A 57,129-nucleotide genomic window follows, 5' to 3' on the forward strand; every position below is an offset into this window, starting at 1 on the left:
CCCGGCAGCCCTTCAAGATGCTGATCACGCAACAGAATCGTACCGCCTGATGGCTTGTAGAAGCCGGTCAGGCAGTTAAACACCGTGGTTTTACCGGCACCGTTAGGGCCGATTAACGAAACAATTTCTTGTGGATGCAGTTCCAGAGAAACATTGTTTACGGCGAGCAGGCCGCCAAAACGCATCATCAAGCCGTTTACGGATAACAATGGCTGACTCATGCCTGCTCTCCTTTCACTTGTTCCACTTGCTCTTTTTTAAGCTTCAATTGCGGACGTGACATCGGCAGCAAGCCTTGTGGACGCCAGATCATCATCAGCACCATCAAGCCACCAAGCACCAACATGCTGTATTCGTTCAGATCACGCATCAATTCACGCGATACCACCAGCAGCACGGCGGCGAGGATAACGGCAAATTGCGAGCCCATACCGCCCAGCACGACAATCGCCAGTACGAATGCCGATTCGGCAAAAGTGAAGGACTCCGGGCTAACAAAGCCCTGGCGTGCAGCGAACAGCGTACCGGCAAAGCCTGCAAACGCGGCGCTAATAGTGAATGCGGTCAGCTTGATACGAGTTGGGTTCAGACCCAGTGAGCGGCATGCGATTTCATCTTCACGCAACGCTTCCCACGCACGGCCCAGCGGCATCCGCAGCAGTCGGTTAATCACAAACAGCGACAATACAACCAGCAACAGCGCAACCAGATACAGGAAGATAATCCTGTCACCGGGGTTGTATGCAACGTTAAAGAAGTTGCTGAAAGTGTCCCACCCGCCTTCACGCGTGCTACGGCTGAACTCCAGACCGAACAGCGTTGGTTTTGGGATCTGGCTGATGCCGTTCGGACCACCGGTAATTTCGGTGTTGTTGAGCAGCAAAATACGGACAATTTCACCAAAGCCGAGCGTCACAATCGCGAGGTAGTCGCCGCGTAAACGCAACACCGGGAAGCCAAGCAGGAAACCTGCCGCCGCAGACACCAGGCCCGCAATTGGCAAGCATGTCCAGAAGCCTAAACCGTAGTAGTGGTTGAGCAGCGCAAAGGTATAAGCGCCGATGGCATAAAAACCGCCGTAGCCCAGCACCAGCAAGCCAGACAAACCGACAACCACGTTCAGGCCAAGGCCGAGAATGATATAAATCATGGTGAGCGTGGCGATATCCACCGTACCGCGTGACACCACAAACGGCCACGCAACCGCAAGCACCAACAGTGCCGCCAGGAACAGTTTCTGTTTCGGTGTAGAACCATCTAACGCAGGCAGCACAAACTTCGGCCCGGAGACTTTTTTCATGCCTTTCTGGAATGCAGGGCGCAGCAACTGGAAGACGAAGACAATCGCCGTACCAATCAACACCCATTCCCAGCGCACTGTTTCCGCGCTGTGGACTACAAGCTTAGTACCATCGAGACTCAGCTGAACGCCCATAAAGACGCCCGCCAGCACGAAAAATATGGCTGCCGAAAGCAGCGCCAAAACAACATGCATCGGCTTCATACTTTTTCTACCTCCGGGCGACCCAGGATACCGGTAGGCATAACCAGCAGTACCACGATGAGCAGCGCAAAGGAGACAACATCTTTATATTCAGTGCTCAGATACGCGGAGGTCAGCGCTTCTGCAACACCTAAAATCAGGCCACCAATCATCGCACCAGGGATACTGCCGATACCGCCAAGTACCGCTGCGGTGAAGGCTTTCATCCCGGCCATAAAGCCGATGTAGGGGTTGATAACGCCGTAGAACTGGCCGAGCAGTACACCTGCAACCGCAGCCATGGCTGCACCAATCACGAAGGTCAGGGAGATAACGCGGTCGGTGTTAATTCCGAGCAGGCTCGCCATTTTCAAATCTTCTGCACACGCGCGGCACGCACGGCCCATGCGGGAGTAGCGAATAAACAGCGTCAGCGCGAGCATCGCAAGGAACGTCACCACCCAAATCACCAACTGCATGGTGGTAATGGTTGCGGTGAAGTTGTCGCTGGCACCGACGACCCACTGGCCGTTAAACAGGCTTGGCAGCGCAATATCACGTGAACCTTCGGTCAGGCTGACGTAGTTTTGCAGGAAGATAGACATCCCGATAGCAGAGATCAGTGCAATCAGACGCTTAGAGTTACGCACTGGTTTGTAGGCAACGCGCTCGATGCTCCAACCGTAGGCACTGGCGATGACAATGGCACCAATAAAACCTGCACCAACCAGCATCCAGCCCACGTCAATGCCCATCATCATCAGCGCTGCGATGATCATAAACGAGACGTAGCTGCCGATCATATATACCTCGCCATGGGCGAAGTTGATCATGCCGATAATGCCGTAAACCATGGTGTAACCGATGGCTATCAACGCGTAAGTACTGCCCAGCGTGACGCCGTTAAACATCTGTTGCAGGAAGTAGAGGAACTGCTCGGACATACAATAACCTTATTTATTCCTCCCCAACGCATAGCCGCCGGGGAGGTGGGATGACCCAGATTTGCCGATCTATTTAGCTACGGAAGACGAACCGTCGGCATGCCACTGGAAGACACCAAAATCAAATCCCTTCAGATCGCCTTTCTCATCCCAGTTCAGCGGCCCAATCACGGTTTTCGCACCGTTTGCTTTCAAATCTTTGATTAAATCAGCAGGTTCTTCACTGCCGGTACGCTCAAGTGCTGTAGCCAGAGATTGCACTGCTGCGTAAGTAATCCATACATACGGACCACTTGGATCTTTCTTCTCAGCTTTCAGCTCATCAACGATAGCTTTGTTCGCTGGGTCCTGGTCATAGCGTTTTGGCATAGTCACTAACATGCCTTCGCCCGCCGCACCTGCGATGTTAGACAGTGATGCGTTACCCACACCCTCTGGACCCATAAACTGAGTTTTCAGGCCAACAGCACGTGCCTGACGCAGAATCTGACCCATTTCCGGGTAGTAACCACCGTAGTATACGAAGTCGATGTTCTCTTTTTGCAGACGCGCAACCAGCGTGGAGAAGTCTTTATCGCCCGCGGTGATACCGTCGAAGAAGACGATGTTCGCGCCGCCTTTCTTCAAGCCATCCTGTACAGAACGCGCCAGGCCTTCGCCATATTGCTGTTTGTCATGAATGACCGCGATGCGCTTCGGTTTTACAGTGTCGAGAATGTATTTAGACGCCGTTGGGCCCTGGGAAGAATCCAGGCCCGCGGTACGCATAATCATTTTGTAACCACGAGCAGTCAGTTCTGGGTTAGTTGCACCAGGGGTTATCATCAGGATGCCTTCGTCTTCGTAGATATCAGACGCAGGCTGAGTGGAAGAGGAGCAAAGGTGGCCAATAACATAACGCACACCGTCGTTAACGATTTTGTTGGCAACCGCTACTGCTTGTTTCGGGTCACAAGCATCGTCGTATTCAACCGCAACAAGTTTGTCGCCTTTGATGCCGCCTTTAGCGTTGATGTCTTTAATTGCCTGGCGCGCGCCGTTAAATTCCATGTCGCCCCACTGCGCAACCGGGCCAGACATTGCACCAACAACCGCAACTTTGATGTCTGCTGCGGTTGCCGCGTGAGACACCGCCAGCGCAATAACCCCAGCGAGTAATGTCTTCGCGTTCATTTTCATAGATCCAATTCCTGTTCGTGATTATGTGGTTTTATAGTGACCAAAAAACGCACTGTGCGTTTTTTAGGCTTTAACCATTTTTATGAGTGCCTTTAAGGGCTTAGCGCTAAAATTTACAATTTTTAAAGCTAAACTCTCTATTTTTCAGGCTATTAAGCAAAGATATTATTCTGTATTTGCTCATAGTTAAACAAAAAAAAGCAGCTTTTTCAGCATAAAATAGCGATACAAAGAGCGGAATAAAACACTAGGTTTTAGGGTTTTATACTGACCATATTTCAATCTACCGCTTATCGAACTGGCATACGTTTGCCGCAAAAATTAATCGTCTGGTATATGACAGATAAAAGATAAAGCGTCTGGCGCAAATAAATTGGTTACACTCGGGGTTTTCCCGCTTTTTGGTTAGCTCGCTTATGAAACTCACCATCATTCGTCTGTTTGAGTGTAGTGCTCAGGATGAGATCGATCTTGCTAAGATCTGGCCGGAATACTCCAGCGCTTCGCTTGCTTTGACGGATACTCACAGAATTTATGCTGCAAAATTTAATGATCGGCTGCTCGGTGCGGTTCGCGTTACGCTCGCGGGCAATGAAGCCGCGCTGGATTCGCTACGAGTACGCGAAATCACCCGTCGCCGTGGCGTTGGGCAGTATCTGGTCGAAGAAGTGATTCGTGATAATCCTGACATCATCGCCTGGTGGATGAACGATGCAGGCGTAGAAGACCGTGATGTGATGACGGCGTTTATGCAGGCGGTAGGTTTTGCGGAGCAAAGTGGTGGCTGGAAGAAGTGATAACTGTTTGGTTATCACTTCTTCCATCATTTATCGAAGTATTTCGTGCTGCAGAAAGGCGGCAAGTTGTGAAATCCCCGGGAGCTTACATCAGTAAGTGACCGGGGTTAACAAATCTGTCAGGAACAGATTTGAACGCTGCTTGCAGCGGCCCTACAAGGGCGAGGCCCAAGGATGGGCCGAGTAACAACGTAGCCAACGCATCTGCGGCGCGAAAGGTGCCCGATAAATTATTTGGCGTCGGTAGCAGTACCGTTCGCATGCCACGTAAACACGCCGAACTCAAAGCCTTTCAGGTCGCCTTTCTGATCCCAGCTCAATGGCCCCATTACGGTTTCCACAGTGGCACCTTTCAGATAGGTAGCGATTTCAGCTGGATCTTCTGACTTGTTCAGGCCAGCCGCCAGCGATTGCAGTGCTGCGTATGTGGTCCATACGAATGCGCCACTTGGATCTTGTTTCTTCGCTTTGATGGCATCCACAACCGGTTTGTTCGCAGGAACCTGGTCGTAGTTCTTCGGCTTAGTCACTAACAGGCCTTCAGCAGACTCACCAGCAATGTTAGACAAAGAAACGTTCGCTACACCTTCCGGGCCCATGAACTGAGTTTTCAGGCCTGCTGCACGAGACTGACGCAGGATCTGTCCCATTTCCGGGTGGTAGCCACCGTAGTAAACGAAGTCGATGTTCTCTTTCTTCAGGCGTGCCACCAGCGTGGAGAAGTCTTTCTCGCCTGCGGTGATACCGTCAAAGAACACCACGTTAGCGCCGCCTTTTTTCAGGTTGTCCTGAACGGATCGCGCCAGGCCTTCGCCATACTGTTGTTTGTCATGAATGACCGCGATGTTTTTCGGTTTCACATGATCAAGGATGTATTTCGCAGCCGTTGGGCCCTGATCGGAGTCCAGGCCTGTGGTACGCATAGTTAATTTGTACCCACGGGAAGTCAGCTCAGGAGCCGTTGCCGCAGGGGTGATCATTAGAACACCTTCGTCTTCGTAGATATCAGACGCTGGCTGAGTGGAAGAAGAACACAAGTGGCCGATTACATATTTGATGCCATCGTTAACCACTTTGTTGGCGACAGCCACGGCTTGTTTCGGGTCACAAGCATCGTCATATTTGGTGATAACCAGCTTGTCGCCTTTGATGCCGCCTTTGGCATTAATGTCAGCAACCGCTTGTTCTGCGCCGGTAAACTCCTGGTCGCCATATTGAGCAACCGGGCCAGACATCGCCCCTACGACCGCAACTTTGATGTCCTTAGCAAATGCTGCATTGCTCATCGCAAGTGCAATACAACCAGCCAATAACGCTTTGCCCTTCATTTTCATCCTGAGATCCCCATTTTTGTTGTGATTGGTATTTACCCATCATCCTTCAAGCTGCAGGGGTGTTGGCTGCACTCACTTACCCGAATCACTTACCTTAGTAAGCTCATCGGGATAAGCTCCCTGGCCGCCTACCTGCAACTCGAATGCTAATGGGTAATTGTTGTGTTGTTTTGGCACGATTTTATTTTTGATTTACGAATACCGCGCGTGCCTTCACCGCATTCAGAGTTAAAAACATACCCGAATTTGCGGTTTTTGGAATAACAATTTTTTCACAATAGGGAAGGAAAGTGACAGGCATAAAAAAACCGCCCCGGAAGGCGGTTTTTTATCTGACGGAAGAACTTACGCTTCGATGGCCATGCGCAGTTTTTTCATTGCGTTCTTTTCAAGCTGGCGCACACGCTCAGCGGAAACGCCGTAGCGATCGGCCAGTTCTTGCAATGTGCTCTTGTTTTCTTCGTCGAGCCAACGGGCACGGATAATATCCTGACTACGTTCGTCCAGGCCTAACATGGCGTCGCTGAGTTTATCAGCCGCGTGCGATTCCCAGTTGTCGTCTTCAATGCCATCGGCAAAGTTAGAAGACTTATCCTGCAAGAACAGCACAGGAGCCATTGGCGCGCTGTCTGAATCGTCGTCGTTGCCCATGTCGAACGTCATGTCCTGCGCCGCCATACGAGATTCCATTTCACGGACATCTTTGCTGGAAACACCCAGCTCGTTGGCAACCATTTCCACTTCGTCCTGGTTGAACCAACCCAGACGTTGTTTAGTTTTACGCAGGTTAAAGAACAACTTACGTTGTGCTTTAGTGGTTGCCACTTTCACAATACGCCAGTTACGCAGAACGTATTCGTGAATTTCAGCTTTGATCCAGTGCACGGCGAACGACACCAGACGGACACCCACTTCAGGGTTAAAACGGCGCACAGCCTTCATCAGGCCGATGTTGCCTTCCTGGATCAAGTCAGCCTGCGGCAAACCATAGCCCGAGTAATTACGAGCGATATGAACAACAAAGCGCAGGTGAGACAGGATCAGCCTTTTCGCTGCTTCCAGATCGCCCTGGTAATGCAGCTTTTCAGCCAGCTCCTTCTCTTCCTCAGCCGTTAACATCGGCCAGGAATTAGCGGCCCGGATATAAGATTCCAGGTTACCAACAGGGGCTAAAGCTAAATTTTGCATTTCTTTGGTCATTCAAACCCTCTCTTAAGACTAACGTACAGGTTGCTACACCATGCTGCACCTGACCACACGTCAAGCGCCAAACCGTACCATCCACAGTAAACTCAGACAGTGACGTTATCCACAAGTTCACTGTAAAGCTGTGCATATATTACACACAAAATGTGACAGAGCTATGAAACTGGGCAGGAGAAACACATACCGAGGTGGGAGCGTGTCCCCTGCTGACGGGTACTTCGTAGCAGGGAACAAGTATATCAAAAAATTTTTACTCTGGGGTAAAACGACGTAAATGTTGTACCGTTGCGATCCATGCCGCCAACCATCCACTCATGGAAGCAACCAGCAGCAACAGCAGACATTCATCGAAACCTAAGCCCGTCAAATCGAACTTTGTGCCGAAGACTTGCGCCACTTGAGTGACCGCCGACGACAAACGCCACACCAGAATTTCGGTCAAAATCAGTGACAAAAACGCACCGCTAAAGCCTAACAACGCGCCGCCATACAAGAATGGGCGCAGAATAAATCCATCCGTTGCACCAATCAGTTTTTGCACGTTGATGGTGTCGCGACGGGCAAAAATGCTCAGGCGCACGCTGTTACCAATCACCAGGAACACCGCCGCTACCATTAGCACACCAATCATCGCAGCGACCCGGCCTACAAGGCCAGTCAGCGAAGCCAGGCGTGCAAACCAGCTATCATCCATGCGCACTTCATCGACACCGTTAATGCGCGCTACGCGGTCACGCAAAGTATTCAGGTGGTCGGTGGTCTGGAAATCGAGTTTCGGGTTCACCACGGCAACGGCAGGCAGCGGGTTTTCTTCCAGCATATCCAGCGCGCCACCAAAGCCCGACCAGTTACGGAACTCACCCAGCGCTTCGTCACGCGAAAGATAGTTAACTTTATCGACGCCCTCTTCCGCCTGAATCGCGCCAACCACTTGCTGCGCGGCGTTGTCGTCCAGCGCTTTATCGAGGTAAACGGTGATTTGCGGCGAAGGATAATACTGCGTAGCGGCCTGGTTCACGTTCTTGTAAACCATGTAGCACACGCTAGGCAGCGTCAGTGAGATGGCGATAACCATCACCGTCAAAAACGTGGCTATAGGCTTGCTGCGTAAGTCTTGTAGCGCCCCCTGCCAGGCGTAGCGGAACTGTTCGTTCACACCACCTTTGAGGGATTTGCTTTTCGATTGAGGCCCTTTACCGCGTTTTTTCACCGAGCGGCCTAAATCTCCTAACTTATTCAGCGAGTTGATTTTATCCAGCTTGTTGCTGAAACGCTTTATGTGATTGAGCGCGCTGCGTTTATTCACCTGCCAGGCCTCCATGCAAATGGCCGTCACTTAACGTCAACATGCGATAATTACGACGGGATATCAGGCTCATGTCGTGCGTTGCCATCAGAACCGTTACGCCCACACGGTTAAACTCTTCGAACAGACGCAAAATCCCTTCCGAGAGTGCATCATCAAGGTTACCGGTTGGTTCATCCGCCAACAAAACGGCTGGCTTATTCACTACCGCGCGGGCAATACCCACGCGCTGTTGTTCACCGCCAGAGAGTTGGATCGGAAGGTTTTTCGCTTTATCGAGCAGGCCGACTTTATCCAGTGCCGCACTAACGCGACGGCGAATATCTTCGCCACTGGCACCCGCGATGATCAGCGGGATTGCCACGTTGTCGTACACGGTTCTGTCCATCAACAGATGGTGATCCTGGAAGATCATTCCAATCTGGCGACGCAGGAACGGCACTTCGCGGCTCTTGAGGCGGCTAATATCATGGCCGCCAAAAGCAATCTTCCCGGCACTTGGCCGCTCGATACCGCAGATAAGCTTGAGCAGGGTACTTTTCCCCGCGCCTGAGTGGCCGGTCAGGAAAGCCATCTCGCCAGGTTGCATATGGAAGGTCACTCCCTGCAACGCTTGTCTCCCACCGAGATAGGCCTTACTAACGTGTTCAAAGCGAATCATGGTTAATCCTCTCGGGCAAAAAGTGCCTCAATAAAATCGCCCGCATTAAACGGACGCAAGTCCTCAATACGCTCGCCGACGCCAATATAGCGAATCGGAATACCAAACTGATCGGCAACGGAGAAAATCACGCCGCCTTTGGCTGTACCATCGAGTTTGGTTAGCGTAATGCCTGTCAATCCAACGGCTTCATGGAACAATTTAGCCTGGCTAATCGCATTCTGCCCGGTGCTGGCATCGAGGGTGAGCATAACCTCATGCGGTGCGTCTTCGTCCAGTTTTTTCATTACGCGGACGATTTTCTTCAGCTCTTCCATCAGGTGCGCTTTGTTCTGCAAACGCCCGGCGGTGTCCGCCAGAAGTACGTCGACATTTCGTGCTTTCGCGGCCTGAATGGCATCGAAAATCACTGAGGCGGAATCAGCACCTGTGTGCTGAGCAATAACAGGAATATTGTTACGATCGCCCCACACCTGCAGTTGCTCTACCGCAGCGGCTCGGAAGGTATCACCCGCCGCCAGCATCACAGATTTGCCTTCCTGCTGGAACTGACGAGCCAGTTTGCCGATGGTGGTGGTTTTACCCACACCATTGACGCCAACCATCAGGATAACGAACGGCGTTTTGCCTTCAACTTTGAGCGGCTCATCGACTTTCGCCAGAATTTCACCCATCTCTTCTTTCAGCAGACCGTACAACGCTTCGGCGTCACGCAGGTCTTTACGGCTCGCGCCTTCTGTCAGATTGGTGATGATTTTGCGCGTTGTTTCAACGCCCACATCGGCGATAAGCAATTGCTCTTCGAGCTCTTCAAACAGATCATCGTCGATTTTCTTGCCGCGGAACAGACTGATAAATCCGGAACCGAGGTTCTGTTTGGTTTTAATCAGGCTGCGTTTAAGGCGAGCAAAGAAACCTTCTTTGGTTGGTCGCTCTTGTTCGTGCTGAACTTCTTCGGCTTGAGACTCTTCAGGCTCCAGTTCCGCCGCAGCTTCTTCGACGATAACGGCCGCAACAGGAATGTCTTCAACGACTTCTTCTACCGGAGCTTCTTCAGCAACAACTTCTTCAACAATTACGTCTTCAACTACGATAGCTTCAACCGGAGCGACTGCAATTTCTTCAGGCTCAACAACCGTTTCAACAGCAGTTTCCGCAACGACAGGTTCTTGCTCAGGCTGCCACTCTTCTAATGATTCAACCTGTACCGCTTCTGGCGCGACTATCTCTTCAGGAACCGGTAGCTCTTCGTGTTCGACCACAGCTTGCGCGGTAACTTCTGGTTCTGGCTCTGGTTCCGGAATGATTTCCGGTTCAACCGCAGCCACTTCGCTTTCGACGAGTTTTTCAGTGACTTCTACGATCTCTTCAGCGAAGGCTTCAGGTTCTTCATGCTTTTCAAGCACAACAGGTTCAGCTTCAGGCAAAACTTCTGGCTGAATCTCAGTTTGTGCTTCCGGCTTAGTCTCTTCTGGCTGGGCAGTTTCGTCAGCGGCTTGCGGTTGTTCAGATTCAACAATCTGCTCAACAACCTCTTCGGCAACCGGTTGTTCTTCTGCTACTTTTTGTTCTGGTTCTTGTTCAGAAGCCTGCTCTTTCTGGCCAAAGCCTAGCCATGAAAAAAAGCCACGTTTTTTCTCTTTCGCCATTTGCGAACACACTCCTCGCTGTTAATTCATGGCACAGGCCCGATTGAGCATGCCACGGGCACTGAAAATAATTATCTAAGGAATGCCTTAGTCTATCACTTTCCCCGCCTTACACACACCGTTACACTAGACGGCAAGAAATTGCATCGCAGTGAGTCTCATGAAAAAACCGCAATCTACTGGCACCGGCCAGATCCGTATTATTGGAGGCCAATGGCGCGGCCGCAAACTACCCGTACCAGACAGCCCTGGCCTGCGTCCTACCACAGATCGGGTTCGTGAAACCCTGTTTAACTGGCTGGCACCCACCATGGTCGATGCCACCGTGCTGGATTGCTTTGCAGGAAGCGGTGCATTGGGGCTTGAAGCCTTGTCACGATACGCGAGCCGTGCCACATTGCTGGAGATGGATCGCAATGTTTCACAGCAGTTGCAAAAAAATCTCGCCACGCTGAAAGCGACCAACGGAAAAGTCGTGAACACCAACACGCTTAATTTCCTGTCGCAGTCCGGTGAACCGCACAGCATCGTATTTGTTGACCCGCCATTCCGTAAAGGCTTGCTGGAAGAGACATTAGCCTTACTGGAAAGCAATGGCTGGCTGGCTAACGAAGCGCTGATTTACGTTGAAAGCGAAGTGGAAAACGGAACGCCAACGGTGCCCGTAAGCTGGTCTTTGCATCGTGAAAAAGTCGCGGGACAGGTCGCGTATCGTTTGTATAGCCGTGAAATTCAAGGAGCAGAGTCATGCTGATTAACATAGGCCGATTGCTGATGCTCGGCGTCTGGGCATTTTTGTTACTAAATATTGTCCATCCGTTCCCACGCCCGCTGAATATTTTCATTAACGTCGCGCTGATCTTCACCGTGCTGATGCACGGTATGCAGTTAGCGTTGCTGAAATCGACTCAGCCAAAAGGCAGCCCACCGCTCAGTCGCGCTCAGCAGATTAAGATTTTTATCTTTGGGGTATTTGAACTGCTGGTCTGGCAGAAAAAGCTCCGCCAGGGTAAATAATCATAATGCGGTGCCACCAGGCGTAATTGTTGCAGCCAGTTTGGACACGGACAGCGCGGAGGAACCGGAGCGTACACGCAGTACGTGAGGATTGCGAGCACTGCCCTGGTCAAAAATGGCAAATAAAATAGCCTGTTATTAGTCGGGGAGGAAGCCCACAAAGCGCGTCCCCTTGTACTGCAAAGTTCCTGCATCACCAACGCTCATCGAGTGATACTGCTCTGCCGTCACGCGCATTTTTAGCTCCAGTCCGCCACTTTGTGGGCGAAACCAAACCTCATAACGCATTGTATCTTCGACAGATGTAACCTGGCGTTGTCGTGATCGACGATCGGTGGTGGGCATTTCACGTTTCGTCGCCACCAGCACACTTCTTTCCATCATGGGCGCGGCATCATTTTCCGCATTCTGACGGCGCTGTTGCACAAAGCGGAACGACGCTGCCACGACGATAATCGCAACAACAGCAATGAAGAAAAGGGGCATTTTACTCATGGATTTATCTCGATTTGTCAGGCACTTTTAAGAATACCCTGCACGTCGTGGCATTGTCACCCACCGACATTGACCACTAGACTGAGATAAGTAACGTCGTGCTTTCAATTTTAATTTAATGCCCTAAGGACATGCCATGCTTTGGTCATTCATCGCCGTATTCTTCTCCGGTTGGCTGTACGTTGATGCCTCCTATCGTGGGCCAACCTGGCAACGCTGGGTATTCAAACCCGTCACCCTTCTGCTGTTATTACTGCTGGCCTGGCAAGCGCCGATGTTCAACGCAACAGGCTATTTGATCCTCGCGGGGCTTGCGGCAACGCTGCTCGGTGACGCCCTCACCCTGCTTCCAACCCAGCGCATGTTGTATGCCATCGGGGCGTTTTTCCTGTCGCACCTGTTGTATACCCTCTATTTCGCCAGCCAAATGACGTTCAGTTTCTTCTGGCCTTTGCCGCTGGTACTGCTAGTTATTGGCGCGCTACTGACCGCCGTCATCTGGACGCGCCTCGAAACATTCCGTTGGCCGATTCTGACGTTTATCGGCATGACACTGGTGATGGTGTGGCTGGCCGGTGAGCTCTATTTCTTCCTGCCAACACGCCCGAGTTTCTCAGGCTTTATTGGCGCAACGCTGCTGCTGTTGGGCAATATAGTCTGGCTGGGTAGCCATTACCGCCGCCGCTTCACAGGCGATAGCGCCATCGCCGCAGCCTGCTATTTTGCCGGGCACTTTATGATTGTCCGCGCTCTGTATATTTGACCTTGCGGGCGGTATTTACCGCCCCTCAAATTTCCCTCTTGACTCTGGAGTCAACTCCAGAGAGTAACATGCGTAATGAGAACATTATCATTACCCAGGAGGGCGCATGCTCAACTCCCCAAAAACACCACAATTTGCGAAGGCAAAGCTCAGTCCGTTGCCGATAAAAACAGACGCATGCCATGGTAATGATTGCTGTAGTGACGCCAATGTCGCGCCTGAAACGCAAATGCTGCCTGATACCGGCGAACGTTATAGCTGGCTCGTCGATGGCATGGACTGCGCCGCCTGCGCCCGCAAAGTTGAAAACGCTGTCAAACAGATTGCCGATGTGCAGCGCGTTCAGGTGCTGTTCAGCACAGAAAAACTGCTGGTCACCGCGCAGCGCGATGTTCGCGACGACGTTGAAAAAGCCGTGAAAGCCGCAGGTTACAACCTAAGAAACAGTGCCGCCCCCGCACCGAAAACATCCGCCTGGCATGAAAATTTACCGCTCATCTTACTGATAGCCATGATGGCGCTGAGCTGGGGGCTTGAGCAGTTTAACCATCCGTTCGGCAACATAGCATTCATCGCCACCACGTTGGTTGGCCTGTGGCCGATCGCACGCCAGGCCGTGCGCCTGATGCGCACCGGTAACTGGTTTGCCATCGAAACGTTGATGAGCGTGGCCGCCATTGGCGCACTGTTTATCGGCGCGACCGCAGAAGCCGCGATGGTATTACTGCTGTTCTTAATTGGTGAACGCCTGGAGTCCTACGCCGCCAGCCGCGCGCGCCGTGGTGTGAGCGCACTGATGGCGCTGAAACCAGAAGTCGCGACTCGTATTCGTAACGGTGAACGCGAAAGCATCGCGCTCTCTGATTTACGTCCGGGCGATGTCATAGAAGTAGCGGCGGGCGGGCGTTTGCCTGCTGATGGCCGCTTGCTAACACCTTTTGCCAGTTTCGATGAAAGCGCATTAACCGGCGAGTCCATTCCGGTTGAACGCCAGCAAGATGAGAAAGTCCCGGCAGGAAGCACCAGCGTCGACAGACTGGTGCAGCTCGAAGTCATTTCCGAACCGGGCGACAGCGCAATTGACCGCATTCTGCGTTTAATTGAAGAAGCCGATGAACGCCGCGCGCCGATTGAGCGCTTTATTGACCGTTTCAGCCGAATTTACACGCCGATTATTATGGCGATTGCCCTGCTCGCTGCGGTTATTCCTCCGCTGCTGTTTGGGCAAAGCTGGGGCGAGTGGATCTACAAAGGGCTGGCACTGTTACTCATTGGTTGCCCGTGCGCGCTGGTGATTTCTACCCCTGCAGCAATTACCTCCGGACTTGCAGCGGCAGCTCGCCGTGGCGCGTTAATTAAAGGCGGTGCAGCTCTCGAACGCCTCGGAAAAATCCAACATATCGCGTTTGATAAGACCGGCACGTTGACCGCAGGTAAACCGCAAGTCACCACCATTGAAGTCAATGGTGAACTTAGCGAAAACGACCTGCTGGCACTGGCTGCTGCCGTGGAGTTTGGCTCGTCGCACCCGCTTGCCCAGGCGATTGTGCGTGAAGCGCAAAACCGCAATCTGGAATTGCCCGACACCAGTGCACACCGGGCGCTGGCAGGTATTGGTGTGGAAGCCACAATTAATGGCGAAACGTTGTTATTAAGCGCGCCGGGTAAGCTCGCGAATACCGTGCTGGATGCGGCCTGGCAGCTGCGAATCACTCAGCTTGAAGCCGAAGGCCAGACGGTGGTTGCCCTGTTACAACAAGGCCAGTTACTTGGCGTTCTGGCATTACGCGATACCTTACGCAGCGATGCAAAAATGGCAGTAGCTGCACTGCACAAGCTTGGTGTTCAAAGCGTGATGCTAACGGGTGATAACCCACGTGCAGCCGCCGCCATCGCGCAGGAATTAGGGATGGATTATCGCGCAAGCCTGCTGCCTGCCGACAAAGTCAGTGCGGTGAATGAACTCAACGCCCGTGCGCCGCTGGCGATGGTCGGCGACGGCATCAACGACGCTCCGGCAATGAAGGCTGCAACTATCGGCATCGCCATGGGCAGCGGCACCGATGTAGCACTCGAAACCGCCGATGCTGCACTGACGCACAACCGCCTGACGGAGCTTGCCAACATGATAGGACTGGCGCGAGCAACACATAATAATATTCGCCAGAACATTACTATCGCGTTGGGGTTGAAGGGGATTTTCCTGGTGACAACGCTGTTGGGTATCACCGGCCTGTGGCTTGCGGTGTTGGCTGATTCGGGTGCCACTGCATTGGTTACCGCGAATGCTCTGCGACTGCTGCGGAAAAAATAAATTGCGAGCATCCTCGACGGTATTGGCTTTGCAGCTGTAGAAAACTGAGAAATCTGAAACACTGGTATTCGGCTCCAGGGAGTTGACGTATTGGCAACTCCCTGGTTATATTGGTTGCCAGATAGTCAACTTCAGGACGAAGTATGCATTTAATCTCTCTAAGAGCATTGAGTGAAGCCAGCGAAAAATATCCCCAACACGCTCAAGAACTTCTCATTCTGGCCCGGGTTATCGAAAAAGGACATTTCCCAACACCCGAATCACTCAGGAAAGTCTATCCAACACTTGATAATTTTAAGTATCTCGATAAGCACTATGTCATCAATATTGCTCGCAACGAGTTGCGGCTACTCGCGCTGATATTTTTTGAAAGCCAGAAATTCTATGTTCGCGACATCATGACGCATGCGGATTACATGAGATTTACCGAAACCCATCGGGGAAAGAAGAGATGATTGCAGATGCACTGAAAGCCGCCGAAGCGCTGAAAACTGCCGTGCCGTTTCTTGCGGGTAACACGGGTGAGAAAGAGTATCTGGAAGCACTGGAATTGGTGGAATACTTGTTGGTCAATGAGCCGACCAACCCGCTGCTGGATTTAGTGAGCCTGAAGATTTCTGAGTATGAAAATACCCTTCCGGAAACTATCGCCTTTCGTGAACAGATGAATGCGCTGCCGCCCGGCGTTGCGGTACTGAGAACGTTGATGGATCAATATGAGTTGAATCAAAGCGATTTCCAACAAGAAATTGGCAGCAAATCAATGGTGTCACGCGTACTGAGTGGCGAGCGCCAGCTTACAATTGAGCACATCAGAAAGCTGTCCCTGCGCTTTGGTATTTCTCCGGCACTGTTTATCTAACCCTCACCCCATCAGAAATGAGGGTTAGATAGTCCTCTCAACTCGTCATGCCCAGTACATGCGGCAGCCACAATGAAACTGCCGGAATGTAGGTCACCATCGCCAGCACCACCAGCAATACGCCGTAGAACGGCAGCATGGCACGAACCACCACTTCGATTTTCTGTTTGCTCACCGCACTGGCGACAAACAGCACCGAACCGACCGGCGGTGTAATTAAGCCAATCCCGAGGTTAACCATCATAATCATCCCGAAATGCACCGGGTCGATACCCAGCGAATTTGTCACTGGCAACAGTACCGGCGTGAGGATCAGGATAATCGGCGCCATGTCCATCAGCGTGCCAATCAACAGCAGCATGACGTTGAGGTACATCAGAATGACGTACTTATTGTCAGACAGCGAAGTGAAGAACTCAGTGATGCGTGATGGCAGTTGCATGTAAGTCATGACTGCGCCGAACGCTGACGCAAAACCAATCAAAATCATGACGATAGAGACTGTTTTTACAGTACGGAACATCAGCTTTGGCAGCTCGTTCCACTTGTAGTCACGGTAGATAAACATAGTCACGAAGAACGCCCACACACAGGCCACTGCCGCCGATTCAGTTGCGGTAAAGACCCCGGTCAAAATCCCGCCGAGAATAATGACCACCGTCATCAAACCCCACAGCGCATCGAAGAAAATTTTCAACGCCTGCTTGAAGGGAATGCGTTCACCTTTCGGGTAACCGCGCTTATGAGCAAACCCGAGACACATCACCATCAGGCAGAAACCCAGCAATAAACCTGGCAAAATCCCGGCGATAAACAACGTGGCAATGGAAACCGTACCGCCCGCCGCCAGGGAGTAAATCACCGAGTTATGGCTTGGCGGGATCAAAATCGCCTGCACCGATCCACTCGCCGTTACCGCCGCTGCATATTCCCGTGGATAACCCTTTTTCTCCATTTCCGGGATCATCACGCTGCCGATGGATGCCGTATCCGCCACGGACGATCCGGAAATCGCCCCAAAGAAAGTGGACGCCACGATATTCACCAGCGACAAGCCGCCGCGAATAAACCCAACGAAAATATAGGCAAAATTGACCAGACGACGAGCGATTCCCCCTTCCGCCATAATCGCCCCGGCCAGAATGAAGAACGGGATTGCCAGCAGGGTAAATTTATTCACCCCGCTGGTGATTTGAATCATGATCGCTTCCAGCGGCAAATCTATCCATAACGCTCCCACAATGGCGCTTAGCCCAACGGCAAAGGCCACAGGCATTCCCACTGCAAGCAGCACCGCGAGTGTTGCTAATAAAATAAATGCGTCCATGTTATCCCCTGGTCTTAACCGTGATTACCCAGCAGCACTATTGGGCGGTTCTCTTGAGAGCCGTACAGCAGTCGCTCGACAACAAACAGAATCATTAAAATCGCGCCTACGGGCAGCGGAAGATAGGTTTGACCGGAAGTGAGTAGCGGGAATTCGGCAACAGGTTGTTCCCATAAATCGGCGCACAGGTAGAAGCTGTAATAGAAAATCACCAGTGAGATGACCAGCATCAACAAGTCGACGACACGGGTACAGAACGTCTGCAATGCAGACGGCAGGCGATCTGTCAGCATATTCACCGCAATGTGCGAACCAGCGCGGTAACTCACCGCCGCGCCGATAAACGTGAAGGTCACCATGCAGATTATCGCCACGGGTTCCGGCCAGGATTCCCCACGATTGAGGACATAACGTGAGAAAATCCCAATCGGAATAATGATGGTCATCACCAAAAGAGACAGCCCGGCAATAACCATCGCCAGCAAATAAACTTTATCCATCAAGTCTGAGTAGCGTTGGGACATAAGATGCCCTCCACGAATGCGTTAGCGACAATAGTTACTGAACGTCTGCGATAGCTTTCATCAGATCCTGATGTTTATCGCCGTACTCTTTACGCACCGGCTCAGTCGCTTTCACAAACCAGGCTTTGTCGATTTCGTGGAACTGAACACCACCGGCTTTCATTTTTTCCAGCGCTTGTTTGTTGTAGGCATTCCACAGTTCGCGCTGTTCCATTTGCGCATCACGTGCCAGTTTCAGGACTTTTTGCTGCTGGTCAGGCGTTAGTTTGTCCCACTTCACTTTGGAATAAAGCAGCATTTCTGGCGTGATAAAGTGGCCGCTCAGCGTGTAGTTTTTAGCGACCGGCATGTAGTTGTGGGCAATAAAGGTTGGCGGGTTGTTTTCCGCGCCGTCGATAACGCCGGTTTGCATGCCGCTATACACTTCGCTCACCCCCATCGCGACCGAGTTTGCGCCCATGTCTTTAAGCGTTGCCAGTGCGACCGGGCTACCCTGAACGCGGATTTTCATCCCCTTAAGATCTTCAGGTTTCACAACCGGGTTTTTGGTAATCAGGTTACGTGTGCCGGAGTCCATCCAGCCGAGGAATACCAGACGAGATTTCGGGTTATTCGTCAGCTTGTCGCCAATCTCTTTACCTAAATCGCCGTCGATCACTTTGTGCATATGATCTTCATCGCGGAATACGTACGGCAGGGTAAAGACTTCAACATCTGGCAGGATCGCAGCAACCGGCGCCATCGAAACACGGATCATATCGATCGCACCCATTTGCGCCTGTTCGATCATCTGTTTTTCATCCCCAAGAACGCCACTTGGGAACACTTTAATCTCTAAATCACCGTTGGTTTCTTGCTTCAGTTTTTCGCCCATGTGCTGGACCGCGACTACGTTCGGATAGCCTTCCGGGTGAACGTCAGCGGCTTTAATCACTTGTGCGAGTGCAGTTTGAGCAAACAGAACTGACGCGGTAGACAGACATAAACCAGCAAAAGCAGGCAGAAAGGTCTTCTTCATTGTGTCGCTCCAGCAGAGGTAGAAATATGAGGTAGGAAGTAAAACAATGTTTTAATTTGTCGTTTAAAAATTAGACTACGTGGAGAAAAGCATGGGTGAAGCACTTCACAAAAAGCGACAAAAAATGAAATTGGGGTTCAGAGTAGATGCAAAGAGGGTTCAGAAGCCCAAAGCGGAGAGCAAAGGGCTTGCGCGGCGTTACTGGCCTTTACGCAACAGGTATTGGTAAGGCAATGATTCCACTTGTTTGGCAAGCAGTTCGTGTTCCATGAAAATGCAAAATCCTGGAATATCACGCGTGGTTGCCGGGTCATCAGCAATCACCAGCAGGGTTTCGCCAGCCTGCATATTGCGCACTGTTTTGCGTACCATCATGACGGGTTCCGGGCAGCGCAGGCCCAGGGCATCAAGAGTGTGGTCAGGATTAGAAAAAAGATCGGTCATGAGAAAGCTCGCAATTAACAAACCGCGATAGTTTACGCCGGGAAGATTCTCGTGCAAGTCACGTGAACGATTGCGTTAAAATTAACCATTGCAAAGCGGGGCTAAAGCAGTATCATCGCCCCCCGCTTTAAAAAGCGTACTGGGTTCCCTCACCCCACCACTAAAAAGGCTACAAAATGACGCAGTTCAATTCTACTCAGCGCACTAAGGCGCTGTTTTGGCTATCGCTATTCCATTTGCTGGTGATCACTTCCAGTAACTATCTGGTGCAATTACCGGTCTCGGTTTTTGGTTTCCATACCACCTGGGGTGCGTTTAGCTTTCCGTTTATCTTCCTCGCAACCGACCTGACGGTACGCATTTTTGGTGCACCTCTGGCACGCCGCATTATTTTTGCCGTGATGCTGCCCGCACTGATTATTTCGTACGCCATTTCTGCACTGTTTTACATGGGCACCTGGCAAGGGTTCGAAGCATTGCTGCACTTCAACCTGTTCGTCGCACGTATCGCTGTCGCAAGCTTTATGGCGTACGCGTTGGGGCAAATTCTGGATGTGCATGTGTTTAACCGCCTGCGCCAAAGCCAGTACTGGTGGCTTGCGCCAACGGCATCCACGCTTTTCGGTAATATCAGCGACACGCTTTCCTTCTTCTTTATTGCTTTCTGGCGCAGCCCGGATGCCTTTATGGCGCAGCATTGGGTCGAAATCGCCATCGTAGATTACTGCTTTAAAGTGTTAATCAGCATTGTATTCTTCCTGCCGATGTACGGCGTTTTGCTGAATATGTTGTTGAAACGTCTGGCAGATAAGTCTGAAAGTTCGGCGTTACAGCCGGGTTGACGGTGGTTGAATTATCTTGTGATAAGATGATGAGATCGGCCGCAAAGGCTTGCTAACGTAAAGGAAGAAGTCATGGGTAACCTGGTAAAATATGTCGGTATTGGCCTGCTGGTATTAGGCCTGGCCGCTTGCGATAACAGTGATAGCAAAACGGCCAAAACGGATGCAGCGGCGGAAAGCAGCGCTGCTGGCCAGCCGGTTAGCCTGCTGGACGGGAAAATTAGCTTTGCACTCCCCGCCGATATGACCGACCAGAGCGGTAAGTTGGGCACTCAGGCAAACAACATGCACGTATATTCTGATGCTACAGGACAGAAAGCGGTCATTGTGATTGTCGGTGACAATACGCCTGACGATTTGGCAGCTTTAACAAAACGCCTTGAAGAACAACAACGTGCTCGTGACCCACAGCTGCAAGTCGTGACCAATAAATCCATTGAGATTAAAGGCCACACGCTGCAACAGCTTGACAGTATTATCTCTGCAAAAGGCCAGACAGCTTACTCATCTGTCATCCTGGGTAAAGTAGATAACCAACTGTTAACTATGCAGATAACGCTGCCTGCGGATAACCAGCAACTGGCGCAAACTGCCGCTGAGAACATTATTAATACCATCACCATCAAATAACTATTGTTGCTGTGATGATGACACGGCCTCCGGTTGATCAGTCGGGGGCCGTTTTTTTAACTGCCAGGCCATCAGCAGCGCAATGCAAACCAGCACCGCCGCCGCCAGATAAATCACCGAAACCCCCGCATAAGCCATCACAAACCCAGCTAATGGCCCGGTAATCCCCAGCGATAAATCCATAAACACGGTGTAGGTCGCAAGCGCACTTCCCTGGTTTTGTTGCGGCACCATTTTCACCGCCACCACGCCCAGCGCCGGGAACACCAAAGAGAAGCCCGCGCCCGTCAGGAAAGTCCCCACTTTTGCCATCCAGGGTTCGCCCGCAAAGCCCACCAGCAGCAAACCGATAATCTCGACTGAGAAGCAAATCATCGCCACATTCAGGCCGCCAAGCCGGTTAATACCATTCGGGAAAAGTAAGCGAGTGCCAACAAACGCACAGCTAAAGAGTGTTAATGCGAATGCAGCACCATCCCAGCCTTTAGCGTCGTAAAACAGTGTGATGAACGTTGCGATCACGCCAAAACCGGCAGACGCGAGTGCGAGCGCCATACCATACGGCCAGACGCGCCCCAGCACCGCGCGAAACGGCAGCGGCTTGCCTTTACTGGCTTTCACCGCCGGGCGTGGAAGTGCCAACAACACTGCCACCAGTGCCACTGCCATAATAATTCCGGCTAACAGTTTTAGCCCGCCGAGATGATAAAACAGCACGCCCAACGGTGCGCCCATCGCCATCGCGCCATAGGTCACAATGCCATTCCAGGAGATCACCCGCCCAATATGCAGCGACCCCACGACACCCACGCCCCAAAGCGTTGAACCGGTTCCGGCAAAACTTTGCCCAACCCCTAAAATGACGCGCCCCATACAGAGCAACACCAGACTCACCAACGGCCAGGCGCTACCAAACGCCGCCAGCATATAGCTCGCTCCGCTCAGGAAGCAGCCGCATAAACCAAAGATGACAATTTTTTTAGGGCCAAGAATATCTGCGTAACGCCCGGCATGTGGGCGGCTGAGTAACGTGGCGAAATATTGCAGGCTTATCACAAGCCCGGCCCAAAACGCGCTGTAGCCCATCACGTCATGAACGTACCCCGGCAAAACAGCCAGTGGCAGGCCGATGGTCATGTAGCTGGCAAAGTTGAACATCACTACAGAGACAATCTGTAGATTGAGTCGGAAACTGCTTAATGCGGGGGCGGGAGTGAGGTCAGGCATGGGCATTCACTTTTAAAACAGCGTTCCCCAGTATATACACGTCGAGATTCACATTTCAGCAACAGACTTTCAGACTCGCCCTGCGGGTGCGAAATAAACGAAGCGCTACACTTAGAAGATCCCTCCTTTTCAGGATTTTTTCATGCTCTCTCCAGAACCCGATAAAACCGGGCTACATATTCTAATAAAGCTTTCAGCGCTGGTGATTATTCTTGCCGGGATTCATGCTGCGGCAGACATTATCGTCCAGCTATTATTGGCACTCTTTTTTGCCATTGTGCTTAACCCGTTAGTGACGTGGTTTATCCGCCGGGGAGTGAACCGTCCGCTGGCTATCTCGATAGTCGTATTTGCGATGTTGGTTGTGCTGACGATACTGGTGGGTGTGCTGGCGGCATCCATGTCTGAATTCGTCGATATGCTGCCCAAATACAACAAGATGCTGACGCAAAAAGTGTTTGAGCTCGAAAAAATGCTGCCGTTTATGCACCTGCGATTATCGCCGGAGCGTATGTTGCAGCGTATGGACTCTGAAAAAGTGATGTCTTACGCCACCACCCTAATGACCGGACTTTCCGGCGCAATGGCCAGCATTCTGCTGCTGGTGATGACCGTGGTATTTATGCTCTTCGAGGTACGCCACGTTCCGTACAAACTGCGCTTCGCCCTTTCCAACCCGAAAATTCATATCGCCAGCCTGCACCGCGCACTCAAAGGCGTGACGCATTATCTGGCACTTAAAACGCTTATCAGCCTGTGGACCGGGTTGATTATCTGGCTTGGCCTCGAACTGCTGGGCGTGCAATTTGCGCTGATGTGGGGCGTGCTGGGGTTCTTGCTGAATTACATCCCCAATATCGGTTCGGTCATTTCCGCTATTCCGCCAATGATTCAGGCGTTCTTATTTAACGGCACTTACGAAATGATTTTGGTTGGCGTGCTGTTCCTTGCAGTGCATATGCTGCTTGGGAATATCCTTGAACCACGCATGATGGGACGCGGCCTTGGAATGTCGACCTTCGTGGTGTTCCTGTCATTGTTGTTCTGGGGCTGGCTGCTCGGCCCAGTGGGTATGCTCCTGTCAGTGCCGCTTACCAGTGTATGTAAAATTCTGATGGAAACCACTCAGGGCGGCGCCAAACTTGCAGTGTTGCTTGGGCAAGGACGGCCAAAAAGTCGGTTGCCGGGATAGGTTCTTAATTTCCCGGGTGATAAGTTAATGCTCACCCGGGAAAAGAAAAAGGAGTGACTCACCCATGCCGCAACCAACAATTACACTTGCCACCATCAAGCAGCCTGAAATCTATCTTAACGTCCCGAGTGTGGTGTTAAATGACCAGACGATTCAGGAGCGCTTGCACAAAGTTTTGCAGGGAATGGCGCGGCAGAATCTTGATTCGTTAGTGATTTACGCCGACAAAGAACACGGCGGGAATTTTGAGTATCTCACCGGTTTTATCCCGCGCTTTGAAGAAGGCTTGCTGGTGCTGCATAAAAGCGGCGAGGTAGTGCTGGTTCTTGGTAATGAAAACCTCAAACTCGCACAGCACTCCAGAATTCCTGCAAATGTGGTACATGCGCCGTGGTTTTCGCTGCCAAACCAACCGATGGACACCACACTCTCGCTAAGCGAAGTGTTGCAACAAGCCGGGCTTCGTGGGCAAAAGCGTGTTGGTATTGCGGGCTGGAAGCTTTTCACTGGCATCAACGACAACAATAAGTCTCTGTTTGATATACCGACCTTTATTTTCCTGGCGCTTCAAAGCGCGTTGACTCCAGCGTGTGAATTACTTAATGCCACAGATCTGTTTATTTCGCCGCGCCAGGGAGCAAGGACAACCAATAACGCCAATGAAATTGCGCACTATGAATACGGTGCAAACCTGGCTTCAAGCGCGGCGCTTAGCGCACTGAATGCAATTGAATTAGGTAAAACGGAAAAGTCGATTGCAGCCCTGCTTGCCGCCGATGGGCAAGCCAATAACGTCGTAACCATTGCTGCTACGGGCGATCGTTTTGAAAATGCCAACCTGTACCCATCGGATAAACAGATCCAAAAAGGCGACAAGTTTTCATTAACAGTCAGTTATAAGGGCGGTTTAACCAGCCGTGCGGCATACGTCGTTAGCCAGGCCGATGAACTTCATGAAGAGGTCAGTGATTATCTCGATGTGGTCGCCATCCCGTATTATCGCGCGGTCGTCGCCTGGCTTGAGAATATGCGCGTCGGTGTGAAGGGCCATGAAGTCTACGACTTGATTGAGCGAGTGTTGCCTAAAACCGAATACCACTGGCACCTCAACCCCGGCCACTTAGTTGCTGACGAAGAGTGGCTTTGCTCGCCGATTTACCCTGCGTCAGATATCCCTTTATCCAGTGGGATGCTGCTACAAATCGACATCATTCCATCACGTAAAGGTTACGCGGGAGCGAGTATTGAAGACACCGTGGCGCTGGCCGATGAACCTTTACGCCAGAAACTCGCCACGCTTTACCCGGAATTATGGCAGCGCATCAGCGCACGCAGAAATTACATCCGCGACGTACTGAATATTCACTTACATGAAGATGTGCTGCCGCTCTCTAACACCGTGGGATATTTGCGGCCCTATTTGCTGAATAAAGATTTGGCGCTAATTTGCCAATAATATTTATCTTCCTGCGCCGGATATCTTCCGCGCGCAGGAGTTATCTAGTCTTGTTTACTCGGGCATTGAACCTGGTGAACAAGTTCAGGTGTCCAGTGATACTCAACGACATGCCCTTCCGGGCTTCTGACAGCAATATGTAATTGGGCAAATTCACCTGATTGCAGGGTAAAGAAAAGTTGCGTCAGGGGGTATGGGCAGCCAGCCTGATAGGAAACAAACATTTTCTGCCGGGTGCGCTGAGAACCTCGCTGTGTATTAATGACCAGTTCTATGGTCATTTGCCCGGCAATATCTCGCTCGAACACAGCATATGCCGTGAGATATTGATGACCAAATTGATTATTGTGTGATACCCATATCTGATCTCTGGTCTTAACAAGAGTTGCATGCATATTTCGTCTCACTTATTTATTGGTAATCAATATTGAAATACAGGCTGGCGTGGATTTTCCCCGGTTGTACCTGTTCATCTATCTGGTAATACTGTGAATAAAATCGAACGGAATATTTGTCGGATTTGGAGCTTCTCAATTCCACCTTTTTCATTTCATGAAAATTCAGCGGCTGATGATCGTCACCGAGCACTTGCACTCCTATCCCCTTAGCAGAAGAACGTCCTGCCACTGAATTGCTCAACACTCCGTCAGAACCCGAGTTTTTGCCGAATTGCCCATTCCATTTCAAGAAAACAGCAGAGGGTGTTTTATCATCGGTTGCACAAGATAAATGAATATCAAAAGGGGTTTTACCTGCCACCGAACCAGGGGATTTGAACTGGTCCAGAACAACGCCTGGCAGCGTAATATTGCGTGTTTTCTCACCATAAATTTTGCATGAGCTATTCAGAATAGTGACAAAACTGGCCGGGATATAAATATCTATCAGCGGTGAACTCTGCAGTAGGTTATTTATTTCAAAACTCATACCTTCTGAGCCCCCTCTGGCCGATATTCCATCATCAGCCTTAATCAACTCCATATTGATCCTGGCCCCAGACAATTCAGACATGCTTGCAGAAAATTTAGAAGGCCAGGCTATTTCGCGCCCACTTGAAGTGACCAAAGTCATTTTCATACCAACACCTTTTGCATTGGTTTGAAAAACTCCGGGAGTTTTCATCTTCGACGCTCCACCAGGTACATCCGCGCTAAATTTAATAAGCTCATCACACTCAGGAGACGGTGGAAGCTGCACAGCAAATGAACTCTTTTTTAGCACTGAGCCTAAAGCATGATTATTTTTGTTGGTTACCGTTTCTGGCGATAAAGTAATTTTTTGTGATTTAACAATACAAGTAGCCTGGGAATTAAAACTTACCGCCAGGAGTATCAGCAGTGGTAACCCTGCACGAACTAACGACATATTGCCTCCTGGCTTTTAATAACAATTGTGCAGACTCCATTTTCTGACGAAACACTCACCGTAGCTGATTGGGTTTGGTCAATATAGAGAAGCCCACCCTGACCGACATAACCAATATGGTTATTTTCCTGGTCTTTGATAACCGCGCCAAAAGGTAAAGTCTGTTGGTTGCGCAGTTTGGGATGAATAATGGTCTGTTTATTTATCTTTGTGTCAAAAGCAACGTGAACAACACTGCCCTCAAAGGGCACAACTTTTCTTTGTGTTTGCTGGAAAGTGACGGAGTCATCCGCGCCTTTTGGGTTAATCACCACATCGTTAACACGCCAGGCGCGCAACCACGGCATAACTGCATAACCATTTGAGTCAAAACGGGTTCCTGGCGCTCCATCTAAACGCGCACCTTTTGCATCTGCGGCGTAAACCAGTGCTACCGTATCGCTTCGTTCTGGGGAGAAGGTCACCCCTTTATGGTGAGCAATCATTGAACCACTCATCCCCGCACTAGCCTGATGCCAGTCATTACCCTGGCTTAATGTCGTGCTCAGAGTGCTGTAAGGTGAACGGTAAGTTCCATTCATTCCCCAGTCCATATCTCCGCCACGGCCATAGGCTGCATTAAGGCCTAGCATCATATTATTTTCTTCATCAACTGAGGTTGAGAAGCCCATACGCGTATTGCTGGCTTTACCATTACTGCTATAGCTGTCTGAATATATTTGTGTGTATCCAGAGTCTGAACGCGGGAGTGAATAACTAAAGTTCAGCGCAATCTGATCATCTTTCGTTACGCCACCATATTCATCTTCATTCCATAAACGCTGCACTGAAATCGTCCAGTTTAAATTTCCCCAGTTATTGCTATAGCCCACAGAATATTGTCGATAACTATCCTGCTGTTCCCAGTATTTATTAATCGACCCAGAGATATTTAATGATCCCCATCCATCCTGAAAAGGCTGACTCAGGCTTAATGACCAGGACTGTTTTTCGCGTAATACTGCGTATTCCGAACCACTATCTTGCTGTTCAAAAGCATCACGCTGCCCATAGAAGTTTTTCGCATTGAATTTTCCCTCCAGCCAGAATGAGGTTTGCGACAATGGTAGGGTTCGGTTGTAGGTCAGGCGGTATCCTTGCCCGTGGTTTTCCTGATTATCGAAATTAAAGCGTGACTGTGTAATGTCGAGAGCGAAAGCGCCAAAAAAGGTATTCAACCCAGCGCCCACTAACGCCGACTGGTAATGATCAAATCCGGTAGCACCAGAATAGAGCGACACATAATTGTTTAGGCCGTACTGCCACGTAACCTGTGCAGCAAAGGGAGATTCATTGCTATCTTGCTCATCAACTTTCCCAAGCGAAACGTTATAGCGACTCACGCCCGGTTTTAATAATTGTGGCACTGATGAATAAGGAACAGAGAAACGCCGAATACGCCCGTCAGATTCCTGAATAGTGACCAGCAAATCTCCGCCCGTATTTGCCGGTAAAATAGACTCGATTGAGAAAGGTCCTGCCGGTACGGATGTTTGATGAATAACTCTTCCATCCTGTGTCACGGTGACACGTGCATTCGTTTCCGCCATCCCTCTGATATTTGGTGCCCAGCTCAATGTGTTATCCGGGTGCATTTGATCCTGTGATTCAAGCGATGCGCCCAAAATGCTTAAACCATCAAACAGCTGGCTATCAGTATAAAATTGCCCGGCACTGAACATGGACTTCCAGCCAATCAATGGCTTTTTTAAGGTAGTCCGGTTGCTGGAATAATGCTTTCCACTGTCGTTGTTCCAGTCGAGGCTACCAAAATGTTCAAGCAGCCAACCCGATGCAGAAGCTCTTACATCAAGCCCGAGCCAGGCACTATCCGAACTGGAGCGACTATCGCCACGTTGCTGCATCGAGTAGTAATCAGCCATATAACCGAGATTAATTGCCGGAATACCCTTCTGCCACTGCTCAGGCTGCACATAGTTGCTATCGGTATTATCCAGATATGCTTGTGGAACACTCATCCGTAATTCCAACAATCCGGCATTAAAGGTTTCTACCGCATTACCGTAAACATCCCATTTATTAATCGTGCCACAGTAATTTTTTTCCTCCGCCAGAGATTTATTCATCCGTAGAGTGTTAACTCCAACAGACTCGAGAAAGTAAGCGGAATGACAGGTTGCTAAGTCACCATCTTTGGTTTTATTAAAAATAACATCGTGGCGACCACGCCAATGTTCATTGACATAAACATCAACGCTATAACGCCCTGGTGGCAATGATTTTATATCGAAAGCACTAAGATCGTTGCTCTTAGCATTTCCCATCAAAATAGCATTATTAAACGTATAACGAATATCATCCTCTGCATTAGCACTCATTGGCAGAAATGAAATATTTGCCAATACTAAAAATGGAGTGATGACTGTTTTCTTATAGAGATCCATCTTGTTATATCCTTACTATCCATGAGTAATGATTTTTGTTTCAACCACTCCACCGTAGTCGTTAATACTTTGAACAATTAAATTTTGCCCGTGAGAAATGTTCTCTTTTACTTTGAATTCCATTTGACTCTTGGGTGCCACCATCTCACTTTCCTCTAAAAGACCGGAACCTAAAGCAGTTTTAATATCGACAATCGTAATAAAGAATGGCGAAGAGTTAATAACCGTAATTTTATTTCTTGCAGAGCGTAACTCTAATTTATTTTCAGCATCTGCTCTATTACCAAGCCCTTCAGGTCGCCATATAAATTTAAAGCGGGAACGGATCGCCATATTTAGCATGCCAGCATCTTTTTTATACTCATTTTTATCGATAGCAGGGACATCCAGAATATTTAGCCACCACAGTGACTCTCTGTCATTTATGGAGATTGTTTGCAATTCCTGTTTTTTAATTCTTATCGATTGACCATTTTTCGCATCTACACGAGCAATAGGTGGAGATATTATAAAGGGCGTAGAGATTTTTTCTGGCGGTACATCAGGATCGCCTTCATCTAACCAGATTTGAGCCAGAGATGGCGCACTGCCTGTGTTGGTCATTTGGATAGTGATTTCTGGAGCATTAGCCGGGTAGATAAAACGCGTTCCATTAACAATGATATTGTCGGCATAGGACAATGGCGTTAATAGTATGGAATATAGCAGAATTAAAAATCTCATAGTGACCTCCATGTGAGTAATACCATAGCCATTTATGGCTATGGTATTTTTACCTTACCAATATGTTATGTGATAATTAACTTGAGCAGTAACTGGGCCTGATGTACCAGATTTAACACCTGAGTCATTCACTTTTATATAACCAACACTGAATGAGTAGTTGCGTTTATTACTATACGAATGACCACCTTCATCATCCGCATGATAAGAGGTTCTTTTGCTAGCATCAATTTTTGCGCCATCTTTGGTCATAAGCAACAGCCCTACATTATTCAATGCTCCATTTGAATTTTTCAAATATCCCTGTTTTGTGACATTATCATCATTAAACTGAATGGCAATCTTCGGAGGTTTATTAGCAACCAATCCACAATCTTCAAGTGTCAACTTAAATGGTACAGCGTTAGTTCTTGTTTCTGTCGTTGGTATTTCTGAAAGTCTTATTGGTGGTAAAGATACTAGTTTTCCTCTATCAGAGGTAGATATCTTGCATGAACTCTCAAATACAAGGCCATTGAAATGAACAACATTTGACCATTCTTTTATTCCTGAACCATTATCACCCGCAGCCATTGCAACAGGAGAAAAACTAATACACGTTAATAAAGCAATAATTGATACTTTATTCATAAAATTTTCCTTTTGTTAGGAGTACAGTAAATCTGTATCTACCAAGAGGTATTTACCTCAGCCTTATTATAAATAAGTAAATATATAAGTAACTACGGAGATTAACGTATTTGCATAATGCTTAGTACTTGCCACTAATACATTAATATTAAAATACATTATTTAATAGAATGTATTTTAATTTATGAAAGATCATTAAATAAATTAAACCATTAAATATCAACGAACTTACATTAGAGACAAATAACTTCTGCTTAATAATTCGGTAAAACCGATTTATTATTATGCACAATAAGCTAAATCTCATTAGGTCTAACATCTTATCGTTAGCCCAATTAATGGATGACAGTAAATTCACTGTCCTGGAGAAAATAACTCTATAGAGGGAAGACCCATGCTTAACTACGCAGCAGAGCAAAAATTGTTCTTAGTTACCCGACCCTCAGTGCAAAATCATCTTCTTCTGGAGCGCTTGAATCAGGAAATTAAGATCCCAGTTGTGGTCCTGAATGTAAAGAAACCAATGATGTTTTATGCTTCTGAGAAATCTATCTTTATTTACGATACAGACGCAGCCAGCAGTAAATCCAACAAAGTCTGGCCAAAGTTGCTTGCGGAAAGCCAATCCAGCATGCGGATATGCCTGCTTAACTGCTCGAGGGCATTGTCTGTTTATGAGAAATCAATTTGGCATCGTTTCGATACCGTATTACCCGATGACACCACACCAGGCAGTCTGGTTAACGCCATAAAAATTATGATGCAAAACAGATATGAAGATAATGCAAACACTTGCCTTCAAACCGCACCGGAACAAACCTATGGTGATAAAAACTCAGGCAATTTGACCATACGGGAATACGAAATTCTGCACGAGTTATGTAAAGGTGAGTCTAATGCTCGCATCGCTCAATCCTTCTTTATCAGTGAAAACACAGTACGAACTCATATTTATAATATTTTTAAGAAAATATCGGTAAATAATCGAATACAGGCTGTAAATTGGGTTAACCATCAACTTATTAATTAATTACATCAATTGACCAACAGTGCAATAATAACGGGGTTGATTGACTAAATAAATCCAATGTGTATATCTAATAAGGGACTTTCGCGCTCAAGGATGTATTGCCACATGCTTAAAAAGAATATCGTACAGGAAGTATTAAATTACATCGAAAATAATATCGATGTGAATATTAACATTGATGATATATCCAGATTTACGGGTTACAGCCGCCGGCACATCCAGACTATTTTTAAACAACATGTAAGAATACCTCTCGGTCTCTACATTCGTAAACGTAGGGTAACTCGTGCATCTATCTTCCTGCGTCTAACTAATATGAATGTGATTGATATATCTGCGAAATTTGGCTACGACTCGCAACAGTCCTTTTGCCGGGAATTTAAAAAAGCAGCAGGCTTAACCCCACTTCAGTACCGCAGAAGTAGCTGTTGGGACTTCTCGCCATTACAGGCAGAATTCAACTTTAACCGCATCGACGTAGGCAGTTTTCAGATATGCACCTTGCCCGAAGGATATGTTTCAGGTCAAATGTCTCACCAAGAAATCGCCATCCCAGCCAATGAGAATATTTTAGAGGTCCGCTGGAATACCATCATCAACCATTTGAATAACCAGAAACAAAATATTTGGTCGATATCTGAATATAAAGCGCATAAGAAACATTCAATGCGCATAAAGCTAAGTTCGATTATTGGCGTACATAATAAAGAGGTAAACAAAAAACCGGGTGATCACACCTACCCTTCGGGGATATATGCCCGATTTTCATTCAGGTGCAATAAAGAAGAATACTCTAAGTATTCAAAACATATTTATCTCAACATTTTTCCTAAACACAGGTTAAAACGCAGACCAGCCCCTGACATTGAGGTTTTCACTTATAACGGCTACGCCAGGCCTGAAAATGCTCTGGATTGTGAATACTACATCCCTGTAGAAACAGTAGCTGAATAACAACTAGCTCTGTTGTCTGACTTGCGCAGTATTATCGAGTCTTCTGATCGCTGGCGTGAAACTGGCTGCGAAGGTTGCAATCAGAACTGCAGCTGCGCAACACAATAAAACATTTGTGGTGCCGTAGTGCATCGCAAGAGGGCCTGCTGCAATTTCGCCAATCGGAATCGCCACAAATGAACCCAATGCATCATAAGCATAAACACGTGCAAGCTTTTCAGGCGGGATATGAGTTTGTAGCGATTGCGCCCAGGCCACACCGAACAACCCAAAACCAACTCCAGCTATAAAAAATGCCGCCATCAAAACTGAGGTCGAAGGAATCAGAGCCAGGATGACAATTGGGCCTGCGCAAAATGCCGTTAAAATTGTGCCAATTAACAAATCCCGACGTGGCCGCCAACGAAGTGCAATAACAGAGCCGACTATCAAGCCCATACTTTGGGCGGCAATCGCCATGCCCCAACCTGTTCGGCCAAATGTTGCATCTGCGACTACGGGACCCAGCACCATCATCACGCCGCTAAAGGCCGCATTGACGATGGTAAATTGCACCACAATTGCCCAGACCCATGAGCGTGAAATAAACTCCACCCAACCGTCCTTTAAATCCTGCAAGATATTGGATTGAGCGCTCTGAAGTTGTGCCGAATTAGTTCGAATCATTAAATACAGTGGTGCTGATGCCGCAAACCCTAAAGCATCAATGGCCAATCCCCAGCCTGGCCCCATCACGCTTATGAGAACACCGCCCAGTGATGCACCAATAACAGTCCCGCCATAAATACCTAACTGGATAAAGGCATTTGCTTCCCGTAAGGAATGCACCGGAACAGTTTGTGGGACCATGGCTTGCGAAGCAGGCAACGAAGCCCCCGCTGCTGCACCGTTTATAGCGCCAAGTATCACCAACAGCATAATGGTTGCCGAGCCATCCAGAACTAAGCCAGCAACAACCCCCTGTGAGATTGCAGCGATAACCGATGAGTAAAGCAGAACACGACTTCGTGAATAGCGATCGGCAAGTACCCCGCCAATCAACAAGAAAGCCACGTTAAAAATCGAGCGAGCAGCAATAACAATGCCCAAGTCAGCGGCCGATCCCCCCATGTCGAGCACGGCAAAAGCCAGAGCAATCGGTGCGATTCCATTACCCAGTACCGTCAGCAGACGAGCAAAGAACAAATTGCGGAACGGCGCGTAGTAAAATGCCCGCTTAGAAGATATTGCTGCCGTATCTGTGCTCACTAATATTCCTCGAAACTGTTTTGCGGCTTAATGCTTCGCTGTAGTGTGAGTTACGCCGCTTATCAAAAATGGACTATTAGTTATACCACTAATTATTTAATTCTATATATTTTATGTATTTAACATCCTATTTTTGGTAATAGAATCTATGTAATGCTTAAGTTTCCTCTTGCTAACATCGCCTGCAAGTTCGTTGTTATGTACCAACAAGTCATAATTGAAGCCATTGCCAGTAGGGTTAAATATCATTAATTCCAGCTCAACCCCAAACATAAAGAGGTTCTTAAGAGCTACGTGATATCAATGAAATACAGATCTCACCAGGAAGGCTGAAATAAGTAAAATCAGTGCCTGGTACTAAGCTGTTGGGAATGACGAAGATATGTAACTGCTGGCATGACATCGTCAAGCCAGCAGTTAACAATGAAACATAAGGACGGTATCTGAAGAAAAAAATACTACGGCAAAATGCTATTGGCCGTATGTGGCATTGGTCCCATCACTCGGGTTTTCGTCGTCCGTTTCCCCATAAAGAGTGTTCGCGGTTTCATCCGGCAGTTTTTCTAATTTTCCGCAAATATAGACGTGTGAACCAAGAGCCAGACGATAAGTCTCCTCTGTCTGGCCGTTGTCGCGTGCCGCACCCCATACAATACTTGGGCTATCAGCCATGCCTATGTAGGTTTTCGACAGGTTATCGTAGATTACTCTGTTGTATTGTTCGTACTGTCGGCGATCTGAGGTGGGGGTGCGTGACAAAAAGAGATCCACTGCACCAGTTTGCTTGTTTTTCAGACCGATTAGCGTATGCCCAGAATTGGAATCTGTCAGATCGGTGAAGTTGACCGTAATGGATTTCCCGCAGGTCAAAGTGTAAGTGGCAAGGTCATTGCCCAATTTCACTTCTTTCGCAAAAACCGAAAAGGAAGCCATAAGAAGAAAAACGGGTAGTACACTGGTTTTTTTTAGATTCATTTTCTTAGCCTAACTCACGTTTAACCACGAATAACGTCACCTGGTGACCTGTATTTTCTAAAAAATGCTGGTTTGCCATTTTTATTACAGCAACGACTAACACCAAAAAAGTAAGGGCTCACTCGGCATAGAAAATGCTTCGTTTCCATGTCAATGAAAAAGCATATGAACTTTATTACCGAAACCAAAAAGGTGGAGGGTAATCCAGTTGGAGTTAAGATTTGAAAAGCATAGAAACGTGCTTTACATCATCCACTAACATCAACTTTTTCATTACAGCTAGCTCTAAGCGTAGGAGTTTTTACCCGGAAATCAACACAAGCAAAACGCCGCTGAGAGATAAGCTACATTTTTTTTAGGTCTGTAATTTTGGCGAGTATATACCAGGCCTGCGCGGAAATTAAAGTCCATTATTATCAGAAGCTAATATTTATCGATTCCCAAAGAGATCGAGATAAAATTCTGATTTTTAGAAAATGGTTTCTCTTTCTTTATGTTTGCACCTATCCCTCTCCAATAGGACTATAGGCACCTAGGAAATCTCCTAATAAATATCCTATAAAAGAGTTGAAATCCTAAAGACGGATTCTTAGCCAATGAGATAACTTACAACGTGGTCGGGTGAATTCCTTACTCTTTAACTATGCAGGATGCAAAATGTTAAAAAATAGCAATGGAGTCGTGAGTATTTTTATACTCACTCAAAATAAATTCCTAAAACTTGGATTAGAGTCAGTCATTGAAGATGCCTTTTCAAAATGTGATAAAGGTAACGTTTCATATAATGTATATGAAATCAGTAATCTTAATGATCTCACGATAAAGATGTTGCGGGCAGGTGGGAAATCCATCGTGTTCTTTGATTCAGACGGTTTCTTTTTCCATGACCGTTTGGAAATGGTTAACAAAATCAATGACACAAACTTGCAGTTTGAATCCGTATTTCTTTGTGATGGCGCTGAATATAATAAAATGAGCCATTTTTATAATTTACTTTTCAAAACTGTGTTAAATAAATCCATTCCATTGCAGCATACAAAAATGGATATTGAGGGCGTGATTATTAAGATGGTTGGCACCAGGGATTTTGAACTCCGACAAGATGTCTTGCCTGAAATTTGTACGCCTTTTTTAAGATTAACAACTCGTGAAGCTAACGTGTTGAAAAATATCTTTAAGGGAAAGAACACCAGGGAAATAGCTAATAACTTGTATATTAGTGAGAAAACCGTACTTGCACATAGATCAAGAATCTATTCAAAATTTAGCGTGCACTCTTTAAGTGAACTGTACTTTTTCATCAGAAACAGTACACATATCAAAAACTTGTAGCATTATTATTGGAGAGTAAAAATGGGAAAGTCATAAAGTTCTTTTTAATTTTTTTTATTTCTTTGCTTGTCAGCACGCAAGGCATTGCATCAAGAGGTGCAACAGACTGGTTACTGACAAAATCCGACAAAATTAGTGAGATTGAAAAGAACAAATTATTTTATTCCGACAATTATACTGAGACTGCTTATCCAAAACTTGCAGATGTCGTTGAACCTGTAAATTGTGAAACAGTTAAACCTGCTGGCAGTAGAAAATTTAATTCACTGCCTGATATCCAGTATCGTAAACTAACGCCAAAAAATGAAGCATTGCACTATGCACAAAAACGGAGCGCTAAAAAAAGTGTTAAGGCGGTCATTGCGATTCCCTTTACTACTGAGCAATATGAAATTCAGTTCTTAACTCCCTATGCGCAAAGAGATTTGCAAGCGGAAGAGACTTTTGTCAATGTTTCACAAAAAGTCACTATCCAGGCTTGTTTAAAAATCAGAGATGCATTGATTTATTGGTTCTAATAGTAAACTGGAAAGTATATTTCCCTGAATCAAACATCATATTTAATGAGGTGGTGATGAACATTAACCTTGCCATTTTTTTGATTACCTCTTTAGCCCTTTTGATATTTGTTATTTTTGTGATCAAAAAAGCCATTTCAGATTTTAGACAGAAAGATGTTATTACTTTAAAGTTAAAGCAATAACATTATTGCACTACCAGGCGGATCAATCAGCTAATGTCATAAGATGACTGATGATGCTTTTTAGTATGGGGTTATCTTTTGCTGACTTCAGTATATTTGCATAAATAGTAATGGCATGTCCATTTACAACATCTGTCTCTAACGCTTTTATATCATACATTTTTGAATAGTAATCAATCAGCGGTGTAGGCATAAAACATACTGCATCCGAGTGTGATACTAACATAAGCAACGTATCGTAAGACGAGACACGAATCCTCCTGGTTAGGCTACTAATCCCATCAAAATAAAAGATATATTTTTCTAAATCGATCTCAGACGAATCCTTGGGAAGGACATACGTAACCAGTTTTTCCTTCTTAAGCATTTCCAGTGTGACCTTGCCTTGCAAACGAGGATGATTGACCTGGCACACTGCATGTACATTTTTTAGAATTATTTGGTATTCAATAATAGAACTATCAACGGCTAATGGAGTCCCAATATCAATATCAATTTGTTTTCTGCGTAACGCCTCGATCCGTACCTCACTGTCATTACTGAAATTATTAAATTCAAAAACAGCATTTTGAATTTCAGCCCCTTCATCGTTCATAAATTTCCATGCCAACCAATTCTCAATAATCGAATTCGTTCTGATACGGAAAAAACTTTTTTCGGGAGAAGGTAATTTTCTATCAGTTGAAGCGGGCTCTATCAAATTTAGTGCTGGCGAAAAGTGCTTATAAAGTTCTAATGCCAAACTTGTGGGTTGCATCCCATTTTTAGTGCGGATCATGATAGGATCTGAATAATGGTCACGAAGTTTATTTAATGCATAGCTGACTGATGACACCCCCATCCCCAGACGGACACCTGTCTCCGTGACATTTTTGTTTTCAACCAGGGCGCATAGCACTCTTAATAAATTTAAATCTAATTTTCTATTCATCATGTTAACTTTTTGTTGGTTTATTATTACAAATTATAGTCCATTTTCTATTTTATCGAACTGACTTTTTTATTCATTGTTATTGTTAGTAGTAATCCTAAATGCGAATATAGCTTATCAAAACAAAGCAGTAATATCTTAAGACTTTGCCCCACTAAAAGAATTAAATTCTTAAATACACGCATGTATCTATAGAGTATTATTTTTGCTTATAAAAATGTTTATATTGGTTGTGTCATAATGGAGGAGGCATCTTCAAAGACAATAAATTAATTAATCAATACCTTACCCAAAGTCACGCGCGAACTATTTATATCTCGGTTTGCTTGTGTGGCGCTACAAAATGTTATGCATCAATGCTGTAATTAATGTCAGAGTTATCTGAAATTAATAATCGTTAAACAAACGGAAATTTGTATTTATTCAAACCCAAGAACGGGGAATTAACATGAAAAAGCTCGCTATCGTTACAAGTATTATCTCTGCTCTGTCTTTAATCAATGTTGCACAAGCTGGCAATGAAATCCTGTTCCACGGTGAAATCACAGAAAGTACCTGTAATTCCTCAGTGGCTGGCGGGAATGACGTGACACTGCCAACGGTTTCTACTACCTCTCTACCAGGTGCAGTAGGTGCAACGGCAGGTCGTACACAGTTCGTAATTGATGTTACTGAGTGTACGTTGTCAACCGGCAAAACCAAAGTAGCTGCCTACTTCAATGCCAGCTCCAATGGCACAGCCAACGTAGACAGCATGACCGGCTACCTGACTAACCTTTCCCAAGGTACGGCTGGCGGTGCAGAAGGTGTAATGCTGCAGTTGGTGGACGGTACTTCTCTGCAGCCGATTAAAGTTGGTTACGCTTCTCAGAGTGATACTGGTGGTACAGGCTTCCAGACTGTTTCGGGTTCACCGAACGGTACTGCTCGTCTGAACTATTTCGTGGAATACGTCAAAGCGGATGCAGTCATTGCGGCTGGTACCGTGGAAGGCAAAGTAGTTTACGACCTGATGTATAAATAAATCGTTATCCATAGGGGTAAGCCATTGCCCCTGCTTCACTTATTTGGAATCAATATGCTTATGCGTCGTTACGCAAGAAAAGCCGCCGTAATGTGTTTTATAGGGGCTACTTTAGGGTGGGTCAATTATGCGGCTGCGGGTGTTGTTATTGGCTCAACCCGAGTTATTTACCGTGAAAGTAAAGATGAAGTTACGGTTAAACTGACTAATAATAATCCGTCACCTGTATTAGTGCAGAGCTGGATTGATAAAGGTGACGAACATATTTCTCCCGAAAAACTTTCCGTGCCGTTTGTTTTGACACCTCCTATTAATAGGATGGACCCAGGGAAAGGACAAACCTTACGTATTACTTATATTGGTACACCTGCACTGCCAACAGATAAAGAATCTGTATATTGGTTAAATGTGCTTGAGGTTCCAGCCAAACAAAAAAGCGTTCAGGAAATAAGCCGGCTTAATATCGCATTCCGTACACGAATAAAAATTTTCTATCGTCCGGATGGATTAGCGGGTAATGCAAACAGTGCGCCAAAAGATCTCGTCTGGAAAATTCGTGATGGTGGTTTGCTGGTGATTAACCCAACGCCATATAACGTTACCCTTGGGATGATTTATTACAAAAACAGTGGTAAGAATCATGAAATGGAAGGGGATATGATCATCCCCGGCGGCACAAAGACATACAAGTTTAAAGACATTCCTGGAGTGAGCAATCTCTCTCAGTTGAGTTATACCGCTATTAATGATTATGGCGCTTTTGTTAAATACAATGCGAATGACCGTTAATTTTTTTTATTAGCTTTAATGGATTAAAGCTTGATTTACGAGTGAGAGAGGAGGTTGCTGACATGAAAATAATAAAAATAAAAAATAAAGAGTTAACGCGCCATAATAGCTTAACCCCAATTATTATTCTCTGTTTGGCAACATTTCCTGTTTGCGCTAATGAACCAGTCACGGAAGATACCCAACCTATTACTGACAGCGTTGAATTTGAATCTGACGTAATGCGTATGGATAGTAATACTAAGGTCGATCTTACGCGTTTTTCAAAAGGCTCTAGCGGCACGCCGGGTATCTACCGTGTAAGCATTATCGTTAATAATACCGAAGTCGGTGTCGATAACGTTGAGCTAAAAGAAGGGGCAGATAAATCCGTCTATCCATGCTTGACGGCTAAAATTCTGCAGTTGATCAATTTCAACCAATCTCAGCTTTCGCCAGAAGCGGTAGAAATGGTTTCTGGAAAAGTCGCTTGCGCGAACCTGCAGAGCGTAATTCCAGATGCTAAAGTCCAGTTTGATAGCAATGAGCAACAGCTCAATATCTCTATCCCACAAATTTATGTCAACCGCATATCTAGCGGCACGGTTGACCCTGCGCTATGGGATAGCGGGATCCCTGCCGGCCTATTAAGCTATTACCTTAACGGCTATGATTCTAAATTTGGTACTAACAGCAGCCGTACTTTTTATGCGGGTCTCAACGGTGGTCTGAATATTGGTGCTTGGTATTTACGTCATAATGGCTCTTATAACTGGCAGCAAGATCAGGGCAGTCAATACAGCACCATAAATACCTACTTGCAGCGCGATGTTGAAGCTTTGCGGGGTCGTGTCGTTATTGGTCAATCCAACACCAGCGGCCAGCTTTTCGACTCTTTACCATTTACCGGTGCGCGGATTGAAAGTGACGACAGCATGCTGCCGGATTCACAACGTGGCTATGCGCCTGAAATTCGCGGTATTGCGAAAACCAACGCCAAAGTCATTGTGAAGCAGATGGGTCAAATCATTTATGAAACCACTGTTACACCTGGCGCCTTCCTGATTAACGATCTCTACCCAACTGGTTACGGTGGCGATCTGGATATCACTATTCAGGAAGCTGATGGCACGGTACAAAACTATTCGATGCCTTATGCTTCAGTTGCACAGCTGTTACGCCCTGGTTCACACCATTTTAGCTTAACAGTAGGCAAGCTACGCGATTCCAACATTTCTGATAAACCAATGTTGTATGAGGCAACTTATCAGCGTGGGTTAACTAACTCAGTTACAGGTTACGCGGGCGTACAGGCAAGTGAAAACTACCAAGCCGCACAGATTGGTACAGCATTAAGTACGCTGCTGGGCGCATTTGGTGTCGACGTTACGCAATCTTTTAGCAAAATTGGTGAATATCAAGACCAGCCTTCCTCTCTCTCGGGGCAAAGTTATCGAGCCAGTTACAGTAAGCTCATTACCGAGACAGACAGTAACATTACCCTGGCCGCGTACCGCTTCTCCAGTAGCGGATACATGGACTACATGACCACGATGTTGGCCCGAGATAACGTCAAAAGTGGCCAGTCAGGAACGAATATTATGCGTTCCAAAAACCGTTTTGCGCTCTCCGCAAGCCAGGGATTAGCTGAAGGTTGGGGAAGCTTTTACGCTAGTGCATCAGTAGAGAACTACTGGAATAACGACAAATACAACAAACAGTACCAGTTCGGTTATTCGAATAATTTTAAACGGGTGAACTACAGCGTTAACGTAAGCCGTAGCCAAAACGCCTATGGGGCGGACCAAACGAGTTTTAACCTGAACTTCTCATTCCCACTGTGGGAAGACCGTGATGTGCGTGCTCCAACTGTAAGCCTGCGCTACAACCATGATAATAATGGCGGGCAAAATGAACAGGCATCAATTGGCGGCGCATTGGGTGAAGACAATAAATACACCTATAACTTGAGCGGATCGCACGATAGCCGCTCAGGTACTTCTGGCAGCGTAGGCGGCACCTGGTTTGGCAGCGTGGCCCAAATGAGCGGTACCTACAGCAAAGGACCTGACTACCAAACCAGCACCGTTGGTATGTCGGGTTCAATGATTGCTCACTCGGGGGGCGTGACGCTTTCTCCTTATACCGGCGATACCTTTGCACTGGTAGAAGCTAAAGGAGCAGAAGGTGCCAAAATTGGTACCTATGCGGGGACAAAAGTCGATTCGTTCGGCTATGCGGTGTTCCCTTCAATGCGGCCTTATCAGTTGAACGATGTATCGATAGACCCGGAAGGTTCCTCACAGGATGTGGAATTTGAAAACACCTCCCAGAAAGCGGTGCCACGTTCCGGTGCGGTGGTTAAGGTTAAATTTAATACGCGTACAGGTATTCCAGTACTTATAACCTCTTTATTTAACGGTAACCCATTGCCATTTGGCGCAGAAGTCTTTGATGCGCTGAACAACTACGTAGGAGCAGTTACGCAGGGTGGTGTGATTTATGCCAAAGTTGCCGATATGAAAGGTTCGCTGAGGGTCACGTGGGGTAATGGTGCAGAATCGAGCTGTAAAGTGAATTATATTTTGGCACCGTTATCAGCAGATAAAGCACAGAAAAAAGTGCCACAGCGGTTTAACACGCCTTGCTTATGAATACATTTTTAATTGATCAGCAAATTTATCTGCCATTGGGTAAGACATAATTTTTACAGAAGTTAAGTCAACCGCAAGATACGGGCCAAAAAATATTAAGAAAATAGTTTTCTGATTAATAATTTTGTATCTGGATGAATATTATAGTTACTAGCATGGAAAACAATCCATATGTAAAAAACTGGTGACTATAATTTATCCACAACAATATTACTATTACATCAGCCGGAATATCACTCAAAGTCTGAAGTGCAGAAACGGTTGAGCCTGTGATTGCAAACTTTAGTATTGATGTAATATTGATCAACTATTTAAAACCCATTAGTACAGTGACTTACCACTTTCGTACTAATAGTAATTATTTTTCCATTTTTCGCTGAACGCATTAAAGACTAAATGCTTTCTCGATTTATTGGGTAAGAGGTATTTATGAAAGTGTTTTGCATGTACTTATATAACATAATCAGGAATATAAACAAGTTCACTCGATATATTACTGTTATCATAATAGCAACCCTACCAGTGTTCTTTATGAATTATTCATTTGCAGATACGCTAAATTGCGGAAATGGATACACAAGCATAGGTGGAGACTACATTGTCCCACCTGTAAATATTACTGCACCAAATGATGGCGAAACGAGTAAGTTGTTATACTCGGTAAATAAAGCAGTTGTTCAATCTGCTTATACGGATTGCCGAGTGGGGGCAATAAACTGGGTAAATACCTCGCATACGCTGATGGATGTCCCCCCAGGAGAGATATACACAATTGATGGATATACAGTATACCCAACCAATATCAAGGGACTTGGAGTTTCAATTAATGAAAGTGCCACTGGAACAAACCAGACAGTTCCTGTTTGGCCTGGTTATGTAGATACGGTAGTAAAATATAACAATCTACCGACTAATATATATATTAATCTAAAACTATGGCGAACTCCTGGATTTATCCCTCCTATTGGCACTACACAAATTAACTCTATGACAGTTATTGCGCTTATAAGGCCTACTAATACGGCGAATACCATTGCAGTTTGTGCACCAGGGAGCATTAGGTTGCCAAACAATAATGATTTTTGTGGAGTCATTACTCGCAGAATCACTTTTTCAGCATCATTCCAATTAGGTACATGCGAACTTCTAAATCCAAACCAAACGGTAGAGATGGGAGCATATAATTATGATTCAAAAATAAATGCAGCCCCCCCTTGGGTTGATGCAGGTTTTCAACTTAAGTGTCCGCAAGCCTGGGGTTACGGCGGGACGACAAATAACCCAACAAATTTCTATGACGCAAATAATGGATCTAAAGTTAATAATAGTGGAAACCAACCTATTAAAATTAAAGTCACGCCTATAAACCCTAGTGTTAACCCTATGGAAGGTATCTTCCAACTCAATAGCGGGGGTGCTGAGGGTTTTGACTTGCAGCTTGCCTGGGGGGATCCCGCGAGTCAGGGAAATATACCTGCAAAACCAGTGCAACTTGGCTCATGGGTGAATGCCAATACCGCTAACAGTAATTACAGTAATACCGCCTATGCAATTGGTGCGAGTGCTGTCCCCACCGGGGCCGACGGAAAGATTAAGATGTCTGCACGTTATATTCGTAACTCACAAGATGTGAAACCTGGCGTTGCCAATGCAAGCGTTGAAGTACTAGCAACCTATAATTAGTACATTGTAAGTGCGCAAAATTATAATTTTGCGCACTTACAACAACTGGTTATCTATTCTTTGAATGCAAAATAATTACCAGAAGCAGTGACCCAACTTTTTTATCAACTCACACTCACTAAATCCTGCGCGCACGCCCAGGCTGAACTCCATGCCCACTGGAAGTTATATCCACCTAACCAGCCGCTTACGTCCATCACTTCGCCGATAAAATAAAGACCCGGCACGTTGCGTGCTTCCATAGTGCGTGAGCTAAGTTCGTTGGTGTCCACGCCACCCAGCGTGACTTCTGCAGTGCGGTAACCTTCTGTACCGTTAGGTTGCACTTGCCAGGCTTGCAGAGTTTCAATCAGTTCGCTTTGTTGGCGTACGTTAAGCTGTTTAAGCGTCACGTCTGGAATTTGCCCAAGCTGTTGCAAGCATTCCACCAGGCGTTTTGGTAACACCATCGCCAGAGTGTTTTTCAGGCTTTGATTTGGGTGAGCATTACGCTGCTCGTTAAGAAGCTCATCCAGATCGGTATCAGGAAGTAAGTTAACGCTCACAAACTCACCAGACTGCCAATAACTAGAAAGCTGCAATACCGCAGGCCCGGACAAACCGCGATGGGTAAACAGCAAACTTTCACGGAAGCTGACACCATTTTCCGCAGTAATCACTGACGGAACGGATACGCCAGAAAGCACCTGGAGCTGTTCGAGTAGAGGTTTATGTAAAGTAAACGGCACCAGGCCTGCGCGAGTCGGGAGAACTTTCAGCCCAAACTGCTCTGCAATTTTGTAGCCAAACGGTGTAGCCCCGAGGCCCGGCATGGAAAGACCGCCCGTGGCGATAACAAGTTTTGCCGCTTGTACGCTGTCACCGTTTAATTGAATGGTATAGCCGTTTTCATCATGTTCTATAGATAACACTTCGCTGCGCAGGCGTGTGGTGACTTGCCCTTTTTCACATTCCGCAACCAGCATGTCGACGATTTGCTGTGCTGAATCATCGCAGAAAAGTTGGCCAAGGGTTTTCTCATGCCACGCGATACCATGTTTACCGACCATATCGATAAAATCCCATTGGGTATAACGCGCCAGAGCAGATTTGCAAAAATGAGGGTTTTGGCTGAGATACGCTGCAGGTTCGATATAAAGATTAGTAAAGTTGCAACGCCCGCCACCTGACATCAGGATTTTACGGCCCGGTTTTTTACCGTTATCGATGAGTAGCACTTTGCTTCCCGCCTGCCCAGCCATCGCTGCACAGAACATTCCTGCGGCCCCCGCACCAATAATTACGGCATCAAACTTTTCCACGACCTACTCCCGACTATGCTTAATGCAAGGAATTGTAAAGATAGCGGCCTGGTCGCACCAGCTAAATGCTTCTTAACAATTGCAGGTGATTGAAAATAAATATGTAAATCTTTTCACTGTTTGACCGAAGAAGGACAAACATCAAGAAAAGTCCATATTTCTGTTGGCGCATTACGGAGTTGTCTTACATAATGCGCCGCGTTCATGTCCTCAAAATGGCGTAACGTCTATGGAATTTCTGTTTAACGGCCTGGATCTTCATACCGGGCTTTTGCTATTACTTGCTCTGGCGTTTGTTCTCTTCTACGAAGCGATCAATGGCTTTCATGACACTGCTAACGCAGTGGCAACTGTTATCTATACACGTGCAATGCGATCGCAACTCGCGGTGGCAATGGCGGCGTTATTTAACTTCCTCGGCGTTCTGCTCGGTGGATTGAGTGTTGCGTATGCGATTGTGCATATGTTGCCAACCGATCTGCTGTTGAACGTAGGGTCCGCTCATGGTCTTGCCATGGTGTTCTCTATGTTACTGGCCGCTATCATCTGGAACCTCGGCACCTGGTATTTTGGTCTGCCGGCATCCAGCTCCCATACGCTTATCGGTGCCATCATTGGTATTGGTTTGACGAACGCACTGATGACCGGAACCTCGGTAGTCGATGCGCTGAATATCCCGAAAGTCATTGGGATCTTCATGTCGTTAATCCTTTCCCCAATCGTGGGTCTGGTGATTGCGGGCGGGTTAATCTTTTTGCTACGTCGCTACTGGAGCGGCACCAAAAAGCGCCGTCGTATCCACCTGACACCTGCCGAACGTGAAAAACAAGACGGCAAGAAAAAGCCTCCATTCTGGACTCGTATCGCTCTGATTATCTCAGCTATTGGCGTGAGCTTCTCTCATGGTGCGAATGATGGTCAGAAAGGTATCGGCCTGATCATGCTGGTGCTGATTGGTGTAGCGCCTGCAGGCTTTGTGGTGAACATGAATGCTTCTGGATACGACATTGCTCGTACCCGTGATGCCATCACTCACCTGGAGCAGTACTACGCGCAGCACGGCGATGTAATTAAGCATGTTGTTGATCTCAATCCAGCTATCCCAACCCCTGAAGAAGTGAAGGGTCAGGATAAACCTGCTGAGTTCCATTGCGATGCCAGCCGCGCCATTCTTGCGGTTCAGGGTGCAAAAGCACTACTGGGTAACATCGATAGCTACGACAAGCTGAGCATTGAGCAGCGTAGCCATATGCGCCGTCTGCTGCTTTGCATTTCAGATACTTCAGAGAAAGTAGCTGCTCTGCCGGAAACCAAACCGGACGATAAGCGCTTCCTGAAAGAGCTGAAAACTGACTTGCTGCATACCATCGAGTACGCACCAATCTGGATTATCATGGCGGTTGCTCTGGCACTCGGCCTCGGTACTATGATTGGCTGGCGTCGTGTGGCGACAACTATCGGTGAGAAGATTGGCAAGAAAGGCATGACGTATGCGCAGGGTATGTCCGCGCAGATGACAGCCGCCGTCTCCATCGGTATTGCGAGCTACACCGGTATGCCGGTTTCTACCACTCACGTGCTTTCTTCTTCCGTAGCGGGGACGATGGTTGTTGATGGTGGCGGTTTGCAGCGTAAAACGGTAACCAACATCCTGATGGCCTGGGTGTTTACTTTGCCGGTGTCAATTCTGCTTTCTGGTTCTCTTTACTGGATTTCACTGCACTTTATTTAAGAGCTGTGTAGTCACCAAAAAGCAAAAAGCGGGTCAGTTTACTGGCCCGCTTTTTTTATGTGCTCAAACTTTCAATGCCAAATCATCAACCCGATAAGACTAATCACCACAAGCCCACATAACGCACTGGTCAAAATAAACTGGCGGCGCAGACGTTCACAGCGGCGGATAAACTCATCGTCGTGATGGTCAAGATAGCGTTGAGCATAGATATAGCCCACTAAGCGAATCTGTTTGCTGGGCTGGCCGTGAGAGGTAAAAAAACCGCCTCCATCGACGTATTGGTACAACAACGGATCGCACCCGCGTAATACCACCAGCAGCGCACGCAAAGATGAGTAATAGCGCGCCATATTCACAACACAAACTACACAAAGCGCCCAAAAAAGCGCAACGGTGCTGATCATCATAATTCCCCTCCCGGTGAAGCCCCAGAACATCACTCCAGGGCAACCGCTCACCCCGAAAACCAGAAAGACCGTTTAGCGAGCCCAAAAAGCCGATCCGGCTCACATTACTATACCCAATGGATTTCGATTTGCAGGCAGGCGGCAAGAGAATGAGCCCCGATGAGCTTACACTTGTAAGTGACTCGGGCAATTGAACGCAGCCAACGCACATGCAACTTGAAAGACGACAGGTATATTCCGGAACGGCTTATTTAATAGTGTAGGAGATCCGCTAATTTTTTTGCCACATCATTAATCTTTATCAAAACGATAACGGCTATTTGGGGCTTCAATGTATGCAACGGTGGCACATTGACGATTTCTATCATTCGCTATAGGGTAGAAATATCATCTACAATTTAGGTCTTTACACGCGGGTAGCACCACAGCAGCACATTGTGCTATCCGGCCAGGCTGGTCATCGACAACTTATGGAAGGAGTAAAATTATGGCTTACAAACACATTCTGATCGCGGTAGACCTCTCCCCGGAGAGCAAAGTATTGGTGGAAAAAGCAGTTTCTATGGCTCGCCCATACAACGCGAAGGTTTCCCTGATTCATGTTGATGTAAATTACTCCGATCTCTACACCGGACTGATTGATGTAAATCTGGGTGATATGCAGAAACGCATTTCAGAAGAGACGCACCACGCGTTAAGCGAACTGTCTACTGGCGCAGGTTATCCGATTACGGAAACCCTGAGTGGCAGCGGCGACCTGGGCCAGGTTCTGGTAGATGCCATTAAGAAATACGACATGGATTTGGTTGTTTGCGGTCATCACCAGGATTTCTGGAGCAAACTGATGTCTTCCGCACGTCAGCTTATCAACACCGTTCACGTTGATATGTTGATTGTTCCACTACGTGACGAAGACGAAGACTAGAAGCTAGCGGTTACTAAACCGTAGGGCGGATAAGCGAAAGCGTCATCCGCCAGTTCTGGCATAGCGGCGGATAGCGTAAGCTTATCCGCCCTACGTTTTACACCACGATTGCCGTACCCGAATAAATATCAAAACGGTGGCCTTTGGTGACCACGGCGTTATGCGTTTCCACGCCGCCGAGCGGTGGCGCGTAGTCCGGGCGTTTCACCACAACACGTTTAGTTGCCAGTTTTTGCGCAGGCAACAGCAAACCATCTGCATCTTCGTCCGGCCCCACCAGCGACTGAAACACACGCATTTCCTTCTTCACCAGCGCACTTTTCTGCTTGTGCGGAAACATCGGGTCGAGATAGACCACTTCAGGGCGCGGTGTGATATCGCTTAACGCCGTCAGGCTGGACGCGTGAATCAACTGCAAACGTTCCTGCAACCAGCCGCCAATTTCCGCATCCTGGTAACCACGGCGCAAGCCGTCATCGAGCAAAGCCGCAACCACCGGGTTACGCTCTAACATTCGCACTCGGCAGCCTACAGAGGCCAGCACGAACGCATCACGCCCAAGCCCTGCCGTCGCGTCAACCACATCCGGCAGATAGCCACTTTTGATGCCAACCGCTTTTGCCACCGCTTCGCCACGCCCGCCGCCAAACTTACGGCGATGCGCCATCGCGCCCGAGACAAAATCAACAAAAATGCCGCCGAGTTTTGGCTCATCACGCTTACGCAATTCCAGATGTTCTGGCGTTAATACCAGCGCCATCAGGGAGTCTTCGTCGTGTGTCAGACCCCAGCGTTCGCTCAAAAGTGATAAGGCGCCGGAGTCGGCGCCTGATTCAGTTAATAAACAGATTTTCACAGAATGACTTAGCCCTTGATACCGTAATGAGCCAGCATCGCATCGAGCTGAGGCTCACGGCCACGGAAGCGTTTGAACAGCTCCATTGGCTCTTCAGAACCGCCACGGGTCAGGATGTTATCGAGGAACGACTGGCCAGTTTCGCGGTTGAAAATACCTTCTTCTTCAAAGCGCGAGAACGCATCAGCTGCGAGCACATCGGCCCACAAATAGCTGTAGTAACCCGCCGCATAACCACCTGCAAAGATATGGCTGAAGGCGTGTGGGAAACGGCCCCATTTCGGCGACGGCACAACCGCGACCAGCTTCTTGATTTCATACAGAGTTTCCAGCACTTTCGCGCCTTGCTCTGGGTTGAATTCAGCATGTAAACGGAAGTCGAACAGGCCGAACTCCAGTTGACGCAGAATAAACAGCGCTGCCTGGTAGTTTTTCGCCGCCAGCATTTTATCCAGCAGCTCTTTTGGCAGCGGTTCGCCCGTTTCGAAATGGCCGGAGATAAACGCCAGCGCGTCCGGCTCCCAGCACCAGTTTTCCATAAACTGGCTTGGCAGTTCGACCGCATCCCACGGCACGCCGTTGATGCCAGAAACGCCCGCGGTTTCGACTTTAGTCAGCATGTGGTGCAAACCGTGGCCGAACTCATGGAACAGGGTGATCACTTCGTCATGAGTAAACAGTGCAGGTTTGCCATTTACCGGGCGGTTAAAGTTACATGTCAGGTAGGCGACTGGTTTTTGCAGCGAACCGTCGGCTTTACGCATCTGGCCTACGCAGTCGTCCATCCATGCCCCACCACGCTTGTTTTCACGGGCATAGAGGTCGAGATAGAAGCTGCCGCGCAACTCGCCTTTCTCGTCATACAGCTCGAAGAAACGCACATCCGAATGCCAGACGTCGATATCTTTGCGCTCTTTCGCGGTAATACCGTAAATGCGTTTCACCACTTCAAACAGGCCATTTACCGCGCGGTCTTCCGGGAAGTACGGGCGCAGTTGCTCATCGCTGATGCTGTACAGATGCTGTTTCTGTTTTTCGCTGTAATAGGTGATGTCCCACGGTTCCAGCTCGGTGACATTAAATTCTTTTTGGGTGAATGCACGCAGTTGCGCCAGTTCCGCTTCGCCCTGTGGGCGCGCACGTTTAGCCAGATCGGTTAAGAACTCCAGAACCTGCTGCGGGTTTTCAGCCATTTTGGTAGCCAGCGATTTTTCCGCATAGTTGCCAAAACCCAGAAGTTCCGCCAGTTCGTGGCGCAGTGCCAGAATCTCTTCCATCACCGGGGTGTTATCCCACTTGCCTGCGTTCGGGCCTTGGTCAGACGCGCGAGTAGCATAAGCGCGATACATCTCTTCACGCAGTTCGCGGTTGTCACAGTAAGTGAGTACTGGCAAATAGCTTGGAATATCCAGCGTCAGCAGCCAGCCATCTTGCTCTTTAGCTTCAGCCTGAGCACGTGCTGCTGCCAATGCGCTTTCCGGCATACCAGAAAGCTGTGATTCGTCTGTAATCAGTTTTGTCCAACCCTGAGTCGCATCCAGCACGTTGTTGCTGTAGGTCGAACCCAGTTCAGACAAGCGTGCAGCGATTTCGCCATAACGCTTCTGTTTGTCTTCCGGCAAGCCGATGCCAGAGAGCTCGAAATCACGCAGCGCGTTATCCACGGCCTTTTTCTCAGCAACGCTGAGATCGGCATAAAACGCGCCATCGCGCAGATCGCGATACGCCTGATACAGCCCTTCGTTCTGCCCAACCCAAGTGCTGTATTCAGACAGCAGCGGCAGCGTCTGCTCATAGGCTTCACGCAGCTCCGGGCTGTTTTGTACCGAATTCAGATGGCTGACAGGTGAGAAAATGCGGCCCAGACGGTCGTCCACTTCAGCCAGCGGCTGGCAAAGATTATCCCAGTTATAAGGCCCGCCCTGTGCCACCACGTTTTCGACTTTCGCACGGCAATCATCCAGCGCTTGCTGCACGGCAGGGACGATATGTTCAGGTTTGAGAGAGGAAAACGGCGGCAGGTCGAAAGGCGTCAACAATGGATTGGTCATAAGCGCGGTTCCTGATATCTGAGAAGTGGAGCGCGGCTCGCGCACCATAGGAAATTTTTATACCCTAAATAATTCAAGCTGTGGGTAGGCGGCAAGGAAGAGAATCCCCAGAAGCTTACTTGAGTAAGTGACTGGGGTGAGCTTGCGCAGCCAACACCCCCACAGCCTGAAGTATGACGGGTATAAAGCAATCTTCTTAACATGAGGCTTAGTTTAGCTAATTTCAATGCCAGGCGGTGAGCATAAGGCTGTATACTGTGCAGAATAGTTGTTCTTCTTTTGTCTTTGGAAACCCCTCAAGCCATGCTCAGTTATCGCCACAGCTTTCACGCCGGCAACCACGCCGACGTACTGAAACACACCGTTCAAAGTCTGATTATTGAATCCTTAAAAGAGAAGGAGAAACCTTTTCTGTATCTGGATACTCATGCAGGCGCTGGCCGATATAAACTGAGCAGCGAACATGCTGAACGCACGGGTGAATATCTCGAAGGGATCGCTCGGATCTGGCAACACGATGATTTGCCAGCGGAACTTGAGCCGTATATCAACGCGGTGAAAGCTTATAACCATAGCGGCCAACTGCGTTACTACCCAGGTTCTCCGCTGATTGCACGCCACCTTCTGCGCGAGCAAGACAGCCTACAACTGACCGAACTGCATCCGTCTGATTTCCCGCTTCTGCGCTCTGAATTCCAGAAAGACAACCGCGCGCGCGTTGAACGTGCTGACGGTTACACCCAGTTGAAATCAAAACTGCCACCGGTTTCACGCCGTGGTTTGATTCTTATCGACCCGCCGTATGAAATTAAAACCGACTACCAGGCTGTTGTTACTGGTATTAACGATGGCTACAAACGTTTTGCAACAGGCACTTATGCACTGTGGTATCCAGTCGTCATGCGTCAGCAAATCAAACGTATGCTGCGCGAGCTAGAAGAAACCGGCATTCGCCGTATTTTGCAAATTGAGCTGGCGGTACTTCCGGACAGTGACCGCCGTGGTATGACTGCTTCTGGCATGATTGTAATCAACCCACCGTGGAAGCTGGAACAGCAAATGGCTAATGTACTGCCGTGGCTGCATAAAACGCTGGTTCCATCGGGCAACGGTTCGACCACGCTGAGCTGGGTTGTGCCTGAGTAAATTGCTGATTAAACGATAGAGAGAACTGCAGCTTCTTCTGTGGTTTTCTCTTCTGTTTTTTCTGATTGGATCTTTTTAATCTCAACCACACGTTCCGACTCAGGCTCTTTCTTCGCCGCCAGGCGTTCAGACTTCCCAACAAAACACCCGCCCGGACGAATCGAAAACGCCACGCCGCGAACTATCCCTTCCATTTCACCGTGTTCATGAATTTCTATAGACTCGCCGACACAGGTTCCTGATACATGACCGTTAATAACAATGGCCGGTGACGTAAATTCTCCCTCAATAAACCCCTCACGCATCACGTAGAGGACGCCGTCTTTAAGAGTAATATTTCCCTGCACTTTGCCGTAAACATGAATATCACCTTCGATATCAATATTTCCGGTAAACAAAGTGTTCTGTGCAATAACAGTGCAGCGACGTGAAGTTTGTCTCCCTACAGAGCTCTCATTTTCATCAACTGGAGAATCTACCGCTGGATTTAGTGCGGAAACTTCAATCTCATCAGCCATTTTTTGCGTTTTTTTCCTGAACATAACAAATCCTTTTTTATTGATTACCAAATAGATGACAAAAGCCAAAAGAAGCCCAGATGCAATAAAAGGAAACTCATGTTTCCAGCCAAAGGCATAGCAGGCCAGACCGCTTATCCAGGCAAGCCAGACAAACCAGAGAGGCGTATTTTGTTTGGTTCGATCAGATGTCATGATCGAAGGGGGGAATTAGTGAAGAGCAGAAATAAAACATCGTCATCCTTGACGTACCAGCAACTATTCTGAGCAAGTTTTATACATATTTATGCATCCAACGGGAAGCAGCAATATTCTGATTCTTCCTGGTTCGCGGTATAGTCCTGCCCTATCGCAATCATAGAAGCAGCCTTTGCGGGTTTGATAAGCAAAGGGTTACAATCCTGCAAATCATTTACTCACTCATGGAATCCTGTATATGACCAAACATTATGACTACCTCGCCATTGGCGGCGGCAGCGGCGGTATCGCCTCCATTAACCGTGCGGCGATGTATGGGAAGAAGTGCGCGCTGATTGAAGCGAAAGAGTTAGGCGGCACCTGCGTTAACGTGGGTTGCGTACCGAAAAAAGTAATGTGGCATGCGGCACAAATCGCAGAAGCTATCCACAACTACGGCCCGGATTACGGTTTTGACACCACGCTGAATAAATTCGACTGGGACAAACTGATTGCCAGCCGTACCGCGTATATCGACCGTATCCACACCTCTTATGACAATGTGCTAGGTAAAAACAACGTTGACGTTATTCGTGGCTTTGCCAAGTTTGTCGACGCGCACACGGTTGAAGTGAATGGCGAAACCATCACCGCAGACCACATCCTGATTGCCACTGGTGGCCGCCCAAGCCGCCCGTCAATTCCAGGCGCTGAGTACGGTATTGATTCAGATGGCTTCTTCGCACTGCCTGCTTTGCCAAAACGCATTGCAGTTGTGGGCGCAGGTTATATCGCGGTCGAAATCGCAGGCGTAGTTAACGCACTGGGTTCTGAAACGCATCTGTTCGTGCGCCAGCACGCGCCGCTGCGTACTTTCGACCCACTGATTGTGGAAACGCTGCTGGAAGTGATTAACACCGAAGGCCCAACTCTGCACACCCAGGCAGTGCCAAAAGCCGTGGTGAAAAACGCCGATGGCAGCCTGACTCTGCAACTGGAAGATGGTCGTTCTGAAACCGTAGATTGCCTGATTTGGGCGATTGGTCGCCAGCCAGAAACCGACAACTTCAACCTGGCGGCAACCGGTGTGAAAACCAACGCCAAAGGCTACATTGAAGTCGATAAATTCCAGAACACCAGTGTGCCAGGCATTTATGCCGTGGGCGATAACACCGGTGCTGTAGAACTGACACCTGTCGCGGTTGCAGCGGGTCGTCGCCTGTCAGAGCGCCTGTTTAACAACAAGCCGGACGAGCATCTGGATTACAGCAACGTGCCAACCGTAGTGTTCAGCCACCCGCCAATCGGCACGGTCGGCTTAACCGAGCCACAAGCGCGTGAGCAGTACGGCGACGATAACGTGAAAGTGTATAAATCTTCCTTCACTGCGATGTACACCGCAGTGACTTCGCACCGCCAGCCATGCCGCATGAAACTGGTGTGCGCAGGCCCGGATGAGAAGATTGTCGGTATTCACGGCATCGGTTACGGCATGGACGAAATGCTGCAAGGCTTTGCGGTGGCACTGAAGATGGGCGCAACCAAGAAAGACTTTGATAACACCGTGGCGATTCACCCAACCGGATCTGAAGAATTCGTTACCATGAGATAGCTAATCTCGAAGTCATCGAATCTTAAAAAACTGACTGTCACAGGTCAGTTTTTTTATGTGCTTTTTCCAGGAACACTATTCAGCGAAAAGTTGATTCATTGCGGTTTCAAGCCATCGGAAAGCTTGTCTTTGCCACCGCCTGAATGATTTACGTAGGTTATAGTAATGAAATGTAACTATATATAAATCATATTGTATGCCCACATTATTATTGGTAGTTTGATTGACAGGAAAAACACAACAGAAACAAAGGGATAATAATGAAAAAGGTACTCGGTATCGTCGGTTCACTGCTTCTTGTGTCAGGCTCTGCTATGGCTACCACAGCGCCTGACTGCGTCAAAGTGGACAAAGCGCAGATCGAAGGGTTGTTTGATAAATGGAACGATTCACTGCAGACCGGCGATGCTAAAAAAGTAGCAAATAATTATCTGAGCGATGCAGTATTGCTGCCGACTGTTTCCAATAAAGTCCGCCTGACTGACGCCGAGCGAGTTGATTATTTCGAACACTTCTTAGAGAAGAAGCCGTTTGGCAAAATTGACAGCCGCACCGTGCGACTGGGCTGTAATAAAGCGGTAGATGCCGGGACTTACACCTTCACCTTCGCTGATAAATCCAAAGTCTCAGCGCGTTATACCTTCACTTACGCGTGGGATGGTAAAGAGTGGAAAATCTCTACCCACCACTCTTCTGCGATGCCAGAAGCATAAAAACGGGTAGATAATCCGCCAGTATTTCAGTTGAAGCCTCCGCCATGCGGGGGCTTTTTCTTTGCGTGAACATTCTAAAAACAATGAAAGATGAAAAGAATTTGCAGCAAAGAAAAGGAATAAAGCTCTAATAATCAAAAATACTAACTCATTAATTTTCATATATATGTGAGTTGAAATTAAAGGAAGTGCAAAGAAAAATATAATTTAATTTATTTGCTTACATTTAGACGTAACTGGCACATCTATACTATAAATCTTATGACCGTTTGAATTGAGATATTCATCTCGCACATTGTTTATTTCTAGGATTTATCTCATGAATAATAAATCATCGACGCTATCAGGTGTTCTGGCAGGTGTAATTCTGCTGTCGACTTTTTCTATCAGCAATGCCAATGCCACTCAACAAGGCCAGCAACGCCGCGAAGCGCGCGACACTCGCCAGGATACTCGTGAGGGCTCTCGCCACGAGAAGCGTGAATGCGTTACCAGTAATGATAAAAGCAATCACGATTGCCGCCAGGACAAACGTCAGAATAAACAGGATGGTCGTGAAGAAGCTCGCGATATTAAATATTAAGCAGACCATTAACCATTCAGAATAGAATAATTACCAGGCGCAAAACATTGCGTATTTTTATGTCCAGGAGGACTCGCTTTTGAAAAAATATATCCCAGGCTTGTTACTTTTAACCTTCGCATTTTCAGGCAATGTACTTGCTATTGATAAAACATCTGGCGGTGCATTAGCCGGTGCTGCAATTGGTGCGGCAACAGGCAAAGATGTGAAAAGTACGGTAGGTGGTGCAGTTATCGGTGGCGGTACCGGAGCCATGTTTAAACACGGGAAAACAGGTAAGGCCGCTCGCACTGGAGGTGCTATTGGTGCCGCAGTGGGTGGTGTTGCTGCAGCGGCAACCGGCAACAGCGTGCTGAAAGGTGCAGCAGTTGGTGCTGGCGGTGGCGCTCTGATCGGCGAAGCGACACATTAACTCTCTGTTTATCTAAGTGAATATTCAAAAAGCCCGGCATTGTTAGATGCCGGGCTTTTTAGTTTCTGGTCTTTCCAGAAAGTTACTTTCGACCCGCCATATCAGGAATAATCAGATCCCCACGCAGCACGTTAGAACCCAGCGCACTTTTGGTTTTCTCGGTTAGCCACGCAACAATTCTTGCCGCCATCGCATCCATGGAATACTCAATGGCTGGAATAGTCGGAATGCCAGGCAAATGCAGCGACCCGGCGAGGCTAAACACCATAATGTCTTTCGGGACTGATTTATTAAACGCCTGCAATTGCGGAATAATGCGCTGCGCTTCTTGCTCATCGGCCACAAGCAACGCGTTGAAATTCAGGGTGGTGCTGTTATTGAGCAGCACTTGCAGCGCAACCGATGAAGAGGTTGAGTCCATGAAAATCAGGTTGCGGTTAAACGGCAGGAAATTGTTTTCCAGTGCACGTTTGTAACCCAGAAGGATTTGGTCAACAGAACCGCATGAGTCAGGGTTAATCACGGCAATCTGCCTTCTCCCCTGTTTAATCAGGTAATTACAGGCCGTTTCCGCGGCGAATGCGTGATCAAACTGAATGCTGTTGCTGGAGTCGACATCCACACAATCCACCAGAATGACATTCTCATGGCTGATATTGAGTGGGAAACGCGCACCGATAACCAGCACGTCGTCACACAGGCCGCAGGTTAGTTCCTCAAGCGCGTGCATAACTTCTGTTTTGCTGTTGGCAAAACGCAGCAACAGGTGCTTTTGATGCTGGCTTAGGTGTTTCTCCAGTGCATACAGGTAACCCGTGGTTTGATTAATATTATCCTGCGCACAAATCACGCCAATACAGCCCGTTGACTGGCTCAGTAAAGATTGCGCGATAACATTCGGCCGGTAATGCAGCTCTTCCACCGCTTTAAGCACAGCCAGACGGCTTGCTTCTTTCACCCCACGAGATCCACTCAATACCCGAGATACTGTGGCTTTAGACACCCCAGCCAAACGCGATACATCATTGATTGTAGACATCATTTTCCTTTATCAGGCTCTGGCTTATGCCTGTCATCCTAAATACAGCCCTGGCTCACATTCTAACCAGTTTTAAGTATAGTCGTTTCGCTTTTCTATGGAAACCGATTTTCCGCATGATGTCCAAACCGCACCTCAACCAGATAATTTTGTGATGACGATCCAATAAGCAAAGCCTATAAACGCTGGATATTGATGAGTATCACAGATCTGTTGGCTGCGGATGGAAAACGGTTTCCATAAAGTATCAAATCATTTCCGCAATACTTTATTTACATTTTGAGGATGAGTGTTAATGGTCAAGATCATGTTGTGTTGTTCTGCCGGAATGTCCACCAGCCTGCTGGTCAGAAAGATGCTGAGCGTGGCAGAAGAACGAGGAATGCCTGTTGAAATAGAGGCTTACGGTGTCGCTGAATTCGATGTGCAGTTTCCGCGCTACCAGGTGGTGCTGCTCGGGCCGCAAGTGAAATATATGTTAAGTACGCTCTCAGAAAAAACCGCCCCTCACGGCATTCCC

56 protein-coding genes (2 of these 56 cut by a window edge) are annotated in these 57,129 nt (G+C 47.7%); 27 read left to right on the forward strand and 29 right to left on the reverse strand.

Annotated elements, in window-relative coordinates; all coding sequences use genetic code 11:
• The 4 genes from livG to livK form a co-directional block, all read right to left on the reverse strand.
• Window positions 1–221: the beginning of a high-affinity branched-chain amino acid ABC transporter ATP-binding protein LivG gene (livG, locus tag LVQ77_RS15650; protein ID WP_034460506.1), read on the reverse strand. It extends 547 nt beyond the left edge of the window; only the first 221 of its 768 coding nucleotides appear in the window; its start codon is at window positions 219–221; the stop codon falls past the left edge of the window.
• Window positions 218–1,504, reverse strand: coding sequence for a high-affinity branched-chain amino acid ABC transporter permease LivM (locus LVQ77_RS15655; protein ID WP_064514635.1), 1,287 nt, complete (start codon window positions 1,502–1,504; stop codon window positions 218–220). Before LVQ77_RS15655 ends, livG begins: the two co-directional genes overlap by 4 nt.
• Window positions 1,501–2,427, reverse strand: a complete 927-nt coding sequence (livH, locus tag LVQ77_RS15660; protein WP_064514637.1) for a high-affinity branched-chain amino acid ABC transporter permease LivH — start codon at window positions 2,425–2,427, stop codon at window positions 1,501–1,503. Before livH ends, LVQ77_RS15655 begins: the two co-directional genes overlap by 4 nt.
• Window positions 2,428–2,496: 69 nt before the next feature.
• Window positions 2,497–3,606, reverse strand: a complete 1,110-nt coding sequence (gene livK / locus LVQ77_RS15665) for a high-affinity branched-chain amino acid ABC transporter substrate-binding protein LivK (protein ID WP_232863900.1) — start codon at window positions 3,604–3,606, stop codon at window positions 2,497–2,499.
• 416 nt (window positions 3,607–4,022) lie between these two features.
• On the opposite strand from livK, the gene panM reads away from it, so the two are divergent.
• A complete protein-coding gene (gene panM / locus LVQ77_RS15670; protein ID WP_232863901.1) occupies window positions 4,023–4,403 on the forward strand; it encodes an aspartate 1-decarboxylase autocleavage activator PanM in 381 nt (126 codons plus the stop codon).
• A gap of 230 nt (window positions 4,404–4,633) precedes the next feature.
• On the opposite strand, the gene LVQ77_RS15675 is transcribed toward panM, so the two are convergent.
• The 5 genes from LVQ77_RS15675 to ftsY form a co-directional block, all read right to left on the reverse strand.
• The gene (locus tag LVQ77_RS15675; protein WP_151993803.1) at window positions 4,634–5,737 is read right to left on the reverse strand and encodes a branched-chain amino acid ABC transporter substrate-binding protein; all 1,104 of its coding nucleotides are present in this window, start codon (window positions 5,735–5,737) and stop codon (window positions 4,634–4,636) included.
• 345 nt (window positions 5,738–6,082) lie between these two features.
• On the reverse strand, window positions 6,083–6,937 hold the full coding sequence (gene rpoH, locus LVQ77_RS15680; RefSeq protein ID WP_034460519.1) for an RNA polymerase sigma factor RpoH: 855 nt from the start codon (window positions 6,935–6,937) through the stop codon (window positions 6,083–6,085).
• Window positions 6,938–7,193: 256 nt separating this feature from the next.
• The gene (gene ftsX, locus LVQ77_RS15685) at window positions 7,194–8,249 is read right to left on the reverse strand and encodes a permease-like cell division protein FtsX (RefSeq protein ID WP_120066129.1); all 1,056 of its coding nucleotides are present in this window, start codon (window positions 8,247–8,249) and stop codon (window positions 7,194–7,196) included.
• Entirely contained in the window at window positions 8,242–8,910 is a 669-nt protein-coding gene (ftsE, locus tag LVQ77_RS15690; protein ID WP_154151018.1) for a cell division ATP-binding protein FtsE, read from the reverse strand. The genes ftsX and ftsE overlap by 8 nt, the downstream gene beginning before the upstream one ends.
• A 2-nt stretch (window positions 8,911–8,912) precedes the next feature.
• Window positions 8,913–10,559, reverse strand: a complete 1,647-nt coding sequence (gene ftsY / locus LVQ77_RS15695) for a signal recognition particle-docking protein FtsY (RefSeq protein WP_232904931.1) — start codon at window positions 10,557–10,559, stop codon at window positions 8,913–8,915.
• 160 nt (window positions 10,560–10,719) lie between these two features.
• On the opposite strand from ftsY, the gene rsmD reads away from it, so the two are divergent.
• Together rsmD and LVQ77_RS15705 are read left to right on the forward strand one after the other, a co-directional pair.
• Window positions 10,720–11,313 (forward strand): 16S rRNA (guanine(966)-N(2))-methyltransferase, encoded by a 594-nt coding sequence (gene rsmD / locus LVQ77_RS15700; protein ID WP_232904932.1) that lies wholly within the window; start codon window positions 10,720–10,722, stop codon window positions 11,311–11,313.
• Window positions 11,307–11,576: a DUF1145 family protein gene (locus LVQ77_RS15705; protein WP_064561314.1), complete on the forward strand. Its 270-nt coding sequence runs from the start codon at window positions 11,307–11,309 to the stop codon at window positions 11,574–11,576. Before rsmD ends, LVQ77_RS15705 begins: the two co-directional genes overlap by 7 nt.
• Before the next feature lie 138 nt (window positions 11,577–11,714).
• On the opposite strand, the gene LVQ77_RS15710 is transcribed toward LVQ77_RS15705, so the two are convergent.
• Complete coding sequence (locus LVQ77_RS15710; RefSeq protein ID WP_232904933.1) at window positions 11,715–12,071, reverse strand: DUF2500 domain-containing protein; 357 nt, start codon at window positions 12,069–12,071, stop codon at window positions 11,715–11,717.
• Window positions 12,072–12,207: 136 nt separating this feature from the next.
• Between LVQ77_RS15710 and LVQ77_RS15715 the strand changes: the two genes are divergently transcribed.
• The 4 genes from LVQ77_RS15715 (at window position 12,208) to LVQ77_RS15730 (ending at window position 16,010) form a co-directional block, all read left to right on the forward strand.
• Window positions 12,208–12,834 (forward strand): lysoplasmalogenase, encoded by a 627-nt coding sequence (locus LVQ77_RS15715; protein ID WP_064514650.1) that lies wholly within the window; start codon window positions 12,208–12,210, stop codon window positions 12,832–12,834.
• A 106-nt stretch (window positions 12,835–12,940) separates the two neighbouring features.
• Entirely contained in the window at window positions 12,941–15,148 is a 2,208-nt protein-coding gene (zntA, locus tag LVQ77_RS15720; RefSeq protein ID WP_232904934.1) for a Zn(II)/Cd(II)/Pb(II) translocating P-type ATPase ZntA, read from the forward strand.
• Between the two features lie 143 nt (window positions 15,149–15,291).
• Window positions 15,292–15,603, forward strand: a complete 312-nt coding sequence (locus LVQ77_RS15725) for a type II toxin-antitoxin system HigB family toxin (RefSeq protein WP_232904935.1) — start codon at window positions 15,292–15,294, stop codon at window positions 15,601–15,603.
• Window positions 15,600–16,010 (forward strand): helix-turn-helix domain-containing protein, encoded by a 411-nt coding sequence (locus LVQ77_RS15730; RefSeq protein WP_232863907.1) that lies wholly within the window; start codon window positions 15,600–15,602, stop codon window positions 16,008–16,010. The genes LVQ77_RS15725 and LVQ77_RS15730 overlap by 4 nt, the downstream gene beginning before the upstream one ends.
• A 37-nt stretch (window positions 16,011–16,047) precedes the next feature.
• Here the strand turns inward: LVQ77_RS15730 and LVQ77_RS15735 are convergent, their stop codons facing one another.
• The 4 genes from LVQ77_RS15735 to tusA form a co-directional block, all read right to left on the reverse strand.
• On the reverse strand, window positions 16,048–17,337 hold the full coding sequence (locus tag LVQ77_RS15735) for a TRAP transporter large permease (RefSeq protein ID WP_154151010.1): 1,290 nt from the start codon (window positions 17,335–17,337) through the stop codon (window positions 16,048–16,050).
• 14 nt (window positions 17,338–17,351) lie between these two features.
• Window positions 17,352–17,861, reverse strand: coding sequence for a TRAP transporter small permease (locus LVQ77_RS15740; RefSeq protein WP_151993810.1), 510 nt, complete (start codon window positions 17,859–17,861; stop codon window positions 17,352–17,354).
• Window positions 17,862–17,895: 34 nt separating this feature from the next.
• Entirely contained in the window at window positions 17,896–18,879 is a 984-nt protein-coding gene (locus tag LVQ77_RS15745) for a TRAP transporter substrate-binding protein (RefSeq protein WP_232863908.1), read from the reverse strand.
• A 198-nt stretch (window positions 18,880–19,077) separates the two neighbouring features.
• Entirely contained in the window at window positions 19,078–19,323 is a 246-nt protein-coding gene (gene tusA, locus LVQ77_RS15750; protein WP_064514924.1) for a sulfurtransferase TusA, read from the reverse strand.
• Between the two features lie 176 nt (window positions 19,324–19,499).
• On the opposite strand from tusA, the gene LVQ77_RS15755 reads away from it, so the two are divergent.
• Both LVQ77_RS15755 and LVQ77_RS15760 read left to right on the forward strand, forming a co-directional pair.
• On the forward strand, window positions 19,500–20,165 hold the full coding sequence (locus tag LVQ77_RS15755; RefSeq protein ID WP_151993812.1) for a 7-cyano-7-deazaguanine/7-aminomethyl-7-deazaguanine transporter: 666 nt from the start codon (window positions 19,500–19,502) through the stop codon (window positions 20,163–20,165).
• Between the two features lie 72 nt (window positions 20,166–20,237).
• Window positions 20,238–20,795, forward strand: coding sequence for a DcrB family lipoprotein (locus LVQ77_RS15760; protein WP_134185860.1), 558 nt, complete (start codon window positions 20,238–20,240; stop codon window positions 20,793–20,795).
• Here the strand turns inward: LVQ77_RS15760 and LVQ77_RS15765 are convergent, their stop codons facing one another.
• The gene (locus LVQ77_RS15765) at window positions 20,796–22,022 is read right to left on the reverse strand and encodes an MFS transporter (RefSeq protein WP_232904936.1); all 1,227 of its coding nucleotides are present in this window, start codon (window positions 22,020–22,022) and stop codon (window positions 20,796–20,798) included.
• A gap of 142 nt (window positions 22,023–22,164) precedes the next feature.
• Between LVQ77_RS15765 and LVQ77_RS15770 the strand changes: the two genes are divergently transcribed.
• The gene (locus tag LVQ77_RS15770; protein WP_151993814.1) at window positions 22,165–23,214 is read left to right on the forward strand and encodes an AI-2E family transporter; all 1,050 of its coding nucleotides are present in this window, start codon (window positions 22,165–22,167) and stop codon (window positions 23,212–23,214) included.
• Between the two features lie 64 nt (window positions 23,215–23,278).
• On the forward strand, window positions 23,279–24,670 hold the full coding sequence (locus LVQ77_RS15775) for a M24 family metallopeptidase (protein WP_232904937.1): 1,392 nt from the start codon (window positions 23,279–23,281) through the stop codon (window positions 24,668–24,670).
• Between the two features lie 44 nt (window positions 24,671–24,714).
• Here the strand turns inward: LVQ77_RS15775 and LVQ77_RS15780 are convergent, their stop codons facing one another.
• The 5 genes from LVQ77_RS15780 to LVQ77_RS15800 form a co-directional block, all read right to left on the reverse strand.
• The gene (locus LVQ77_RS15780; RefSeq protein WP_232904938.1) at window positions 24,715–24,978 is read right to left on the reverse strand and encodes a hypothetical protein; all 264 of its coding nucleotides are present in this window, start codon (window positions 24,976–24,978) and stop codon (window positions 24,715–24,717) included.
• A 103-nt stretch (window positions 24,979–25,081) separates the two neighbouring features.
• Window positions 25,082–26,035, reverse strand: a complete 954-nt coding sequence (locus tag LVQ77_RS15785) for a fimbrial protein (RefSeq protein ID WP_232863913.1) — start codon at window positions 26,033–26,035, stop codon at window positions 25,082–25,084.
• The gene (locus tag LVQ77_RS15790) at window positions 26,026–28,479 is read right to left on the reverse strand and encodes a fimbria/pilus outer membrane usher protein (RefSeq protein WP_232904939.1); all 2,454 of its coding nucleotides are present in this window, start codon (window positions 28,477–28,479) and stop codon (window positions 26,026–26,028) included. Before LVQ77_RS15790 ends, LVQ77_RS15785 begins: the two co-directional genes overlap by 10 nt.
• A gap of 15 nt (window positions 28,480–28,494) precedes the next feature.
• The gene (locus LVQ77_RS15795; RefSeq protein WP_232904940.1) at window positions 28,495–29,202 is read right to left on the reverse strand and encodes a fimbrial biogenesis chaperone; all 708 of its coding nucleotides are present in this window, start codon (window positions 29,200–29,202) and stop codon (window positions 28,495–28,497) included.
• A 54-nt stretch (window positions 29,203–29,256) separates the two neighbouring features.
• Window positions 29,257–29,832: a fimbrial protein gene (locus LVQ77_RS15800; RefSeq protein WP_232904941.1), complete on the reverse strand. Its 576-nt coding sequence runs from the start codon at window positions 29,830–29,832 to the stop codon at window positions 29,257–29,259.
• A gap of 394 nt (window positions 29,833–30,226) precedes the next feature.
• Here LVQ77_RS15800 and LVQ77_RS15805 point away from each other — a divergent pair, with 394 nt between their 5' ends.
• Window positions 30,227–30,862 (forward strand): LuxR C-terminal-related transcriptional regulator, encoded by a 636-nt coding sequence (locus LVQ77_RS15805; RefSeq protein WP_151993820.1) that lies wholly within the window; start codon window positions 30,227–30,229, stop codon window positions 30,860–30,862.
• A 105-nt stretch (window positions 30,863–30,967) separates the two neighbouring features.
• Entirely contained in the window at window positions 30,968–31,816 is an 849-nt protein-coding gene (locus tag LVQ77_RS15810) for a helix-turn-helix domain-containing protein (protein ID WP_232904942.1), read from the forward strand.
• A gap of 3 nt (window positions 31,817–31,819) precedes the next feature.
• On the opposite strand, the gene LVQ77_RS15815 is transcribed toward LVQ77_RS15810, so the two are convergent.
• Both LVQ77_RS15815 and LVQ77_RS15820 read right to left on the reverse strand, forming a co-directional pair.
• The gene (locus LVQ77_RS15815; RefSeq protein WP_232904943.1) at window positions 31,820–33,064 is read right to left on the reverse strand and encodes an MFS transporter; all 1,245 of its coding nucleotides are present in this window, start codon (window positions 33,062–33,064) and stop codon (window positions 31,820–31,822) included.
• Between the two features lie 471 nt (window positions 33,065–33,535).
• Complete coding sequence (locus LVQ77_RS15820; RefSeq protein ID WP_232863920.1) at window positions 33,536–34,039, reverse strand: hypothetical protein; 504 nt, start codon at window positions 34,037–34,039, stop codon at window positions 33,536–33,538.
• Window positions 34,040–34,696: 657 nt separating this feature from the next.
• Between LVQ77_RS15820 and LVQ77_RS15825 the strand changes: the two genes are divergently transcribed.
• The gene (locus LVQ77_RS15825) at window positions 34,697–35,371 is read left to right on the forward strand and encodes a helix-turn-helix transcriptional regulator (protein WP_232863921.1); all 675 of its coding nucleotides are present in this window, start codon (window positions 34,697–34,699) and stop codon (window positions 35,369–35,371) included.
• An 8-nt stretch (window positions 35,372–35,379) separates the two neighbouring features.
• Window positions 35,380–35,889, forward strand: a complete 510-nt coding sequence (locus LVQ77_RS15830; RefSeq protein WP_232863922.1) for a hypothetical protein — start codon at window positions 35,380–35,382, stop codon at window positions 35,887–35,889.
• A gap of 207 nt (window positions 35,890–36,096) precedes the next feature.
• Here the strand turns inward: LVQ77_RS15830 and LVQ77_RS15835 are convergent, their stop codons facing one another.
• On the reverse strand, window positions 36,097–37,008 hold the full coding sequence (locus LVQ77_RS15835; protein WP_232904944.1) for a LysR family transcriptional regulator: 912 nt from the start codon (window positions 37,006–37,008) through the stop codon (window positions 36,097–36,099).
• Window positions 37,009–37,453: 445 nt separating this feature from the next.
• On the opposite strand from LVQ77_RS15835, the gene LVQ77_RS15840 reads away from it, so the two are divergent.
• The 4 genes from LVQ77_RS15840 (at window position 37,454) to LVQ77_RS15855 (ending at window position 43,134) form a co-directional block, all read left to right on the forward strand.
• Window positions 37,454–38,029: a fimbrial protein gene (locus LVQ77_RS15840; RefSeq protein ID WP_232863924.1), complete on the forward strand. Its 576-nt coding sequence runs from the start codon at window positions 37,454–37,456 to the stop codon at window positions 38,027–38,029.
• A 54-nt stretch (window positions 38,030–38,083) separates the two neighbouring features.
• Window positions 38,084–38,818 (forward strand): fimbrial biogenesis chaperone, encoded by a 735-nt coding sequence (locus LVQ77_RS15845; RefSeq protein ID WP_232863925.1) that lies wholly within the window; start codon window positions 38,084–38,086, stop codon window positions 38,816–38,818.
• A gap of 62 nt (window positions 38,819–38,880) precedes the next feature.
• Entirely contained in the window at window positions 38,881–41,451 is a 2,571-nt protein-coding gene (locus LVQ77_RS15850) for a fimbria/pilus outer membrane usher protein (protein ID WP_232904945.1), read from the forward strand.
• 531 nt (window positions 41,452–41,982) lie between these two features.
• Window positions 41,983–43,134: a fimbrial protein gene (locus tag LVQ77_RS15855; protein WP_232904946.1), complete on the forward strand. Its 1,152-nt coding sequence runs from the start codon at window positions 41,983–41,985 to the stop codon at window positions 43,132–43,134.
• 104 nt (window positions 43,135–43,238) lie between these two features.
• On the opposite strand, the gene LVQ77_RS15860 is transcribed toward LVQ77_RS15855, so the two are convergent.
• Window positions 43,239–44,435: a BaiN/RdsA family NAD(P)/FAD-dependent oxidoreductase gene (locus LVQ77_RS15860; protein WP_232904947.1), complete on the reverse strand. Its 1,197-nt coding sequence runs from the start codon at window positions 44,433–44,435 to the stop codon at window positions 43,239–43,241.
• Between the two features lie 229 nt (window positions 44,436–44,664).
• Between LVQ77_RS15860 and pitA the strand changes: the two genes are divergently transcribed.
• Window positions 44,665–46,167, forward strand: coding sequence for an inorganic phosphate transporter PitA (gene pitA / locus LVQ77_RS15865; protein WP_232863930.1), 1,503 nt, complete (start codon window positions 44,665–44,667; stop codon window positions 46,165–46,167).
• A 71-nt stretch (window positions 46,168–46,238) separates the two neighbouring features.
• Here the strand turns inward: pitA and uspB are convergent, their stop codons facing one another.
• On the reverse strand, window positions 46,239–46,574 hold the full coding sequence (gene uspB / locus LVQ77_RS15870; protein WP_034499574.1) for a universal stress protein UspB: 336 nt from the start codon (window positions 46,572–46,574) through the stop codon (window positions 46,239–46,241).
• Between the two features lie 490 nt (window positions 46,575–47,064).
• Between uspB and uspA the strand changes: the two genes are divergently transcribed.
• On the forward strand, window positions 47,065–47,502 hold the full coding sequence (uspA, locus tag LVQ77_RS15875; protein WP_034460563.1) for a universal stress protein UspA: 438 nt from the start codon (window positions 47,065–47,067) through the stop codon (window positions 47,500–47,502).
• Between the two features lie 97 nt (window positions 47,503–47,599).
• On the opposite strand, the gene rsmJ is transcribed toward uspA, so the two are convergent.
• Window positions 47,600–48,358 (reverse strand): 16S rRNA (guanine(1516)-N(2))-methyltransferase RsmJ, encoded by a 759-nt coding sequence (rsmJ, locus tag LVQ77_RS15880; RefSeq protein ID WP_232904948.1) that lies wholly within the window; start codon window positions 48,356–48,358, stop codon window positions 47,600–47,602.
• Window positions 48,359–48,366: 8 nt separating this feature from the next.
• Window positions 48,367–50,409, reverse strand: a complete 2,043-nt coding sequence (prlC, locus tag LVQ77_RS15885; protein ID WP_232904949.1) for an oligopeptidase A — start codon at window positions 50,407–50,409, stop codon at window positions 48,367–48,369.
• Between the two features lie 303 nt (window positions 50,410–50,712).
• Here prlC and LVQ77_RS15890 point away from each other — a divergent pair, with 303 nt between their 5' ends.
• Window positions 50,713–51,555, forward strand: a complete 843-nt coding sequence (locus tag LVQ77_RS15890; RefSeq protein ID WP_232863933.1) for a 23S rRNA (adenine(2030)-N(6))-methyltransferase RlmJ — start codon at window positions 50,713–50,715, stop codon at window positions 51,553–51,555.
• Between the two features lie 8 nt (window positions 51,556–51,563).
• Here LVQ77_RS15890 and LVQ77_RS15895 read toward each other — a convergent pair whose 3' ends face one another.
• Window positions 51,564–52,268, reverse strand: a complete 705-nt coding sequence (locus LVQ77_RS15895) for a bactofilin family protein (RefSeq protein ID WP_232904950.1) — start codon at window positions 52,266–52,268, stop codon at window positions 51,564–51,566.
• Window positions 52,269–52,509: 241 nt separating this feature from the next.
• Between LVQ77_RS15895 and gorA the strand changes: the two genes are divergently transcribed.
• The 4 genes from gorA (at window position 52,510) to LVQ77_RS15915 (ending at window position 55,570) form a co-directional block, all read left to right on the forward strand.
• Window positions 52,510–53,862, forward strand: a complete 1,353-nt coding sequence (gene gorA, locus LVQ77_RS15900; RefSeq protein WP_232904951.1) for a glutathione-disulfide reductase — start codon at window positions 52,510–52,512, stop codon at window positions 53,860–53,862.
• A gap of 260 nt (window positions 53,863–54,122) precedes the next feature.
• A complete protein-coding gene (locus LVQ77_RS15905; protein ID WP_034460571.1) occupies window positions 54,123–54,575 on the forward strand; it encodes an SgcJ/EcaC family oxidoreductase in 453 nt (150 codons plus the stop codon).
• 319 nt (window positions 54,576–54,894) lie between these two features.
• Complete coding sequence (locus LVQ77_RS15910; RefSeq protein WP_232904952.1) at window positions 54,895–55,158, forward strand: hypothetical protein; 264 nt, start codon at window positions 54,895–54,897, stop codon at window positions 55,156–55,158.
• Window positions 55,159–55,237: 79 nt separating this feature from the next.
• On the forward strand, window positions 55,238–55,570 hold the full coding sequence (locus LVQ77_RS15915) for a glycine zipper family protein (protein WP_232904953.1): 333 nt from the start codon (window positions 55,238–55,240) through the stop codon (window positions 55,568–55,570).
• Window positions 55,571–55,652: 82 nt separating this feature from the next.
• Here LVQ77_RS15915 and LVQ77_RS15920 read toward each other — a convergent pair whose 3' ends face one another.
• A complete protein-coding gene (locus tag LVQ77_RS15920) occupies window positions 55,653–56,609 on the reverse strand; it encodes a LacI family DNA-binding transcriptional regulator (protein WP_232863935.1) in 957 nt (318 codons plus the stop codon).
• A 295-nt stretch (window positions 56,610–56,904) separates the two neighbouring features.
• Between LVQ77_RS15920 and LVQ77_RS15925 the strand changes: the two genes are divergently transcribed.
• On the forward strand, window positions 56,905–57,129 hold the 5' portion of the coding sequence (locus tag LVQ77_RS15925; protein ID WP_151993845.1) for a PTS sugar transporter subunit IIB. It continues 90 nt past the right edge of the window; 225 of the gene's 315 nt are visible here — the first part of the coding sequence; its start codon is at window positions 56,905–56,907; the stop codon falls past the right edge of the window.

Source organism: Buttiauxella cochleicola (genome assembly GCF_021282435.1).
Classification (GTDB): Bacteria; Pseudomonadota; Gammaproteobacteria; order Enterobacterales; family Enterobacteriaceae; genus Buttiauxella; species Buttiauxella massiliensis.

Excerpts from the sequence above, each read along its gene's own strand:
- LVQ77_RS15655 (WP_064514635.1), bottom strand. The coding sequence starts at position 1,504 with ATGAAGCCGATGCATGTTGTTTTGGCGCTGCTTTCGGCAGCCATATTT.
- livH (WP_064514637.1), bottom strand. The coding sequence starts at position 2,427 with ATGTCCGAGCAGTTCCTCTACTTCCTGCAACAGATGTTTAACGGCGTC.
- livK (WP_232863900.1), bottom strand. The coding sequence starts at position 3,606 with ATGAAAATGAACGCGAAGACATTACTCGCTGGGGTTATTGCGCTGGCG.
- panM (WP_232863901.1), top strand. The coding sequence starts at position 4,023 with ATGAAACTCACCATCATTCGTCTGTTTGAGTGTAGTGCTCAGGATGAG.
- LVQ77_RS15675 (WP_151993803.1), bottom strand. The coding sequence starts at position 5,737 with ATGAAAATGAAGGGCAAAGCGTTATTGGCTGGTTGTATTGCACTTGCG.
- rpoH (WP_034460519.1), bottom strand. The coding sequence starts at position 6,937 with ATGACCAAAGAAATGCAAAATTTAGCTTTAGCCCCTGTTGGTAACCTG.
- ftsE (WP_154151018.1), bottom strand. The coding sequence starts at position 8,910 with ATGATTCGCTTTGAACACGTTAGTAAGGCCTATCTCGGTGGGAGACAA.
- ftsY (WP_232904931.1), bottom strand. The coding sequence starts at position 10,559 with ATGGCGAAAGAGAAAAAACGTGGCTTTTTTTCATGGCTAGGCTTTGGC.
- rsmD (WP_232904932.1), top strand. The coding sequence starts at position 10,720 with ATGAAAAAACCGCAATCTACTGGCACCGGCCAGATCCGTATTATTGGA.
- LVQ77_RS15705 (WP_064561314.1), top strand. The coding sequence starts at position 11,307 with ATGCTGATTAACATAGGCCGATTGCTGATGCTCGGCGTCTGGGCATTT.
- LVQ77_RS15710 (WP_232904933.1), bottom strand. The coding sequence starts at position 12,071 with ATGAGTAAAATGCCCCTTTTCTTCATTGCTGTTGTTGCGATTATCGTC.
- LVQ77_RS15715 (WP_064514650.1), top strand. The coding sequence starts at position 12,208 with ATGCTTTGGTCATTCATCGCCGTATTCTTCTCCGGTTGGCTGTACGTT.
- zntA (WP_232904934.1), top strand. The coding sequence starts at position 12,941 with ATGCTCAACTCCCCAAAAACACCACAATTTGCGAAGGCAAAGCTCAGT.
- LVQ77_RS15725 (WP_232904935.1), top strand. The coding sequence starts at position 15,292 with ATGCATTTAATCTCTCTAAGAGCATTGAGTGAAGCCAGCGAAAAATAT.
- LVQ77_RS15730 (WP_232863907.1), top strand. The coding sequence starts at position 15,600 with ATGATTGCAGATGCACTGAAAGCCGCCGAAGCGCTGAAAACTGCCGTG.
- LVQ77_RS15735 (WP_154151010.1), bottom strand. The coding sequence starts at position 17,337 with ATGGACGCATTTATTTTATTAGCAACACTCGCGGTGCTGCTTGCAGTG.
- LVQ77_RS15740 (WP_151993810.1), bottom strand. The coding sequence starts at position 17,861 with ATGTCCCAACGCTACTCAGACTTGATGGATAAAGTTTATTTGCTGGCG.
- LVQ77_RS15745 (WP_232863908.1), bottom strand. The coding sequence starts at position 18,879 with ATGAAGAAGACCTTTCTGCCTGCTTTTGCTGGTTTATGTCTGTCTACC.
- tusA (WP_064514924.1), bottom strand. The coding sequence starts at position 19,323 with ATGACCGATCTTTTTTCTAATCCTGACCACACTCTTGATGCCCTGGGC.
- LVQ77_RS15755 (WP_151993812.1), top strand. The coding sequence starts at position 19,500 with ATGACGCAGTTCAATTCTACTCAGCGCACTAAGGCGCTGTTTTGGCTA.
- LVQ77_RS15760 (WP_134185860.1), top strand. The coding sequence starts at position 20,238 with ATGGGTAACCTGGTAAAATATGTCGGTATTGGCCTGCTGGTATTAGGC.
- LVQ77_RS15765 (WP_232904936.1), bottom strand. The coding sequence starts at position 22,022 with ATGCCTGACCTCACTCCCGCCCCCGCATTAAGCAGTTTCCGACTCAAT.
- LVQ77_RS15770 (WP_151993814.1), top strand. The coding sequence starts at position 22,165 with ATGCTCTCTCCAGAACCCGATAAAACCGGGCTACATATTCTAATAAAG.
- LVQ77_RS15775 (WP_232904937.1), top strand. The coding sequence starts at position 23,279 with ATGCCGCAACCAACAATTACACTTGCCACCATCAAGCAGCCTGAAATC.
- LVQ77_RS15785 (WP_232863913.1), bottom strand. The coding sequence starts at position 26,035 with ATGTCGTTAGTTCGTGCAGGGTTACCACTGCTGATACTCCTGGCGGTA.
- LVQ77_RS15790 (WP_232904939.1), bottom strand. The coding sequence starts at position 28,479 with ATGGATCTCTATAAGAAAACAGTCATCACTCCATTTTTAGTATTGGCA.
- LVQ77_RS15795 (WP_232904940.1), bottom strand. The coding sequence starts at position 29,202 with ATGAGATTTTTAATTCTGCTATATTCCATACTATTAACGCCATTGTCC.
- LVQ77_RS15800 (WP_232904941.1), bottom strand. The coding sequence starts at position 29,832 with ATGAATAAAGTATCAATTATTGCTTTATTAACGTGTATTAGTTTTTCT.
- LVQ77_RS15805 (WP_151993820.1), top strand. The coding sequence starts at position 30,227 with ATGCTTAACTACGCAGCAGAGCAAAAATTGTTCTTAGTTACCCGACCC.
- LVQ77_RS15810 (WP_232904942.1), top strand. The coding sequence starts at position 30,968 with ATGCTTAAAAAGAATATCGTACAGGAAGTATTAAATTACATCGAAAAT.
- LVQ77_RS15820 (WP_232863920.1), bottom strand. The coding sequence starts at position 34,039 with ATGAATCTAAAAAAAACCAGTGTACTACCCGTTTTTCTTCTTATGGCT.
- LVQ77_RS15825 (WP_232863921.1), top strand. The coding sequence starts at position 34,697 with ATGTTAAAAAATAGCAATGGAGTCGTGAGTATTTTTATACTCACTCAA.
- LVQ77_RS15835 (WP_232904944.1), bottom strand. The coding sequence starts at position 37,008 with ATGATGAATAGAAAATTAGATTTAAATTTATTAAGAGTGCTATGCGCC.
- LVQ77_RS15840 (WP_232863924.1), top strand. The coding sequence starts at position 37,454 with ATGAAAAAGCTCGCTATCGTTACAAGTATTATCTCTGCTCTGTCTTTA.
- LVQ77_RS15845 (WP_232863925.1), top strand. The coding sequence starts at position 38,084 with ATGCTTATGCGTCGTTACGCAAGAAAAGCCGCCGTAATGTGTTTTATA.
- LVQ77_RS15850 (WP_232904945.1), top strand. The coding sequence starts at position 38,881 with ATGAAAATAATAAAAATAAAAAATAAAGAGTTAACGCGCCATAATAGC.
- LVQ77_RS15855 (WP_232904946.1), top strand. The coding sequence starts at position 41,983 with ATGAATTATTCATTTGCAGATACGCTAAATTGCGGAAATGGATACACA.
- pitA (WP_232863930.1), top strand. The coding sequence starts at position 44,665 with ATGGAATTTCTGTTTAACGGCCTGGATCTTCATACCGGGCTTTTGCTA.
- uspB (WP_034499574.1), bottom strand. The coding sequence starts at position 46,574 with ATGATCAGCACCGTTGCGCTTTTTTGGGCGCTTTGTGTAGTTTGTGTT.
- uspA (WP_034460563.1), top strand. The coding sequence starts at position 47,065 with ATGGCTTACAAACACATTCTGATCGCGGTAGACCTCTCCCCGGAGAGC.
- prlC (WP_232904949.1), bottom strand. The coding sequence starts at position 50,409 with ATGACCAATCCATTGTTGACGCCTTTCGACCTGCCGCCGTTTTCCTCT.
- LVQ77_RS15890 (WP_232863933.1), top strand. The coding sequence starts at position 50,713 with ATGCTCAGTTATCGCCACAGCTTTCACGCCGGCAACCACGCCGACGTA.
- LVQ77_RS15895 (WP_232904950.1), bottom strand. The coding sequence starts at position 52,268 with ATGACATCTGATCGAACCAAACAAAATACGCCTCTCTGGTTTGTCTGG.
- gorA (WP_232904951.1), top strand. The coding sequence starts at position 52,510 with ATGACCAAACATTATGACTACCTCGCCATTGGCGGCGGCAGCGGCGGT.
- LVQ77_RS15905 (WP_034460571.1), top strand. The coding sequence starts at position 54,123 with ATGAAAAAGGTACTCGGTATCGTCGGTTCACTGCTTCTTGTGTCAGGC.
- LVQ77_RS15910 (WP_232904952.1), top strand. The coding sequence starts at position 54,895 with ATGAATAATAAATCATCGACGCTATCAGGTGTTCTGGCAGGTGTAATT.
- LVQ77_RS15920 (WP_232863935.1), bottom strand. The coding sequence starts at position 56,609 with ATGTCTACAATCAATGATGTATCGCGTTTGGCTGGGGTGTCTAAAGCC.